Origin of the sequence: Psychrobacter sp. UBA5136 (assembly GCF_002414005.1) — a bacterium.
GTDB lineage: Bacteria > Pseudomonadota > Gammaproteobacteria > Pseudomonadales > Moraxellaceae > Psychrobacter.
In genome coordinates, this window is record NZ_DHYG01000016.1 from 1 (window position 1) to 53,534 (window position 53,534).

The 53,534-nt window shown below is 44.9% G+C and carries 39 protein-coding genes, 1 tRNA gene and 1 pseudogene; 19 read left to right on the forward strand and 22 right to left on the reverse strand.

Annotation, left to right across the window (positions count from 1 at the left end; all coding sequences use genetic code 11):
- Window positions 1-23 precede the first annotated feature (23 nt).
- The 8 genes from mmsB to B4240_RS02065 all read right to left on the reverse strand — a co-directional run bounded on the left by mmsB (window position 24) and on the right by B4240_RS02065 (window position 11,945).
- A complete protein-coding gene (gene mmsB, locus B4240_RS02030; RefSeq protein WP_296236570.1) occupies window positions 24-1,013 on the reverse strand; it encodes a 3-hydroxyisobutyrate dehydrogenase in 990 nt (329 codons plus the stop codon).
- A 98-nt stretch (window positions 1,014-1,111) separates the two neighbouring features.
- Window positions 1,112-2,368: an enoyl-CoA hydratase/isomerase family protein gene (locus tag B4240_RS02035; RefSeq protein WP_296236572.1), complete on the reverse strand. Its 1,257-nt coding sequence runs from the start codon at window positions 2,366-2,368 to the stop codon at window positions 1,112-1,114.
- Window positions 2,369-2,439: 71 nt separating this feature from the next.
- Entirely contained in the window at window positions 2,440-3,222 is a 783-nt protein-coding gene (locus tag B4240_RS02040; protein WP_296236573.1) for an enoyl-CoA hydratase, read from the reverse strand.
- Between the two features lie 47 nt (window positions 3,223-3,269).
- Window positions 3,270-4,430 carry an acyl-CoA dehydrogenase family protein gene (locus B4240_RS02045; protein ID WP_296236576.1) on the reverse strand — a complete coding sequence of 387 codons (1,161 nt, stop codon included), beginning with the start codon at window positions 4,428-4,430 and terminating at the stop codon, window positions 3,270-3,272.
- 207 nt (window positions 4,431-4,637) lie between these two features.
- Window positions 4,638-6,122, reverse strand: coding sequence for a CoA-acylating methylmalonate-semialdehyde dehydrogenase (locus B4240_RS02050; RefSeq protein ID WP_296236578.1), 1,485 nt, complete (start codon window positions 6,120-6,122; stop codon window positions 4,638-4,640).
- Between the two features lie 352 nt (window positions 6,123-6,474).
- On the reverse strand, window positions 6,475-8,583 hold the full coding sequence (locus tag B4240_RS02055; RefSeq protein ID WP_296236580.1) for a propionate--CoA ligase: 2,109 nt from the start codon (window positions 8,581-8,583) through the stop codon (window positions 6,475-6,477).
- 294 nt (window positions 8,584-8,877) lie between these two features.
- Window positions 8,878-10,548 carry a fatty acid--CoA ligase gene (locus tag B4240_RS02060; RefSeq protein WP_296236582.1) on the reverse strand — a complete coding sequence of 557 codons (1,671 nt, stop codon included), beginning with the start codon at window positions 10,546-10,548 and terminating at the stop codon, window positions 8,878-8,880.
- A 206-nt stretch (window positions 10,549-10,754) separates the two neighbouring features.
- The gene (locus B4240_RS02065; RefSeq protein ID WP_296236618.1) at window positions 10,755-11,945 is read right to left on the reverse strand and encodes an MFS transporter; all 1,191 of its coding nucleotides are present in this window, start codon (window positions 11,943-11,945) and stop codon (window positions 10,755-10,757) included.
- A gap of 458 nt (window positions 11,946-12,403) precedes the next feature.
- On the opposite strand from B4240_RS02065, the gene B4240_RS02070 reads away from it, so the two are divergent.
- Both B4240_RS02070 and B4240_RS02075 read left to right on the forward strand, forming a co-directional pair.
- Window positions 12,404-13,432: a dienelactone hydrolase family protein gene (locus B4240_RS02070; RefSeq protein ID WP_296236584.1), complete on the forward strand. Its 1,029-nt coding sequence runs from the start codon at window positions 12,404-12,406 to the stop codon at window positions 13,430-13,432.
- 193 nt (window positions 13,433-13,625) lie between these two features.
- On the forward strand, window positions 13,626-14,372 hold the full coding sequence (locus B4240_RS02075) for a hypothetical protein (protein WP_296236586.1): 747 nt from the start codon (window positions 13,626-13,628) through the stop codon (window positions 14,370-14,372).
- 104 nt (window positions 14,373-14,476) lie between these two features.
- Here the strand turns inward: B4240_RS02075 and B4240_RS02080 are convergent, their stop codons facing one another.
- From B4240_RS02080 to B4240_RS02100, 5 genes and pseudogenes are all read right to left on the reverse strand, one after another.
- Window positions 14,477-15,073, reverse strand: a complete 597-nt coding sequence (locus B4240_RS02080; protein WP_296236587.1) for an Rrf2 family transcriptional regulator — start codon at window positions 15,071-15,073, stop codon at window positions 14,477-14,479.
- A gap of 124 nt (window positions 15,074-15,197) precedes the next feature.
- Window positions 15,198-16,451: an NnrS family protein gene (locus B4240_RS02085; protein ID WP_296236588.1), complete on the reverse strand. Its 1,254-nt coding sequence runs from the start codon at window positions 16,449-16,451 to the stop codon at window positions 15,198-15,200.
- Between the two features lie 506 nt (window positions 16,452-16,957).
- Window positions 16,958-18,169 carry a glycosyl transferase gene (locus B4240_RS02090; RefSeq protein ID WP_296236589.1) on the reverse strand — a complete coding sequence of 404 codons (1,212 nt, stop codon included), beginning with the start codon at window positions 18,167-18,169 and terminating at the stop codon, window positions 16,958-16,960.
- Window positions 18,170-18,467: 298 nt separating this feature from the next.
- Window positions 18,468-19,271, reverse strand: coding sequence for an HAD-IIB family hydrolase (locus B4240_RS02095; protein WP_296236590.1), 804 nt, complete (start codon window positions 19,269-19,271; stop codon window positions 18,468-18,470).
- Window positions 19,272-19,538: 267 nt separating this feature from the next.
- A pseudogene (locus tag B4240_RS02100) lies at window positions 19,539-19,866 on the reverse strand (transposase); the annotation flags it as partial.
- 322 nt (window positions 19,867-20,188) lie between these two features.
- On the opposite strand from B4240_RS02100, the gene B4240_RS02105 reads away from it, so the two are divergent.
- Window positions 20,189-20,425 carry a hypothetical protein gene (locus B4240_RS02105; protein WP_296236591.1) on the forward strand — a complete coding sequence of 79 codons (237 nt, stop codon included), beginning with the start codon at window positions 20,189-20,191 and terminating at the stop codon, window positions 20,423-20,425.
- A 134-nt stretch (window positions 20,426-20,559) separates the two neighbouring features.
- Here the strand turns inward: B4240_RS02105 and B4240_RS02110 are convergent, their stop codons facing one another.
- Complete coding sequence (locus B4240_RS02110; RefSeq protein WP_296236592.1) at window positions 20,560-22,050, reverse strand: aldehyde dehydrogenase family protein; 1,491 nt, start codon at window positions 22,048-22,050, stop codon at window positions 20,560-20,562.
- A 385-nt stretch (window positions 22,051-22,435) separates the two neighbouring features.
- Between B4240_RS02110 and B4240_RS02115 the strand changes: the two genes are divergently transcribed.
- From B4240_RS02115 to B4240_RS02135, 5 genes are all read left to right on the forward strand, one after another.
- Entirely contained in the window at window positions 22,436-23,038 is a 603-nt protein-coding gene (locus B4240_RS02115) for a TetR/AcrR family transcriptional regulator (protein WP_296236593.1), read from the forward strand.
- A 235-nt stretch (window positions 23,039-23,273) separates the two neighbouring features.
- A complete protein-coding gene (locus B4240_RS02120) occupies window positions 23,274-24,503 on the forward strand; it encodes an iron-containing alcohol dehydrogenase (protein ID WP_296236594.1) in 1,230 nt (409 codons plus the stop codon).
- 143 nt (window positions 24,504-24,646) lie between these two features.
- Entirely contained in the window at window positions 24,647-25,696 is a 1,050-nt protein-coding gene (locus B4240_RS02125) for an NADP-dependent oxidoreductase (protein ID WP_296236595.1), read from the forward strand.
- 93 nt (window positions 25,697-25,789) lie between these two features.
- Window positions 25,790-26,467: a type 1 glutamine amidotransferase domain-containing protein gene (locus B4240_RS02130; protein ID WP_296236596.1), complete on the forward strand. Its 678-nt coding sequence runs from the start codon at window positions 25,790-25,792 to the stop codon at window positions 26,465-26,467.
- A gap of 28 nt (window positions 26,468-26,495) precedes the next feature.
- Window positions 26,496-27,131, forward strand: a complete 636-nt coding sequence (locus tag B4240_RS02135) for a glutathione S-transferase family protein (RefSeq protein WP_296236597.1) — start codon at window positions 26,496-26,498, stop codon at window positions 27,129-27,131.
- Between the two features lie 90 nt (window positions 27,132-27,221).
- Here the strand turns inward: B4240_RS02135 and B4240_RS02140 are convergent, their stop codons facing one another.
- Together B4240_RS02140 and B4240_RS02145 are read right to left on the reverse strand one after the other, a co-directional pair.
- Window positions 27,222-28,553 carry a D-arabinono-1,4-lactone oxidase gene (locus tag B4240_RS02140; protein WP_296236598.1) on the reverse strand — a complete coding sequence of 444 codons (1,332 nt, stop codon included), beginning with the start codon at window positions 28,551-28,553 and terminating at the stop codon, window positions 27,222-27,224.
- Window positions 28,541-29,803, reverse strand: a complete 1,263-nt coding sequence (locus tag B4240_RS02145) for an alanine racemase (RefSeq protein ID WP_296236599.1) — start codon at window positions 29,801-29,803, stop codon at window positions 28,541-28,543. Before B4240_RS02145 ends, B4240_RS02140 begins: the two co-directional genes overlap by 13 nt.
- 477 nt (window positions 29,804-30,280) lie before the next feature.
- Here B4240_RS02145 and B4240_RS02150 point away from each other — a divergent pair, with 477 nt between their 5' ends.
- On the forward strand, window positions 30,281-31,969 hold the full coding sequence (locus B4240_RS02150) for an MFS transporter (RefSeq protein ID WP_296236600.1): 1,689 nt from the start codon (window positions 30,281-30,283) through the stop codon (window positions 31,967-31,969).
- Window positions 31,970-32,064: 95 nt separating this feature from the next.
- Window positions 32,065-33,363 (forward strand): HlyD family secretion protein, encoded by a 1,299-nt coding sequence (locus B4240_RS02155; RefSeq protein ID WP_296236602.1) that lies wholly within the window; start codon window positions 32,065-32,067, stop codon window positions 33,361-33,363.
- 96 nt (window positions 33,364-33,459) lie between these two features.
- Here B4240_RS02155 and pdxH read toward each other — a convergent pair whose 3' ends face one another.
- The 5 genes from pdxH to cysS form a co-directional block, all read right to left on the reverse strand.
- A complete protein-coding gene (gene pdxH, locus B4240_RS02160; protein ID WP_296236619.1) occupies window positions 33,460-34,119 on the reverse strand; it encodes a pyridoxamine 5'-phosphate oxidase in 660 nt (219 codons plus the stop codon).
- A 69-nt stretch (window positions 34,120-34,188) separates the two neighbouring features.
- Window positions 34,189-35,559: a phosphoglucosamine mutase gene (gene glmM / locus B4240_RS02165; RefSeq protein ID WP_296236604.1), complete on the reverse strand. Its 1,371-nt coding sequence runs from the start codon at window positions 35,557-35,559 to the stop codon at window positions 34,189-34,191.
- Between the two features lie 400 nt (window positions 35,560-35,959).
- A complete protein-coding gene (gene guaB / locus B4240_RS02170; protein ID WP_296236606.1) occupies window positions 35,960-37,432 on the reverse strand; it encodes an IMP dehydrogenase in 1,473 nt (490 codons plus the stop codon).
- A 380-nt stretch (window positions 37,433-37,812) separates the two neighbouring features.
- Entirely contained in the window at window positions 37,813-39,924 is a 2,112-nt protein-coding gene (locus tag B4240_RS02175; RefSeq protein ID WP_296236607.1) for a mechanosensitive ion channel family protein, read from the reverse strand.
- 139 nt (window positions 39,925-40,063) lie between these two features.
- Complete coding sequence (gene cysS / locus B4240_RS02180; protein WP_296236609.1) at window positions 40,064-41,524, reverse strand: cysteine--tRNA ligase; 1,461 nt, start codon at window positions 41,522-41,524, stop codon at window positions 40,064-40,066.
- Window positions 41,525-41,756: 232 nt separating this feature from the next.
- Here cysS and B4240_RS02185 point away from each other — a divergent pair, with 232 nt between their 5' ends.
- Entirely contained in the window at window positions 41,757-42,356 is a 600-nt protein-coding gene (locus B4240_RS02185) for a cob(I)yrinic acid a,c-diamide adenosyltransferase (protein ID WP_296236610.1), read from the forward strand.
- A 161-nt stretch (window positions 42,357-42,517) separates the two neighbouring features.
- On the opposite strand, the gene B4240_RS02190 is transcribed toward B4240_RS02185, so the two are convergent.
- Complete coding sequence (locus B4240_RS02190) at window positions 42,518-43,471, reverse strand: hypothetical protein (RefSeq protein ID WP_296236611.1); 954 nt, start codon at window positions 43,469-43,471, stop codon at window positions 42,518-42,520.
- A gap of 411 nt (window positions 43,472-43,882) precedes the next feature.
- On the opposite strand from B4240_RS02190, the gene B4240_RS02195 reads away from it, so the two are divergent.
- From B4240_RS02195 to B4240_RS02230, 8 genes are all read left to right on the forward strand, one after another.
- A complete protein-coding gene (locus tag B4240_RS02195; RefSeq protein WP_296236612.1) occupies window positions 43,883-44,611 on the forward strand; it encodes a glycerophosphodiester phosphodiesterase in 729 nt (242 codons plus the stop codon).
- A 524-nt stretch (window positions 44,612-45,135) separates the two neighbouring features.
- Window positions 45,136-46,311 (forward strand): acyl-CoA desaturase, encoded by a 1,176-nt coding sequence (locus tag B4240_RS02200; protein WP_414707075.1) that lies wholly within the window; start codon window positions 45,136-45,138, stop codon window positions 46,309-46,311.
- A gap of 303 nt (window positions 46,312-46,614) precedes the next feature.
- Window positions 46,615-48,081, forward strand: coding sequence for a protein adenylyltransferase SelO (locus B4240_RS02205; protein WP_296236614.1), 1,467 nt, complete (start codon window positions 46,615-46,617; stop codon window positions 48,079-48,081).
- A gap of 330 nt (window positions 48,082-48,411) precedes the next feature.
- Window positions 48,412-50,733, forward strand: a complete 2,322-nt coding sequence (locus B4240_RS02210; protein ID WP_296236615.1) for an NADP-dependent malic enzyme — start codon at window positions 48,412-48,414, stop codon at window positions 50,731-50,733.
- A gap of 160 nt (window positions 50,734-50,893) precedes the next feature.
- A complete protein-coding gene (locus B4240_RS02215) occupies window positions 50,894-52,126 on the forward strand; it encodes a tRNA nucleotidyltransferase (RefSeq protein ID WP_296236616.1) in 1,233 nt (410 codons plus the stop codon).
- Window positions 52,127-52,170: 44 nt separating this feature from the next.
- Entirely contained in the window at window positions 52,171-52,977 is an 807-nt protein-coding gene (locus tag B4240_RS02220) for a pteridine reductase (RefSeq protein WP_296236617.1), read from the forward strand.
- A 93-nt stretch (window positions 52,978-53,070) separates the two neighbouring features.
- A tRNA-Ile gene (locus B4240_RS02225) sits at window positions 53,071-53,147 on the forward strand.
- 215 nt (window positions 53,148-53,362) lie between these two features.
- On the forward strand, window positions 53,363-53,534 hold a 172-nt coding region (locus B4240_RS02230; protein ID WP_296236620.1), incomplete at its 3' end, for a transposase.

The window sequence follows — 53,534 nt, forward strand, 5'->3', positions numbered from 1 at the left end:
TTTGGCTTAATTGATGACACGTCCTAAGACAATACCGAGCTATCATGACGCGCCATAATGCTGGAGAAATCCTTATCGCCGTTTTCTAGCACATGGGCTGCATAAAGCTCCGCCGCTTTGGCACCCATCGGCGTTTCAACCTCTGTGTCCTGAGCCGTTTGCATCGCAAGATTGAGATCTTTTTGCATAAGCTTACTCATAAAACCGCCTTTATAGCCATTGCTAGACGGTACATTTTCTAGCACTTGCGGATAAGGGTTGTAAACTTCTAGCGTCCAGTTGCGCCCTGAGCTTTGTAGCATAATGTCGGATAGCACTTTAGGGTCGAGGCCGTTTTTGACGCCTAAGTTAATCGCTTCTGCCGTCCCCGCCATTAAAATACCTAATAGCATGTTGTTGCAAATTTTCGCCACTTGTCCGGCACCGTGTTCGCCTGCATGAAAGATGTTTTTACCCATGACGGCAAGTATCGGCTCAGCTTTAGCAAACGCCTCAGCGCTGCCACCAACGATAAAGGTTAAACTACCTGCGATAGCGCCGCCCGTACCGCCAGAGACTGGCGCGTCTAAGAAGTCGATGCCAAGTTTGCTGGCTGCTTCTGCCACCAACCTTGCATCCGCCGCCGCGATGGTACTGCTATCAATAACCAATGTGCCCTTTGGCAGCTCTGCAAGTAAACCATTTGCGCCATCCTCGCCTAGATAGACAGAATGGACGTGTTTGCCTGCGGGCAACATGCTAATGACGACTTGCGCATTGCTTGCCGCGTCTTTTGGGCTATCCGCCACGTTGGCACCTGCCTGCTGCAAGCGCTGAGTCGCGTCCGCAGACAAATCATAGACAGACAATTTATACCCGGCTTTTAACAAATTCTCCGCCATTGGTGCGCCCATATTACCAAGGCCAATAAAGGCAATATTTGCTTTTGTAGTATCGTTATCAGTCGTGGCTGTATTATTTGTTTCTTTATTACTTAACTCTTTATTACTTAACTCTGAATCCTTTGTGCCCATCTCATCGCTCCTTGATGATTGTTTATTAAGCATGCGTACTATAGCGCATGATTTAAGCGGTTTTATTTATCCAAAACTTAGATTGCGACAGTCAATTTTTAACGCACCAGTTGATTAGCTAGAGCGTCTTCACCGAGCCAATCGCCCAATGGATGCTGACCTTTAGCATAAGGGTTGGTGAAGTGCTGCTGAATATACGCTTGACCATCAGCGCTGAGACAGTCTGCTAATGAGCGTGACCACTGTGGATTGCGGTCTTTGTCAATCAGTAGCGCGCGCACGCCTTCTTTAAAGTCAGGATTGGCCGCGCAGTGTACCGCCACGTTGGTTTCTAAATACAGGACTTGCTCAAGCGACAAATCAGTCACTTTATGATAAAGGGCATAGGTTAAAGCGGCGGTCACCGGGCAGCCATGTCGATAAGTGGCGACTGCGCGCTGCGTCCAGCTATCTGCTGCAAAGTCGGCATCTAGCTTTGTTAGCGCGTCATCGCTTTGTAGTATGGCGTCAATGTCTTCTAAGCCGCCGCTATTCATCAACTGCTGGATAGGATGCCAATACATTGCCAATTTACTAGTGGGTAACTCAGCAACAGGCTGCGCCGCCAGTGCACGGCTAACGATACTATGAGCGCTGTTGTTGTGGCATTTATCTGTGCTGCTAGCTGCCGCTTGCCCGTCGCTTTGTTTCCAGTCACTTTGTTTTAAGCGCTGGATGATGGCATCATAATCACTACTGGCGACGCCATACTCTGCAAGATTGGCTAATAGCGCGTCATTGCCATTACACATCGCACCCGTTAGTCCTAAGAATAGGCCCGTTTTGGCAGGCATGCGCTGCAAAAACCAACTGCCCGAAGCGTCAGGAAACAGTCCAATGGTCACTTCTGGCATGGCAAAGCGGGTGCGCTCGGTGACCAAACGATGACTACAACCTGCCATCAAGCCCATGCCGCCACCCATGATGATCCCATCACCCCAAAGGATTAACGGCTTTGGATAAAAGTGCATTTGCCGATAAAGCCGATACTCATGACCGAAAAACTCTGTCGCATAAGGGTTCGGTAGCGGCGCGTCGCCAGACATACTGTCATACAGCTTACGAATATCACCGCCAGCACAAAACGCCTTATCGCCCGCGCCTTTTAAGACTAGCGCCACTACCTGCTCATCATTTTGCCATTGCTTTAGCTGCTGTGATAATAACTGACACATCTCAACGCTAAGCGCATTAAGAGATTTTGGCGTATTTAGCGTCATCACTCCGATTAGGTGACCACAGTCTGTGGGCTCAGTTTCGAACAATACGGGCGCCTCTTGTGCGCTTTCTGCTATCTCTGTCATATTTGCCGTCATAAAAAGCAACCTACAAAATTAAAAGGGGAAACATCAAAATTAAAGCTCATTTTATAAAACCAAAGCGCATTTTATTTATTTTGCCAACTAGGCTTACGCTTGTCTAAAAACGCTTGCACGCCTTCGCGTTGATCACTGGTGTCAAACAATTTAACAAAAGCTTCGCGCTCATGGATAAGGTTTTGGGCAGGCGGGTTATTTCTTGCCGCTTGGATAAGCTGTTTCGAATAGCTGACGGCAACGGGCGACTGCTTAGCAACTTTTTGCGCTAAGGCTTGCGCCGCTAATAAACCGCCACCCTTTGCTGTGACTTCTTCGACCAAACCAATACGCAAGGCTGTCTCGGCATCGACGCGCTCACCGCACAGTATCATACGCTTCGCCCAGCCTTCGCCAACGAGCCAAGGTAGATTTTGCGTACCGCCTGCGCAGGGCAAAAGTCCCACGCCCGTCTCTGGCAGTGCCATTTGTGCATGCGCCTCTGCAATACGAATATCGCAGGCAAGTGCACACTCAAGCCCGCCGCCCATAGCATAGCCGTTGATAACCGCGATACTGACACCGCGATAGGCTGATAAGGCTTCAAACGCTTCGCCAAAAGCAATGGCCATACTAATGGCGCGGCCTTTATCGCCATCGGAGAAATTATTTAAATCTGCGCCTGCTGAAAAGAACTTTTCGCCATCGCCATGGATAATTAAGGCGTAAACGTCGTCATTGGCATTTAGGTCAGTCACCAGCTGCTTTAACGCGGGCAAACTGTCCATCGTCCAGGTATGAGCTGGCGGGTTATTTAAAGTAACGGTCGCGATGTGACCGTCAATCGCTAGGTTGAGATTGGTATAATCCGTCATAAACAATCCTTTATTTTTATAAAATGTCGATAATCTTAACAGCAAAATTAACGCAGCTTACTTAGCCCCTCATCTTGCATGAGCTGACGCGAGACAATCACGCGCATAATCTCATTGGTACCTTCTAAAATCTGATGCACGCGCAAATCTCGTACATGGCGCTCAAGCGGATACTCATTGAGATAGCCATAACCACCATGCAGTTGTAAGGCTTCATTAGCCACCGCAAAGCAAAGGTCAGTAGAAAGCCGTTTTGCCATTGCGCAGTAGGTAGAGGCTTGCGCATCATTGTTATCGACTTTATTTGCTGCCAGGTACAGCATTTGCCGTGCGGTAATCGTTTGAGTCAGCATATCAGCAAGTTTAAACTGTACCGACTGTAAGCTGGCAATTGGACTACCAAATTGACTACGCTCTTGCACGTAAATGGTCGCGGTCTCAAGTGCTGATTGCGCCGTACCGACCGCACAAATACCGATGTTGATACGGCCGCCATCTAAGCCTTTCATCGCAATACGAAAGCCTTGACCTTCCTCGCCGATGAGGTTTTCTGCTGGCACTTTGACGTTTTTAAAGCTGATGGTGCGGGTTGGTTGGGCTTTCCAGCCCATTTTATGCTCGTTTTTACCGTATTCGATACCAGCGCTATTGGCATCTACCACAAATGCCGAAACCCCTTTGGGCCCTGCCGCGCCCGTACGCGCCATCACTACCAACACATCGGTCGAGCCTGCGCCTGAAATAAAGGTTTTCTCGCCATTAAGCACATAATAATCGCCCTGCTTATCGGCTTTGGTACGTAATGAGGCAGCATCAGAACCGGCATTTGGCTCAGTTAAGCAGTAACTGCCAAGCCATTCACCGCTGACCATATTGGGTAAATATTTTTTGCAAAGTACATCGCTGCCATATTCACCAATCATCCAGCCCGCCATATTATGAATACTCATATAAGCAGCTACAGCGGTGTCGCCCCACGCCAGCTCTTCAAACACCATCGCAGAGTCCAAGCGCGGTAGCCCTAAGCCATCATATTTGGGATTGGTATATAGACCTAAAAATCCAAGCTCACCAGTTTTTTTAATGACATCAATGGGAAAATGCGAGGTGCGGTCCCATTCAGCGGCGTTTGGCTTTAGCTCTTTTTGGGCAAATTGTCTGGCCGTTTGGCGAAAGGCGATTTGGTCTTCGGTCAATGAAAAATCCATAGGGTCATCCTTGTACGTGCTATGCAAATATAGTGCTCAGGTTTGATAAAGGTTCAATTTAACGGGATTTATACCGTAGATATTTATACAGTATAACAGCGGCATAACGACAATCATAAAATCGTGCTTTATTAAAACCATGCTCTATTAAAGTCAGGGCATAATAAGCAAGATTGCCGTTATAGCGCAAATACAAAGCATGAATAATTACATTGAAATGGTGGTATTGACCCCGCGGCTCGCTTCATCATCAAACCAGCGCGCAGTGACGGTCTTGGTTTGGGTATAAAACTGCACCGCTTGCTTACCATAAGGGCCCAAATCACCAAGCTTACTGGCACGTGAGCCTGAGAATGAGAACATCGGTAGCGGCACAGGAATGGGCAAGTTAATACCAATTTGACCAACCATAATATCCTGTTGGAACTTATGCGCAGCAGCGCCTGACTGAGTAAAGATAGCCGTACCATTACCATTTGGATTGGCATTTAGTAGCTCAATCGCTTCATCAAGGTCGGCTGCGCGCATGATACAGAGGACAGGGCCAAAAATTTCTTCTTTATAAATTTGCATCTCCGCGGTGACGTTATCAAAGATAGTCGGCCCTACAAAGTTGCCTTTCTCAAAGCCTTCAACCGTGATACCGCGACCGTCTAATATTAAACTGGCCCCTTCTTCTACCCCTGTACCAATCAAGTGCTCAACCCGCGCTTTTGCGGCAGGAGAAATCAATGGACCTAAATCTTTATCATTTTTACCTGCGGAAACAACCAACCCTTCCGCTTTGGCTTTGATATCCTCAATCCACTCACCTGCTGCACCGACTAATACCACAACTGATAGCGCCATACAGCGTTGACCAGCAGCGCCAAAGGCTGCGCCCGCTAACTGATTGAGCGTTTGTTCTTTATTGGCATCCGGCAAAATCACTGCGTGGTTTTTGGCGCCCATCATACACTGGGCACGCTTACCAGATTTGCTGGCGCGCTCATAGACGTGTTTGCCGACCGCAGTCGAACCAACGAAGGAAACCGCTTTGATATCTGGGTGATCACAAATGGCGTCAACGGTTGCTTTCCCGCCATGCACGACGTTTAACACGCCCTCAGGGACGCCTGCTTCTACTGCCAGCTCAACCAAGCGCATGGTTACCATCGGGTCTTGCTCAGACGGCTTTAAGATAAATGTATTGCCCGTGGCAATCGCCATGGGAAACATCCATAGCGGAATCATCGCTGGGAAGTTAAATGGCGTGATACCTGCGCAAACGCCAAGTGGCTGCCAAATGCTATAAGTGTCAACGCCTGTCGCAACGTTTTCAACGAAATCACCAATTTGCAAATTGGCGATACCTGCAGCATGTTCGACCACTTCTAAACCACGAAATACATCACCGCGCGCATCGGCAATCGTCTTACCCTGCTCTGCGGTCAAAATTTCTGCCAGCTCATCCATGTGCTCACGAATCAATTCTTGATATTTTAAAAAAACACGCGCACGTGTGGTAATCGGCGTTTTGCGCCATGTTTGAAACGCTTTTTGGGCGGCAGCGACGGCTTGATTGATTTCATCGTCGGTGGTTTGCGGGACTTTAGCGATGACTTCTTGGGTGGCAGGATCGGTGATATCGATCCATTCGCTGGTAGTAGAATCAACAAATTGACCATTGATGAGCTGCTGAACGTGGTGCATAAGATATCCTTATCTTGTTTGCTGGGTCACCATTAACGGTGTCCTGATATTTATAAGAGGGATAAAAAACTAACCGTTATTATCCTTTAAACCTAATTTTAAAATGATTTATTTCGTATCGTTATTGACTATAGCAATAAATCAATTTTAGGGTCAAGCGCTTTATCAAACTTTTATTTGCGATTATATTTGTGGTCATAGGCATCTACAAATTTAACAAGGCTAAAAATCAAAAAGCTCATGATGGTGCATGAGCTTTTTACTACTTTTAAAGTTGTGTTTAAAACTGCGATTAAAATTTTGCTTAGAATTGATGAGGGCGTGCCAGCAATTCAATCAATGGCTTTTTATCTTAGTAGTCCTTCATCGATTTTTTAATGGCATCAATCGCGGTTGGATTATCAAGCGTTGACATATCCCCTGTCTCCTTGCCTTCTGCTAAGGCGCGAATGGCGCGGCGTAATACTTTGCCAGAGCGCGTTTTTGGCAGCGCTTGCGGGAAATAAATCGCCGCCGGTCTTGCGATACCGCCAAGCGATTTGACCACAGCACCAATGACTTGTTGCTCAAGGCGAAAGCGGTTTTCAGTCGTCGCCACTTGCTCATGATTTTTTAGCACACAAAACGCAATCGGCAACTCGCCTTTCAATTGATCTTGGATACCCACGACTGCACACTCTGCCATCTCGGGATGGGTGCTGATGGCCTCTTCAATCTCTTGCGTGCCGAGACGGTGACCGGCAACGTTAATCACATCATCGGTGCGTCCTAAGATATAAAAATAGCCGTCGTCATCGGTTACTGCGTAATCTGACGTCGAGTATTGCTTGCCATCAAACAGACCAAAATAGCTATTAATAAAACGCTCATCATTGCGCCATACCGTGGTGAGACAACCGGGCGGCAAGGGAGCGCTAATCGCAAGCAAGCCTTTTTCGCCAGCTTTACAAGACTCGCCCGTTTCTTCATTGATGACGTGCGCATCATAGCCATACATAGGATAACCGGGCGAGCCTTGTTTGTGCGGTTTATGATTAAATTTGGGCGTGTTACTTAAAATTGGCCAGCCAGATTCTGTCTGCCAGTAATGGTCTAAAATTGGCACCCCTAAATGCTCGGTCAGCCAATTGGCCGTTGATTCATCCAGTGGCTCGCCTGCCAAAAAGAAGGATTTAAGGCTAGAGACATCATAGCGCGTCATCCATGTTTCATCTTGTTTTTTTAGCATTCGCACACCCGTCGGCGCAGTAAATAAAATATTCACTTTATTTGCTTCAACAATTCGCCACCAAATACCTGGGTTTGGACGATGCGGCAAGCCCTCATACATGACGCTAGTCATACCAGCAAGCAGCGGCGCATAAATAGTATAAGAATGCCCAACTGCCCAGCCGATATCCGATATCGCCCAAAACGTCTCGCCCGCTTTACCATCGTATACATAATCTATCGATGTCGTCAGCGCCACCGCATGACCGCCGGTATCACGCTGAACGCCTTTTGGCGTACCGGTAGTGCCTGAGGTATAAAGCAAATAAGAGGGCGCATTGGACTCTAGCCAAACTGGCTCGACAATCGCATTGGCTTCACAACTAATACGGCGCTGGGTTGCATAATCGACATCGATAGCTTTTGGCTCAAATGGCAGTACACCGCGATTGACGACCAGTACATGCTCAGGCTTGATTGTCGCTTGCTCAACGCCTTGATTGACGAGGCTTTTATAATTAATCACTTTACCGCCGCGTAGACCTGCATCGACAGTGATGACCATTTTTGCTTCGGCATCATCCATACGTATGGCCAAGTTATGGGCAGCAAAGCCACCAAATACCACCGAATGCACCGCACCAATACGCGCGCAGGCGAGCATGGCATAAGCGGCTTCTAAAATCATCGGCATATAAATAATGACCCGATCGCCCTTACCAACCCCGTGACGCTGTAGCACATCAGCAAAGTAATTGACTTCTTTATAAAGGTCATTATAGGTCAGGCGGCGCTTGGTGTAGTCGGTATAAAGCTCAACGTTATTGCCCAAATCTTTAAAGGCATCGACAACAGCAGGAAAGGTTTCTATCAACTCCTGGTTAATCTCGGAGGATAGCCAAATAAAGGCATCTTGCTCGGCGCGCTCGGCAAGATGGCGATCAACGCAGTTATAACAAAGATTGGTTTCGCCGCCAACAAACCATTTGGCAAACGGCAGATTGCTATCATCAAGGATTTGCTCAGGCTCTTTATGCCAATAAATGCGCTTGGCTTGCTCCGCCCAAAACTGCTCGCGATTGTTTATTGAGGACTGATAAATATCGGCAAAGGTTTGACTGCTATCAGGTGACGCCTGAGAATTTGGGTTAGAGGATTGATGAAAGTTTTGCTTATTATTGTGATTGTTATTTTGATTCACAGCTTGATTGCTGGTCTGATTATTGGTTTGAAAGTTAGCTTGCTCGTTCATAATGGCTGTCCTTAGCGTAAACGATGGGTAGTGCGGTAAATTTTTATAAGAAACAATGTTATAAGAAGCAATGTTATAAGATACGACTTTATACTATCGCTCTTTATAAGATACGCTCTTATCGAATATTTTCATAATATAAAACTGGCTTTCCCTGCCAGAATCAAAAAACCGATACGTTATGTATCGGTTTAAAATGTAGCAGAGCGAACGATAAAGGTCAACTATTAAGCAGATCAAGCATTCGTTATTTTGTTTACCATAAACATATTAAAAAGTTGATATGCCGTTTAATTATCCCTTAGCTTGAGTGTCATACATCTCACGCATAACCTTTTTGTCATGCTTACCGACCGAGGTTTTTGGCAATTCATCGACAAACTTAAACTGACTTGGCACGCCATATTTAGGAATGATACCGCGTTCAACCGCTTTTTCAGCAATAGCTTTGATGTCATCGGCGCTGGTGTCTTGGCAGGCAGGCTTGAGCACTACTAAAGCGAGTGGACGCTCACCCCACTGCTTATCACGAATACCAATCACAGATACGTCAGCGACCGCAGGATGCAAGGATAAAATCGTCTCAATCTCTAACGACGATATCCACTCGCCGCCCGATTTGATGACGTCTTTTAAGCGGTCAGTAATCTTAATATAACCGTCGGGGCGCATATAGGCGATATCTTGGGTATGCATATAACCATTTTCCCACAGCTCTTTACCAGCATCGTCATTTTTCAAATAGCTCTGCGTTAGCCAAGGGGCGCGCAGCACCAACTCGCCCGTATTGTCTTTGCCCGTACCGACGGGCTCATTGTTGGTGTTCCATATTTGCGCATCCACCATCAGGACTGGTTTGCCGGTCATACAGCGGCGCGCGACATCTTCTTCTTCAGACATCTCAGGCTCATTGAGGCTAAATTCTGTCAAGCTAATCAGTGGCGCGGTCTCAGACATGCCATAGCCAGTATACACTTCAATGTCTTGCGCCAGTGCTGCTTTTGCCAAGCCTTCGGTCAGTTTCGAACCACCGATAATCATTTTTAACCCATTAAAGCTGGCCTCGCGCTCCTGCGCTTCTTTGAGTACCATTTGCAAAATCGTTGGTACGCAGTGGGTGATACTGACTTTTTCATTAATAATTAAATCCATTAACACGTCAGGTGCGTAGCGTCCCGGATAGACTTGTTTTAGGCCGACCATGGTGGCGGTAAATGGGAAACCCCACGCATGAACATGGAACATCGGCGTCATCGGCATATAAACATCGCCGTAGCTGACACCTTGCTTATTGGGCAGCATACCTAAGGTCGCTGCTTCGGTCAGGCTGTGCAACACCAATTGGCGGTGGCTAAAGAACACGCCTTTTGGATCGCCTGTCGTACCTGAGGTATAAAAAGTGGTAGCAATGGTATTTTCATCAAAATCTGGGAAGTCAAACTCGCTATCAGCGGCGGCTAACAACGCTTCATATTCACCGATGACGCGGTTTTGATTGCCGCCAAAGACGCCTTCATACGACGCCCCATTATCATCAAGCCAAATAATATGCTCGATACTGGAGTTTTCAAACTGATAATCTTTCACCAAAGGCGCAAATTCAGAGTTGAGTAGCAATACTTTTGGCTTAGCGTGATTAATGGTATAAAGGATTTTTTCCGGTGACAGACGGATATTGACGGTTTGCAAAATGTACTCTGACATCGGTACAGCAAAGTATGATTCTAGATAGCGATGACTGTCCCAGTCCATGACCGCAATCACATCACCGGCCGCAAGATTTAAATCGGCTAAGACGTTGGCTAAGCGATTGATACGCCCAAACAACTCTTTATACGTGAAGCGTTTTTTATCGGCATAAACGATTTCTTGCTCTAGCGACACCGTTTTGGCGCGGTTTAACAGCTGCTTGACTATTAACGGATAATCGTAGGCTGATGGTGCACTATGATAAATATTTGACATAGATTTGACTTCCTTGTTTGTCATACTGCTAAGTGATATGGGTGGTTTTTTATCGACTGCTATTCATAGCTGAATTATTACTAGTAACCTATTGATAGTAGAAAAAATCCTTCCCTGTGTAAAGATACCACGCGTAAGCACTGCAAAACTCAGTGTTCGAGAATAGTTGTTTTACTGCTCGTTGCCTTGTGTTACAGCCTAACTATTTAAGTAGAAATTCGGGTAGAACTCGGTTTTGTTTTAATCATACCAATACTAGCGACTAGCAACGCCAGCACTTGCACAAACAGCAATAACCAAACGGTCAGCGACCATTGCCCACGCGCATAAGCGATGCCGCATAGCCACGCGCCCAACGTCCCGCCCGTGTAATAGCCCATATAATATAAGCCAGACGCCAATGAGCGACCTTTTTTAACATTGACCGCGATATAGCTGATGGTCGCCGCTTGGGTAATAAAAACGCCGGACGACATGACCGCAAGCCCGAGCACCACGCCCCAAAGCGGCGTCACTAGCGTTAAGAGCACACCGAGCATTGATACAATCACCGCTACCCGAACCGTCCGTGCTGAACCAAATCGCCGTAGCAATGTGGTCGATAAGGGCGTGATAATGACGCCAATTAAATACACGGCAAAGATATTGGCAAGCGCACCCGTGCTTAGCTCATAAGGTGTATCCGCCAGATGTAGATTGATAAAAGTAAAACAGCCAACCAGCGAAAACAGCACGCAGGCACCAAGCAAACACGACGTGACGACGTAACGATTGACCAAATGCTCACCCAGCGTCTGCATGGCTGAGCGAAAATTGGGATTGGCGACAAAGTGCCGTGACGCGGGCAGCATTTTACCGACCCACAGTGCCCCGATAAGCGTCATACCTGCCATCACATAATAACCGGCGCGCCAGCCAATAAGCTCATGTAAGTGCCCAAGTAAAAAACGCCCCATAAAACCGCCAAGCACCGAACCTGACACATAAAACGACATCAGCTCAGCGAGCGCGCGACCTTCAAACTCTTCGCCAATATAAGCAATCGTCACCACCGTAATACCCGGCACAGACAATCCCTGCATAAAGCGCCACATGCCCATCCAGCCAATATTGGGACTTTGCGCGATTAACGCAGTAGGTATCGCTAAAAACAGTAACGCCCCAACGATAAAGGATTTGCGCCCTACGGCATCAGATAGCATGCCCAAAAATGGCGACATAATCGCAATCGCTAATATGGTGGCGCCGACGATCATGCCAGCCTGCACCTCAGTTGCCGACAAATCCATCATCAACACCGGTAAAATAGCCTGAATAGAATAGACCTGCAAAAAAGCAAACATCCCAATCAAGCCAATCGTTAGCTTTAACACCCACGTGGGAGCATGAAATGGCAGTGGCTGCTTGGGTGGCTGACTGGGCGTTTGAATATGGCGGCTGATGGCGCTGCTATCTTTAGCATTGCCATTGCCATCGTTATTGCCATTAATGGCGTTATTTGTACTGTTGTTTATATTAGTATTCAAAGTAGTACTGACTATATTGGACGCCTTTTTAGCTTGTGCTAGCTCGGACTAAACGGCGCGTGGGTGATAGAAATGGGACGACAGCGTTTTCAATTATCATAACAAAACTGATGATTGACGATAAAACGATACGTGATTGATGATTTTATCACATCAAATACCAAACTCAGGTTTCGGTGTGTTATTCACGCCAGTTTTATAAATGCGGCTTTATAAAAGCCGTTTTAGCACTGGAGAGGTGACTGTTATTTTTGACAGCGAATAGATTACTGTCTACTATTATTTTGCTTTTCTATTAAAACCAACCATCATCTAACAGACTCTTTATCATGTTAAACAACCCTTTTTCTTTAAAATTGATTACCCTAACCGGCACACTGATTATTTCTGTGAATATGGCAGCAGTCGCAGCACAACCAACAGACTCAATTCAAACCCTTTCAATTAAAGAGCAATCAACCGTTACCTTACCAACTACAGCAACCAAAATACTTTCAACAGAAGCACTATTAACCAAAGTGCTTGCAAGTAAAGCACCTTTAACCACCACAACATCTATAGCCTCCAGATCAAACTGTATCGCTGATAGTGTCATTACCGCAGCTGAGCTGTCAGCTACGCGTGATAACGGTCCTTTTACGGTGGCGAATAAAGCCGTTCCCCGTCAGCTAGCAAATGGCTTTGGCGGCGGCACCATTCATTATCCTACCAATGCTGGAGACTGCGGCCTGTTAGGCGGCATCGCAGTGATTCCCGGTTATGTGTCTTATGAAGCATCGATTAAATGGTGGGGTCCGCGTCTGGCATCTTGGGGATTTGTGGTGATTACTGTCGACACCAACTCTATTTATGATGACCCAAATAGCCGTGCGACGCAGTTGAGCGCCGCCCTCGATCATATAGTGAGCGATAGTACGGTAGGTACGCAAATAGATAGCACACGTTTGGGCGCCATCGGTTGGTCGATGGGCGGTGGTGGCGCGCTGCAGTTAGCAACCCAGCGTAGTGACGTTCGCGCCATTATTTCGCAAACGCCCTATCATGATAAAAATTACGGCGTTATGGACACGCCCGCTTTATTTATCACTTGCCAAAATGACCGCATTGCCTCTAATAGAAAGTACAGTAGCCCGTTTTATAATCATGCTGCTGGGCCAAAAATGAAGATTGAGATAAAAAATGGCAGCCACTTTTGTCCAAGTTATCGTTTTAACGAGATATTACTCAGTAAACCGGGTATTGCTTGGATGCACCGCTACATCAATGGTGACACTCGCTTCGATAAATTTTTATGCCATAACGAAAACTATGGCAGCAGCCCTCGTATATCTGCTTACGATTATAAAGATTGTGGATAGGCAATGCTCTTAAATCGCCTTGCATTTAATACTTTTTCTCATTTATCTTTTTCAAACTTACATATTTATAGTGCTGATATCCTTTTGCTTACATACTTTGCATGCTCAAAAAATCATAATCAAAAACTATGCATATTTATAGCTATAACCAATAATGAAAAAACTCATAAAATAATGATTAAGGAAACGATCAATGACCGATAAAATACATGATTTAGGCGCCGGGTTTTGGAATATTCGCGGCTCGTTTCGCTTAGGCGGTGTAATAAATATAGGCACCCAATGCTCACTTATAAAGTTGGATTCAGGGCGTTTTATTTTTCTGGACAGCTACGAGCTCACGGGCGACGTACGCGATACGGTCATGGCATTAACCAATAATGGGCAAGACGTTGAAGCGGTGCTCAATGTTCATCCCTTTCATACGGTACACTGCGCGCAAATGGCAAAAGATTTCCCGCAAGCAACGTTCTATGGCAGTCGTCGCCATCATAAAAAAATCCCTGAAATACAATGGGCGGATGATTTGGTCGAAAGCGATGCGGTCGCCGAGCGCTACCCTGAGCTGAAATTTTCTATGTCGGAGGGCATTTATTATATTTCGCCCAATGAGATGATTCATGCAGGCTCGCTGTTGGTCTTTCATCCTGCCAGCAAAAGTCTGCATGTTGATGACACTTTTATGAGCCCACCAACCAAACTCCTAGAAGCGGTATTGCCTGAATTGCTACTGCACCCAGCCACCAAAAAAGCGTTAAAAGACGAGCCTGATGCTGGCAAGCAATATTGCGACTGGGCGACCAATTTGGCGCACGAATGGCGCGAGGTGCGCAATTTTTGCGCCGCGCATTCTTATTTGGTGAAGTTTAAAGACGGCGAGTTTGAAAAAGCCTTGTTAAAAGCCATTGATAAAGCGCGTCCTAAGCTTGAAAATGCTTAAATGCTTTGTAAATTACTCATAAAAAAGCTGCCTCGTTATCATTAGCGAGGCAGCTTTTTTATTTTAAACGAGATATATAAACTTTACTTTAGCGATGAGTTTTTTTACTTAACAACGTGACTTAGGCTATTTCTATAAAATAATAACTCCGCCAACTCTGACTCGTTGCTGATAATATCGGCCAATGTGTAACGCTCAAGAACCTTTATAAAAGCAGTCAAGGCTTCAAAAAACACTTGCTTGAGCTGACAAACAGGGCTAATAACGCAGCCTGATCTGACTCTCATACTCGCCTCTTCATCGATAAGCTTCAAAGACAAATCTTTGGCAACCGCTTTATCATCAACACTGTTGACAGGGCTATTAGCATTAACGCCGCTCTCACATTCAGACTTAGGAGTAACCAATAAATCGGTCGAAAAACACTCAACCAAATTAAAATCTGGCTCAATTTTTTTGATTAATACGCCCAAATTGATGTCTTTTGGCGCACACGCCAAGCGGATGCCACCATTTTTACCGCGTACACTATCGATATAACCAAGTTGCCCAAGCTGGTGGATGATTTTGGTCAAATGACTTTTAGAGATGTGATAACTATCGGCAATGTCACTGATATTTGCCAATCGGTGCGGCTCAGGCTTAATCGCCAAATATATTAACGAGCGCAGCGCGTAATCACTATAGTTGGTCAGTCGCATTTTTTGCGCTCCCATGTTTGAGGTGAATATTAACTTTAGGTTTTAAATAGCTTTCTAATTTAAGTTTCTTTTTAAGCAAATCTAATTTTTGTATTGCTTTCATTTTAATCGTTGCCAATGCTTATTAACCGAATAAACCGTCTGGTCGCGGGCGCGCTAGCATCGGTAAATAACTGAGGCAAAATAGCGCAAAACAAGCAATCCAAGCACTTTGTCCCACCATAACCCACAGCAAATAATGACTCATATCGACCAAAGGTAAAAATACCCGACTGACATACGCCAAGACCATCAGTGCAAACATGGCATTGACGATTTTAGGCGGTTGATGGATACTGCGCCCCGTGTGACCGAGCGATACACGTGCCATCATTGCCACCGTCATCATGCCCACGCCAGAAATCGACAATCCATGCACGGCAATACTATGAGCGTAGCCAAGCCAAGGTTGCAATGCGTATAAGACAAAACTCAGACACATGCCTAAAAAGGCGAGAAATAGCGACCATAGCAGCGGTTTTTGCCAAATGCCGCGATGATACCAGCCTACCAAACGAACGATATTGACCACTGCTACCCCAAGCGCACTGATGGTCAGTAAGTACTTGTTGGGATAAAATAAATCGACGAGGAAAAAAGCAAAGAAGAATAGCAAACTGGCGATATCCTGTGCTTTATTATTCCGCACCGTCACTTTTTCTGTTTCGCCCTTAGCATTTGGAATACTCAAACCACGCTCAATAAAGAACGGCACCACGCGGCGACCAATGGTTAATACCAAACCGATAATCAAATAAAAGCCTAAATAAACGCCTGTTTTCGTTAGATTCATATTGGCGCTGATAATACCCCAATAGCACAAAGCATTACCAAGTGTCAAAAGCGCAAGCTTGGCCAAAATTCCCATTTGCTTATATTGCTTAACTTGCAGTACAGCGCGGAAAATCACAAAAGCCATCGAGCCGACAAACAATAAGTCAAATATCGCAGCGGCATATAATAACGCCGTGCTACTGCCAGCAACCATGACACCGAGACCAAATGCCACCCAGCCCAAACGCGCCAGCAACCAACACATAAAAATACCGAGCAGCTTATAACCATGCGGCATCATCACGCCTGTCCAAGTCTTTACCGCCGTCAATAAAAAGCCTGCCACAATCGCCAGCGCATAACCATAAACCATTTCATGACCATGCCAATATAGCGGATTCAACGTTTGCGCATCGATATCCGTATGGCCGGTAAAAACAAACGCCCATAGCGCCATGGTGATAATAGCAAATAGCGCCCCGGCACTAAAAAATATTCGAAAGCTCAAATTGAGTATGGGATGCGGTGAGCTTGGCGGTTTGGTAGGTAAATTAATTGATTGCATAGCAGACTTCTTATAATCAAAGTTAGAAGGTATGGCTTAAAGATACATTTTAAATGAATGTTATAGATAATACAACTGAAACTATATGACTGCTAGGATGGATTAACGCACTTATTATATACAGCTTTGACTTATATAACGCGCTACACTGAATAACTTATATTATATTAATCTGTATTCTATCACTTTTATTAAGAGACTGATATTGAGAAGCTAGGGGTGTATAGAATTCAAATCAACGGCAACTAAATAAAAACACAAGCTAGTATGATCGCAGCCTTGTAACTGTCTTTAAGCTTATCATAACCTGAATTCGGGATAAGCCAGTGCTTAAGTTGTTGATACTATTTGCATAATTATTATATGACCTTATAAAATCATGCTTTTGACAGTAGTTTATAGAGAAGCCTGCCTTCAAAGACCTAGCTGGTCTTCAAGAATAATAGAAAATATCAATACTATCAGCAGCTTAATGGATCATTTATCCCGAACTAGGGTTATAACTATCATTTTGACTCCTCCTTTATCATCGCTCTAAATCTATCGGAAAAGTCAGGTAAAACGGAACGCACTGTAATCCACGGAGAGAGGGATGCAACACCCATTGGATCCTCACAAAACTCAGCTGCAGCTTCTTTGATAGCCTCTTCAAAAGCTTCGACTGCCCTTATCTCATCTTGGCGGTTATACTCAAGGGCATTTATCTTACTGAGTGCATTGTACTTTGAAATCTCAATACGCGACTGCTGGTAGTATGAAGCAAGGAGTGTTTTAAAAGAGGCTTCTGAAAAAACCACTCCCTCTTGAGCTAAAATTCTAAAAAGAGTTTTAGCTATATCGTTTGCCATCTTGTAAATGCCACCACCTTCACTTTTTGAGCCTAATTCTTGATGTTTATGCTCATAACTCTCCGTGATTTCTGTTTGACAGATACGACAGCTTGAGGTGTTTTTATAAACTTCTGAGAGTGTTGAAACCTCGAGCCCCCAAGTAGGAGAAATCCCAATACCACGACCAAGAGAGCGGATAAATGCGAACTCTCCAGAGAGGGCATAACGAAAATTCTGCATATACTCCAAGTAGTGGTTTGAGCCAAAAGTAATCTTGAGTGCTTTTATGAGTGGTGTATAAAAAAGACGGGTCACACGACCGTGGAGCTTGTTTGTAACGCGAGAGTAATAGCCTTTATTAAACTCAAAATCAAGTCCTGGGTGTACTATGGGGTAAAAAAGCCGTGCAACAATCGCTCGTGAGTAGTTTACTATGTCACAATCATGCAAAGCAAAAGCATAGTTATCTTGATCTGTGAGACCATAACCTATCATCGTCCAGACATTACGACCTTTTCCTGGAGTGTCTAAACCAGGAAAACCCTCATCTGTAAGCTCTTTATATATCTTTTTTATATTTGGACCATCATTCCAAAGCACATCAACATTACACTCCAAAATGCTCATACGTTTCTTTACTTCTAAATACTGCTCTTTAGTTGCACAGTCGAGTCCAAGTATAACTTTATAGAGATACTTCACGTTTTTGAGCTCATCAATAATAGTCTGCATCGCTGGCGTTTCAAACTCTGAGTAGAGAGCGGGAAGCAAAAGCACCATATTTCTGCGTTTTGAAAAGTGCAACAATTCTTCTTCTATGCTTTCTAAGGAGCGATTTCCCACATTTTGTAGTGTTGTTATAACACCGTTTTGAAAAAAATCTGACATCTTATTCTCCTTTTTGATGTTATCTCATATAACTAGACTGCCATGACTTTTCAAAAACTCGCAGTGACAGCAAGTGTCATTGCGAGCGAAGCGCGGCACTCTAACCGTCACAGTTACCTTTTATTATTATCGCTACATCTATCATATTTGTGCTACTACAGTCTTATGTTTAGAAGGGTTACCATATTTCTTGCTACCTATACTTAAAATATTTTCTTTAAGCTAGCAATATTTTTAGATGAATTTTTTTAGCAAAGACGCCTCAAATGCATCGGCAAATATCTTTCTTGCAGGCGCTTTAGAGTCCATCAAATATCTCCAGTATAGAGCTATTCCAACCTTTTGGTCCTGGGTAGTCTGCTCTTTTTATATCTGCGTTTCCTATGGCACTAAAAGAGCCATCATAGAGGGGAACTAACACACCAATATCTGCTTTTTTTATCATAGTAAAGTCATTTGCACTATCACCAAGGGCTATCTTGGTACACTTTTGGTTGTAATACTCTTCATACATGTGAGCAAGTGTAAGCATGGCGTTTGCTTTGTCTTGTAGGAGTGAGACAAGGTGAAAAAATCTTCCCCCTTTTACTATATCAAAGCCCTCTTCATTTGACTCTTTTCTAAGAGTCTCAAGCTCTCTTTCGTCTTGCATCAAAAAAGGCTCACTAAAGTCGCGTTTCATGGCATTTAGGCTCTCTTCTCTTGGCAAACCTGTATGCTGCATTACTTCATCAACACTCATATCTCCAAAACCTTTTATAGAGTAGCTCCGTTTCATGTGTGTGAAAAAAAGTCTTAGTTCTGTGTAGGAGTAAGCCTTAGAGAATTTTATCCACTCCTCTTTAACCGCCATCTCTTTTGCAAGTACACACTCTGAGGGCACAAATATCCCAGCACCATTCTCAACAATAAAAGGCTGCCGAATGCCTAACTCTTTTTGAAGCACCACTACTTCACTAAAGGTTTTGCTCGTAGCGATAATGAGAGGAATTGAGCGATATTTTAAAAGTGCTAAGGCTTCTTTTGCAGGAGCGAAACTATAATCCTGGTGATTGAGTAGTGTTCCATCTAAATCGGTAAATACAAGATATTTCTTCTTCATAGCAGTAAGATACAACGCAATTATTTGTCATGGTCGACTTATTTCAGACCACTTCTTAAAGGTTTTTATTGAAATAAACGCAGTCGAAAATGCCATGGGATCTCTTATGATATCCAGCACTTTAGAACAACCCTTTGAGCAATTACTTTATGGACTAACAACTTGGGTTTATTACAACTTAGATTAGGGGCTGTATAGAATTCAAATCAGCGGCAACCAAATAAAAACACAAGCTAGTATGATCGCAGCCCCGTAACTGTCTTTAAGCTTATCATAACGAGTGGCTGCACCTGTACTGTGCTGATGGGCTTTGACCACACTGCCATCTATAAATAACCATTCGCTATCATAGTCTACTGTTACGATTGCCATAAGTTTTTGCCACTTACCCGTTTTACGCCAATAGCGGTTTGGTGATGACGCTAGACCAATTGCCAAAACAGGGCGGTAAGTCACGCCATGGACAGCCCACTCGTATGCGATATAACATCGCTTCAACGGTGCGTCTTAGATTGGGCTTGTTATATATGTTGATTTGTCGCAATATATTAGACAGCTTGTGCCAGTACTCATCAGCGAGCTTGGTGCGAGCCATAAGTGACGCCTTTTTTCTTTGTTGTGGTAAACAAGAGGGTAAGGCGTTGCTTATTTTTTTCAATTAGTGAATTCTATACAGTCCCTAGTATTAAACAACTGCTATCAAATAGTTTATTGCAAATAATTTATCGTAAACAAATGGCATTGGCTGATTGACGGCAGTATGAAATCAAATTTTAAAAGCTAAAATTTATAAATTAAGCGCTATAAACTAAACGTTAAAGTAGCCCATACCTTGATATTTGCCCGTACTACAGCCATCATAAGAATTAACCACAGTGAATTTGACTGCGTAAATGATTCACCCTTAGGAGAATGTCATGACAGAAGCGCACGCACCGATTGAAAAACGCAAAATCGTTAATCGATTCTTAACCCTACTGACCGAACAGCAACCACAAATGTATTATGCCACGACAGCAGAGGTCGCGCGCAGTATTCATACCATGCTCAAAGAGCACACTAATCGCCTGACGGTAGAGGAGCAAGCCCTGACCAGACGGATGACTATTGAAGAGATCGAAGCATTACTCGGCTTTCATTCTAAACATCATTAAAACCATAAACCTTTAGAATAATGGCACGACGATAAAAGAGAAAAAGACCACCAGCAAGGCGGTCTTTTTTTATGTCACAAATTTTTATGTCACAACGTTGATTTTATCTACAATGAATTGATTAAACGCCCTGATTAGAATGGATACTCACGTGGTTCATGCTGCACTGAAATCCAATGAACGGTAGTAAATTCTTCTAATACCCACTCGCCGTTAAAGCGGCCAATACCAGAGTTTTTCTCACCACCAAATGGCGCATTACTTTCATCGTTGATCGTGATATCGTTGACATGGGTCATGCCTGCTTTGATACCGCGCGCAAAGCGTAGCCCTTTTTCCATACTTTGGGTAAAGACCGCACTCGATAGACCGTACATAGTAGCGTTGGCAATTGTCAGCGCGTCGTCCTCATCTTTGGCACGAATGATACCAACCACCGGACCAAACACTTCATTGCACGACAGATCCATCTCACGCGTCACTTCGGTAAAGACATGCGGCGGTACCACTTGGCCTTTAATCTCGCCACTTAATATCATCTTAGCACCTTCTTCTTGCGCTTTAGCGATTTTTTCTTTTAGTGACTCGAGTTGTTTTTTATTAATAATTGGCCCAACTGCGGTGTCTTCTTTGCTAGGATCGCCGACGTTTAAGGTTTTTACGTGGGCTACAAAACGCTCAACGAAATCATCGTAAATCTCATCTTCAACAATAATGCGATTGATTGCAATACAGATTTGACCTTGATGGAGAAATTTACCAAATACCGCAGCCTTTACCGCTTGCTCAATATCGGCATCTTTTAGCACCACAAAGGGGCTGTTACCACCAAGCTCGAGCGCGACTTGTTTGATATAGTCGCCGCCATTGGCAAGCTCGCCGATATGTTTCCCAACCGCCGTTGAACCAGTAAATGACACTAAGCTTGGGATATCATGTGTGACAATCGCATCGCCTATCTCGCTACCCGCACCAACGACCACGCTGAGCAAGCCTTTTGGCAGACCGGCTTCTTCAAATATTTTTGCCAATAGCAGACCACCGGTAATCGGCGTATCGCTGGCAGGCTTAAGCACCACGGCATTACCCAAGGCTAACGCGGGCGCAATAGAACGCTGGGTTAAATGCAGAGGGAAATTCCACGGGCTAATCACCGCAATCACGCCCATCGGTTCACGATAAATGAAGTTTTCTTTACCAGGGGTATTAGAAGGGCGTATCTCGCCATGCACGCGGTTGGGAAAAGTAGCCGCTTCTAGCGTAATCGCACGCGCACTACCGAACTCGACCATCGCTTTGATACGCGTACTGCCCGATTCCTTTACCAACCAATCGACGATTTCTTCTTGGCGCTCATCAAAGATGTTAACGACTTTATATAATACCGCGGCACGCTGCGCTGGGGTTTGTTTCGCCCACTCTACTTGTGCTTTAGTCGCCGCTTGATAAGCTTCATCAAGCTGTTTTTTAGTTGCTTGCTGGATTTCTACCAAAGTTTCGCCGCTAAAGGGATTGGTATCGGTATTGACGCTATCGTCTTGACCTTTTTGCCACGTACCTGCGATATATTGCAAATCAAAATCGCTATAAGCGCTCTGCTGAGTGTTGTTAATATCGGTTGACATAATAATCCTTATTTATTTTATGGTTTTTTTAACTGCTATTTAATCAAAAACCTTTCTTTAATTAAAATATGAGGTTCATATAATAAGTCTACGGTTTGTCTATTGTGCAATAAACATTTGCTATTAAACGTTTGTAAAAGGTTACTTAACAAAGGTAAATTGATAATGGCAACTTGCTAGACGACTGGTCTAATGCTACCATAGACGCTATAAAAACAAGCATCATTTATGGCTAAGTATTGTTGAAGAAACGTAACCCGAACCTAGCACTTAGAAAGTCTTGCACTTAGCAATTATTATAAAAATACGATCAAAACGACTTTCAATCCAAATGATTTATGTTTTATTAAATCACAAATAAAGCTCTAAGGAGAACATCCTCTTCATGTCTGATATTACCACCCCTGCTGCGTCCGATACCAAAGCGCATCTGTTAGCAATAGGTTACCAGCTTATTGCGCTAAAAGGCTTTACCGCTGTCGGCATCAAGCAAATACTTGATACCGCTGGTGTACCTAAAGGCTCTTTTTATCATTACTTTGCCTCAAAAGAAGCCTTTGGTGAAGCCATCATCGAGCATTATTTTGGCAACTATAAAAAGCGCTTAGAGTCAATTGAGGCTGAAGATATTAGTGCGCAACAAAAGATTTATAACTATTTTCAAAACTGGTACGACACCCAGCAAAACGGCTGCGACCATGAAAAATGCTTGGTGGTAAAACTTAGCGCCGAAGTGGCTGATATGTCAGAGCCGATGCGTAAAGCCCTGCACGCTGGCTATCAGCAAACCATCAATTGGATTGCCGAGCAAATAAAAGCGGGTTGGACAGATGGTTCTATACCCCACCCCGACAATATCGCCGCCGAGAGTATGGCCAAGCGTTGGTACTTTGCTTGGCTTGGTGCCAGCTTAATTGCCAAAATCAGTCAAACCAATACTCCACTGGCGGAGGTTTGGCAGATGACTACCTCGCAGCTTGGTCGTTAGCTTAGCTTCGTATTCAAACTCCTAATTAATAAACAACCCTTTTCAATTATAAGAGAGTTTTGTAAAATCACTTAAAAATTACTAGACGACCGGTCTAATTACTGTACAATGCGCACAGATAGTAATAAACGCTATAACCATATTTAATATAAAAACGCTCGATACTCATTAAAATTTGTATTGGTTAAAACCATCTTAAAACTTCTCATTAGCAACTAGGCAAATTAGGAAAACTATGAATAATTTTCAATATTACAATCCCGTTCGTATCGTCTTTGGCGAAGGTCAAATCAAAAAATTATCAGAGCTCGTACCAACGGATGCCCGCGTATTAATTACTTACGGTGGCGGTTCAGCGCAGCGTACCGGCACCTTAGATGAAGTCAAAGAGGCGTTATCCGCCAATGGCAATCGGGAAATATTTGAATTTGGCGGTATCGAAGCCAATCCAGAATTTACCACTTTGCTAAAAGCCGCTGACATGGTCAATGAACATAACATTGATTTCTTATTGGCGGTTGGTGGCGGTTCCGTCATTGATGGCAGTAAGTTTGTCGCCCTTGTTTCTTCATTAACCGAAGATGGCAGCACGGATGGCACGGTCTCGCGTGAAAAAGCGTGGGATGCGCTGACCAGTTATTGTAAAAATATCGATTCAGCCATTAACTTGGGCGCGGTACTGACCATACCGGCGACAGGTTCTGAGATGAACTCTGGCGGCGTGATTAACCATAGCGAACGCCAAGCAAAACTACCGTTTGGTAATCCTCTTACCTTCCCTAAATTTTCGATTTTAGACCCGACTAAAACCTTAACCTTGCCTGAGCGCCAAGTGATGAACGGCGTTGCCGATGCCTTTGTTCACGTCATGGAGCAGTACCTTACCTATCCTATTAATGCCAAAGTGCAAGATGCATTCTCGGAGAGTTTGTTAAAAATCCTTATCGAGGAAGGCAAAGCGGTTAAAGCTGACCCAGAGAATTTAGAAACGCGTAAAAACATCATGTGGACGGCAACCATGGCGTTGAATGGTCTGATTGGTACTGGTGTACCACAAGATTGGACGACGCATATGATTGGTCATGAATTGACTTCACTGCACGCCATTGACCATGCTCGTACGCTCACCATTTTATTGCCGTCAGTCATACGTGAGCTTAAAGACAGCAAAAAAGACAAACTGCTACAATATGCGCGTAACGTTTGGGGTATTAACAATAACGATAGCGGTACAGATTTAGACGACGATACCATCATCGAAACTGCTATTGTGCATACTGAGAACTTCTTTCGCGAGCTTGGATTGCCAGTGAGCTTAGAAGATGCTGAGTTAGATAAGTCGGCGATCGATCCTATCATCAAGCAACTTGAAGCACACAAGATGGTGAAATTGGGCGAACATGGTAAAAATGATTTAGCCGTCTCACGTCGCATCTTAGAGCGCGCTTTGACGAGTAAAGCCTAATTATTTAAAGTCTAATCATCGTAACTTTCTATGTCCACAACAATCGGTAGCCATCCACACTGGTATGGCTACTGACTTTAAGAACTTTAAAACGTTAAAAAAACCAATAATGACGACCAATAACTAAAATAGGGAGCTTTAACATGAGCTTTAATGAACAACAAAACCAACAACAAAATCGTCAAATCAAACTTGCCAGCCGCCCTAATGGCGCTCCAACCAAAGATAACTTTGAGCTAACCACCAGCGACATCCCAACGCCTAACGACAAGCAAATGTTACTGCGCACGGTCTATATGTCGCTTGACCCGTATATGCGCGGGCGTATGAGTGCGTCAAAAAGCTATGCTGACCCACTAGAAGTCGGCGATGTGATGATGGGTGGTACGGTCGCCCAAGTGGTCGAATCTAATATCGATAAATTTGCCGTTAGTGATTTGGTAGTATCAAACTCAGGTTGGCAGGATTATAGCGTCAGTGATGGTGAGGGCGTGCTAAAACTTGATAAAGACATGCCCAACCCTTCTTATGGTTTGGGCGTGCTTGGTATGCCAGGCTTTACTGGTTACATGGGTTTGACCGATATTGGTAAGCCAAAGAAAGGCGAAACCTTGGTTGTCGCAGCAGCAACCGGTCCTGTTGGCGCAACCGTCGGACAAGTGGGCAAGCATTTAGGTTTACGTACCGTCGGCGTTGCAGGCGGCGCGGAAAAATGTGCCTATGCGGTCGAAGAGTTGGGCTTTGATGTTTGTATCGATCATAAAGCCGACGACTTTGCCGAGCAGCTAAAAAACGCTTGTCCAGATGGTATCGATATCTATTATGAAAACGTTGGCGGTAAAGTCCTCGATGGCGTATTGCCATTACTAAATGCCCATGCGCGTATTCCAGTGTGTGGCCTAGTGTCACAATATAATGCGACCGAGCTTCCTGATGGCAAAGACCGCCTCGGTATGCTAATGGGTCTTATTCTGAGCCAGCGCTTAACTATCAAAGGCTTTATTATCTTTGAAGAATACGGCGATCATTTCCCAGAATTCTTAAAAACCATGGGTGAATGGGTTGAGTCGGGTAAAGTCAAAACCAAGGAGCACATCGTTGAGGGTTTGGCTCAAGCACCGCAGGCTTTCTTTGACATGCTAGAGGGTAAAAACTTCGGTAAAACCGTGGTTAAAGTTGCCGATGTTCAGTAGTGGTTATTTTAAATAGCGCAACTCTAAGAACAACAGAATCTCTCAGCAATATTTAACAATCAATACCAATATCAATAATAAATAAGGAAAATTATGAACATTTTAATGGTACTAACCTCACACGATAAACTGGGCGATACTGGTAAAAAGACTGGCTTTTGGCTCGAAGAATTTGCCGCCCCTTATTATGCTTTTTTAGATGCTGGCGTCAATATTACCCTAGCCTCTCCTGCTGGCGGTCAACCACCACTCGATCCGAGTAGCGATACGGAAGACGCGCAAACCAAAGACACCAAGCGCTTTAAAGACGACAAAGAGGCGCAAGAGCGTCTTGCCAATACCAAAAAACTTGCCGATGTAAAAGCCGAAGACTTCGATGCTGTCTTTTATCCGGGTGGTCATGGTCCATTGTGGGATTTGGCGGTCGATAAAAATTCTATCGAGTTAATCGAAAGCTTTGTTGAACAAGACAAACCGGTTGCTTTTGTTTGTCACGCTCCTGCAGCGCTGAAAAACGTCAAAATCGATGGTGAGTATTTGGTCAAAGGTAAAAAAGTTACCGGCTTTACCAATACCGAAGAAGAAGGCGTACAGCTCACTGACGTCGTACCTTTCTTATTGGAAGATGTTTTAAAAGCCAATGGTGGTGACTATCAAAAAGGCGCCGATTGGGAATCTTATGTCGTCGAAGACGGTCTATTGATTACCGGCCAAAACCCAGCCTCATCAGAAGAAGCTGCCAAACGCTTACTGGCTAAACTGAACGCTTAACATAAAATACAGCAACAAGGCTGGCATCATGATTCGCTTACATCATCTTAATCAATCACGCTCACTACGTACGCTATGGCTACTAGAAGAATTGGGGCAACCTTATGAAATCATTAGCCATCAGCGCGATGCCAACACGCATCTGGCACCTGATAGCCTAAAAGCAATTCATCCACTCGGTAAATCTCCGGTTATTGAAATGGATGGCGAGCTTTACGCCGAATCTGGGGCGATAATCGAGCTATTGATTGAGCGTTTTGCGCCAGAGCAATTACGCCCTGCGACCGACAGCACTGATTATGGTCATTACTTGCAGTGGATTCACTTTGCCGAAAGCTCACTGATGTTGCCGCTATTGCTTGAACTGTTTACCACTAAAGCAGGCGTTGGCGACAATACATTTTTAACCAGTTATATCGCTCAAGAAAAGCACAAACTGCTGAGCTACTTAGATGACGAGGTGAAAGACAAAACGTTTATCGTCGGCAACAAACTAAGTGGTGCAGACTTCATGCTGTCGTTTGATTTAATCATGCTTGCTAAGCGCGGCGCGTTAGAAGATTATACCCATATCAAACAATATGCTTTGCAACTGACGAGCATTGATAGCTACCAACGCGCCATGCGTTTGGAAGCCAACTATGATGACTCTATTAAGCGCTAAGTAAGATATTTTTAATGGTTTAATAAAAAACAGCTCTTGATGAGCTGTTTTTTTATGGCCAATTAACCATTTAGGTCATTTATAAAGATTTTAAAGGCAAAACTTTTGCTCAAGCCAGCTATTCATAAAGACATTATCAGGATCATACTCGCGGCGTATCTCCAAAAAACGATTGAGCTTAGGATATAAGCTTTGCAGCTCTATACGGCTCAATTTATTGACTTTACCCCAGTGCGGGCGACCTTGCCATTTTTTCATATACTCGTACAGCCATTTAAACAATGGCTCACAGTCCATACCTTTATAGACATGGAACGATAATACCGCGCAATCCTCTCCCTGCGTAGGGCTTAGCATACCCGTCTCGCCTTTATGCGTGCGCACCTCAATAGGAAAGTGCGAGCCTTTATTATCGTTTAATAAAATATGATTGACCTCTGAGATACATTCGTCAAAGTCAGATAATTTAATAAAATACTCAGACTCGTTAAATTTGACGCCGCGCGGTGTCGGGAATACTTCGTAGCTATAGCCTTCGCGCTTGGTATTAGGAATAGAGCTGGCTGATATTTCACTGACCCTTTTGGTCAGCGATGGTTTCATACGAGCCAGCTCACACAGTACATAAAAAGCACCATTCAAGGTGACAATACTGTCGAAATGATCTTTTAGCTTTTGCGTGCCAGTCATGGCTTTGGGCTCTATCACTGAGAGCGTTTTTTGCTGAATTTTATTGGTACCGGGAAATAAAAACCATTCCATATGCCGATGGCTGTGCGCGGTTTCATGAAAACGCGCCAATCCTTCCTCAAAACCCAACACTTCGTTAGATTCTTTAAGACCATATAAGTCGACCACTTTAAGCGTTAATTTGGTAAAAATACCAAGCATACCAAGGCTGGCATGTAAGGCATTACCCAGCTCGTCAGTTTTCGGATCACCGCGATGATGAGTATGCAGATCGCCTTTACCATCGACCCACTCCCACGTTACCACTTGATTGGCAAGAGAACCCAAAGATATCCCTGTGCCATGGGTCGCGGTACTAACCGCCCCTGCAATGGTCTGCGCTTGCACATCACCCATGTTTTCTAACGCCAAGCCATGCTCTTTAAGCGCTGCGCCGATTTCATATAAATAAGTACCGGCGTGTAAAGTGGCAAGCTTCGCCTCTTTATCGACTGAAATCAGACCGCGCATATTATGCAAACTAACGGCAATTTCTTCAGGTTTTGCGCAGCCACTAAAAGAATGTGCCGCGCCCGTGACTCTAACGCGCTTTTTATTTACCCGTGCATTTCTAACAATCTCTTGTAGTTCTGCAACCGATGAAGGCGCCAGTTTTTGCTCAGGGGCAGCGCGCTCGTAGCCTACCCAGTTTTGCCAGTCGTTGCTTCCTTGCCACTGCCTTAATGAAAACATTTGCCCTCTCCTCGGTAGGTTGTCATCGTTTGCTGCTTTTCTGCTTTGTCTGCTGTCGTTTTGGGCAATCCATTGCCTGTTGTCCTATCTGCCTTCTTTATATATTGACCGGACTGTCGATAGCAAATGAGTTCATTAAAATGCTCACACAGCTCGCCTGCTTTTGCATGGCGGCACCAAACCACATCGCCGATACTAAGATGCGGCATGTCGTTGCTGTTCTTAGTTTTGGTAATTGCCATCGGCGTTTGTACTTCGCCAAAACCTTCATCGTTTAAGAGTGATAAATGTTTGGGATAATGGATGACGGGCGCTTTATCGGCGCCCGCTGCACCCGAGGCGATAAAGCCGCCACCATGACAGGTTATGACGCCTTTTTCTGGTTGACGCGTCACGGGTAGCACAAAGCCAGCGGCTGGCTGAAACGCGTCCATACTGTCCATATAATCGAAATAAGCTGGTTTATAATAGGCAGAACCAACGGTTATCTCGCTAACTTCAGGCTGACTTGAGGTGAAATCCATGCTGCCGCTACCGCCACCGTTGACGAGCTTAAGCGCATAGCCCTGTTTATGAAGATAGTCAACGATGGCGCGACGGCGCTGGCTGACTTGTTTTTGTGAGCGATTTTTTAATAAACGAATGGCGGGCGACAATAAAGCCTTGCCCGGTAAATGCTCAGGCAAACCTGCAATTTGCGCCTCATAACCCATTGCCGCACTGACCTTAATATTGGGGTATTTTTTGATATGTTTCAGCAGTTTTTTCACGTCTTTAATGCTCATCAATGCTGAGCGCTTGGTACCGAAATACAGCTTTGGTAGCGGCATCGACATATTGATATCAAGGCAAACCTCAATGGTGACGTCATGGGCTTTGGCAACTGTATTTAATACATCTACATGTTCAGGGCGATCAACCATCCAAATCATGGTCGCATCCCGCTCGGTATAGTCAAAAGTTGCGGCAACGCTTATCACATCCAAAGTTGGATAAGCGCAGAGGATATTATCAAAGCCATTTTCTAGCAGATACAACGACTCATCAGCAGCATAGGACATGAGACCGATAAAGTTGGGAGAGTTATCTTTAATATAGTGAAGAACATCGAGAGAGCGAATAGACTTGGTCGCCAAGCGCAGTTTAACAGCTTGGGTTTTTTGGTTGACCAATTTTATATTATGATCAAGCGCGTCCATATCGAGCCACGCACTCGGGGTTTTTGGCGGAATAATGTGGGCAAAATCCATTTTACTTTCCTTGTAACGACCATTAAACACAGCCTTGTGTTTTTTATTATTTTGGCATTAGATGTCTGCAAAAGACCATAAACCAGCATCATAGTTTGAACCTAGAGCGTAGCTCAGTCAAGCGCCATATTTATAAATAATCAACGGTTGTTAGGTGTTTTAAATACATTCAATTGATAAGCCCATGATTAAGAAGGTCTAAATCAAAGGTGGATTATCTATATTTTAAGCATAAAAATAAGCGCCAACGCTCTCGTCTTTTTAAACTAAAAAAGTACAATCGCTAAATAACCTTAAATTAAAATCATGATAAAATAGTATAAACAGTCCCGAGGCTGTTTTTTGGTTTTTTATGGCCGTTAAATTAGGCGTTTATCGTTTAACGGCGGTTAGTCTAAATACTGCTATTTTTGCTCGTCTGGGAGTCACGCTATGTCACTTTACCTTTTTACAAATTTTATTCTGTGGCGATAGGCAATGAGCAACGAATACCAATTTAAACCGCACGAAAAACCCTTTATGGTGGGCTCCCCCGCCAATCCTGACCATCCTACGCGCCGCAAAGTATTTTATTTACTGATTGGTATTTTTATTGGCATCACTGCCAGCTTTCAAAATGGTCTATTGGTAGCAAACCTGACTCAGATTCAAGGTGAGCTGGGACTAACACCGATCGAAGGCGGCTGGATATCGGTCGCCTATAATATGACCAATGCTTGTATTACGGTACTGCTATACAAAATCCGTCAGCAATTTGGCATGTCGCTCTTTAGTAAAATTACCCTGTTCTTTTTATTGTCTGCGACCACGTTACAATGGTTGGTCAGTAGCCATCTATTGGACACGAGCGCTATCATCATTGAACCTTATTATCTAGAAATCATCGCGCGCGGCTTAAGCGGTATGGTTGCTAGTGCCATGACCGTACTGGCTATTTTTTACTGTCTGCAAGGCATGCCGACCGCCAAACGGATTAGTGGTTTAATTTTAGGTTTTGGCTTAATACAATTTGGTACGCCACTTTCAATGATTATCTCGCCTTATCTCGCCGTCGACGGTCAGCTTGAAACGCTGTTTTTATTTGAATTGGGCTTGACGCTGATTTGCTTTGGCCTGATTAATGTCTTGGAGCTGCCCCCCGGCATCACCGAAAAAGTATTTGAAAAACTTGATTTTTTAAGCTTTGCCTTTTTTGCTAGCGGTCTTGCGGCGTTAGCGGTATTTTTTGTACAAGGTCGCATTCAGTGGTGGACGACGCCGTGGCTAAGCTATCCGCTTATCATCGCGGTGGTGACGATTAGCATCGCCTTATGGATTGAAACGCACCGCAAAAACCCAATGTTACAAGTACGCTGGATGCGTAGCCGCAATATCATTGCTTTTACGATCACAGGTGCGGTGATGCGTATTTTATTGTCTGAGCAAAATGTCGGCGCGGCAGGATTACTGGCCAATTTGGGCTACGGCAATGATCAGCTGATAACGTTTTACGCGGTGATACTTGCCGCCAGTATCTTGGCACTATCCATCAGTATTTTTACTACCAATGCAATGGATTTACGCCGTCCAGTCATTTTCGCCGTTGCCTTAATTGCGGTTGGCGCATGGCTAGATACAGGCGTTTCGCTAAACTCTGCGCCCTATATGTTTTATGTCAGTCAGTTTATGATTGCCTTTGCTGCCGTCTATTTTATGGGCCCCATGGTTTTTGAAGGGATGTTTCGCGCTATCGCTAATGGCCCTGCTTACATTATTAGTTTTTCGGTCATTTTTAGCATCTCGCAGACCGTTGGCGGACTTGCAGGCGCGGCGGCAATTCAAGCATTTACCACGATTCGTACAAAGATGCACTATGCCGATATGGTCAGCTCGCTTAACCTAGGAGATCCTGCCTTGATGGGACAAGTAGCGGGCGCACGTCGTATGCTATCTACCCAAGTCACGGATGCAAATCAAGCAAACGCCGCTGCTATGGGACAAGTATTGCAAGGCATTCAGCAGCAAGCAACGGTCGCCGCCTATGATGATTTGTTTTTTCTTATGGCCAGTATCGCAACCATCACGACGGTGATTTTATTGATTAACTATATTTATTATCGCTACCATAAACGCAATCCACTGGCTAAAGAGCTGGCGGCGATTGCAAAAATGCGGGAAGCAAAATAGCCCAATGCATTAAGGCGTTTTCGCCTTTGAAAATGATGCGTAATATATCAACTAACGAAGACTTATGACAACTACTCAAATTTTAGGAGCGCGGCATGAGCCAAGAAAAATCTGATGAGCTTAACCCAAACCCTCAGACGCCGCCTGCCGCGCCAACCAAAGACGCTGCTGCAAGTCCTTTAAACGAGCAAGAATCTACGGCAAAACCTGCAGCCAGCCCTGCTGGCATGGATAAATCAGCTAACGATAGGCTCGTAGATGGCGACAACCTTACCGATAATGATAGCCCTGTCGATAATAATGAGCCGCCTATGCCGCCAAAGGAGCCGATTCCTAGCAGCGACGGTTGGTCACCGAAGAAGAAATCCTATTTAAATCTAGGGATTTTAATTGCCTTGATTGTTATTGGTGTGGCGCTGATTTTGTATGCTTGGAAGCTGCCGCCTTTTACCCCGACTGTGCAGCAGACCAATAATGCTTTTGTTAAAGGGCAAACCACGATTATCAGTCCGCAAGTATCTGGCTACGTCACTGAGGTGGCAGTAGAGGATTTTGCCAATGTTAAAGAGGGCGATTTATTAATAAAAATAGACGATCGCAGTTTTCGGCAGCAGCTTGAGCAAGCGCAGGCCAACATCGAAGTAGCTATCACCAACCGAGCTAGTAATGAGCAAGATACCCAAACCAGCCAAGCGCAAATAGAGGCACGCGAGGCGGATTTATATAGCGCCAAAGTCAGCGTCGAAAGTGCGCGAGAAGACGTCAATCGCTATGAAGGCTTAGATGCTATTGGCGCGGTATCAAAGGCAGAAGTAGCCCATATAAAAGCCCAGCTTGCAAAGGCGCAGGCCAATGTACAGCAAGCGGAAGCAAACCTACAAGCGGCGCGTGAAAACCGCAAAAAGACCAGCGGTAACCGCTCATCACTTGATGCCAATATCAAAAATGCAGAAGCAGGCGCCAAACAAGCCCAGATTAATTTAGACAATACCATTATCAGGGCGCCAGAATCGGGACAACTGAGTCAAATCAGTGTTAAAGAAGGCCAATACGTGAGCGCAGGTACCCAGCTGATGTATATCGTACCAAAGGGCGTATGGATTATTGCCAACTTTAAAGAAACGCAAGTGGCCAATATGAGTATCGGTGAGCCGGCTACTATTCGTGTCGATGCGCTCGGCGGCGCCAAATTTAGCGGTCATGTCAGCAATATCTCGCCTGCAACAGGCAGTGAATTTAGTGCTGGGGCGGCAAATCCTGCGACGGGTAACTATATTAAAATTGCGCAGCGCGTTCCGGTACGGATTGATTTGGACCAAAACCAAGCGAATCTTGCCCAGTTACGTCCAGGTATGTCGGTTTCAGTGGATGTCGATACCAAAGCCAGAAGTTAAACTAAAAACCAACGCAAAAAAAGCCTCTTTAAGTGCCTGTCATATCAGGTTTAAAGAGGCTTTTTTATGTGTAAAGCTTCTATGAATGAATAAATCTTACGGTAATAAGCGTTTGGTTGTCCAGTTTACCGCGCCGTCCGCGCTGCTATTATCTTGCGTGTACACAATGCGGTCATGCATACGGTTGGCGCGGCCTTGCCAAAACTCAATGTTCTCAATCGTAATCTCATAGCCGCCCCAAAACTCAGGGGTTGGTACCTTGCTGTCCGCTGGATATTTAGCTTGCAACTGCGCAAACGTTTGTTCCATCACGGCGCGGTTGGCAACCTCGCCACTTTGCGGCTGGCTAACCCACGCGCCCACTTGACTGTCATGCGGACGTTTTTGAAAGTAAGCTGCGGATTTAGTCGTATCAATTTTGGCAATACTGCCACTGATACGAATCTGACGCTCAAGCTTGGGCCAAAAAAATAGCGCTTCTGCATTGGGGTTTTCAGCGATATCTTGACCTTTTGCGCTTTCGTAATTGGTGTAAAATACAATGCCCTTCTCAGTAATCTCGCGCAGCAAAACGATACGCACGCCAGGCTTATTATCTGCCCCGCACGTCGCTAAGCTCATCGCATACGGTTCTTGCACTTGCGCTTCTATGGCTTCATTCATCCAAGTGTGTAACAGCTCAAACGGCGATGTGGGGATTGACTGCTGGTCGAGTTGACCTTTCTCATACGATAAGCGCTGATCGGTAAAATCCATACTCATGATTGTTTCTCGCTAACTTTCGAATAGTATTCATTTAATTCTATTTAATACAAAACCTTTAGCCTAGCCTAAAACCGTTTTGATTTTATCGGCTAAATCATTGGCCATCACATCGCATTCTATCTCATCATCCGACTCAACCATGACTCGAATCATCGGCTCTGTGCCTGATTGACGGATAAGCAGGCGACCACGACCTTCCAAAGTAGCGCGCGCTTTATCAAAAGCAGCGACAAGCTCTTCATGTTCAAACGGATCTTGCATTTGCGATAAGCGCACATTGACCAGTTTTTGCGGCAATAGCTCAAAACCTTCGGTCAAATCGCTAAGCGCTTTACCGCGTGCCTGCATCACCGCCAGTACTTGCAAGCCTGCAATAATGGCATCGCCCGTGCGGCTTTTATCCAAGCATAAAATATGCCCGGATGGCTCACCGCCCAGTATCCAGCCATTGGCTTCAAGCTCTTGCATCACGTAACGGTCGCCCACTTTTGCACGGGTAAACGCAATATCAGCATCTTTCAAAGCCAGCTCTAAGCCCATGTTACTCATCAATGTACCAACGACGCCTTCGGCCTTAGTTTGACCTTGGGTAGCAAGGACATATAAAATACCGTCGCCATCGACCAACTCGCCCGTTTCATCGACCATCACAATACGGTCGCCATCGCCATCTAAAGCAATGCCAATATCGGCTTCATACTCCAGTACCGCTTTTTGCAGACTTTTAGGATGCGTGGAGCCGCAGCTCGCATTAATATTAATGCCATCGGGTTTGTTATTAATCGCAATAACGTTGGCGCCAAGCTCGCGCATGACTCTTGGTGCGACGCTATAGCCTGCGCCATTGGCACAGTCGACGACGACAGTTAGATGGTCTAAGTCATATTGATAAGGGAAGCTGCCTTTGCAAAATTCAATATAGCGGCCTTTGGCGTCGTTAATACGGTTGTTTTTACCCAATTGTGCCGGATCGAGAATGGGCATGATGGCATTATTATCGGTATCTGAGGTCGTCATAATCGCGGTCAATTTATCGTTAATCGCGCTTTGCATCTCATCGGTTAATTTTTTCCCGTCACCTGAGAAAAACTTAATACCATTATCAAAATAAGGGTTGTGCGAAGCAGAAATCACCACGCCAGCATCGGCATTAAAGCTGCGCGTTAAGTGTGCAATAGCAGGCGTTGGTAGCGGTCCTAGCATGTGTACGTCGACCCCTGCGGCGTTAAAGCCTGCTTGCAGCGCCCCTTCAATCACATAACCGGACAGACGCGTATCTTTGCCAATCACCACGCTCGGCTTACGCGCAGGATTATTGTTGTTTTCTATCAGCACCAGCCCCGTCACATAGCCTAACTTTAAAATAAAATCAGGGGTAATGGGTAACTCACCAAATTTTCCGCGAATACCATCAGTGCCAAAATAACTCATTATTATTATTCCTCAATTCCATAAAGTAAAAATCAAACGTCCGCACGCTATAATTAGATTAAAACAAAAAAGCCCATCGTTAAAAAGCATAAATTTAATAACAGCTTTAATAGCAGCCTACTAGTATATATTTTCCTTGATTGCCCTCTTTCTTCCTATATGCCTCACACTTTTCGATGCTACAAAAAACTCACCCCGGCAGTAGCGAAGTCTTTTTCGAGTGCAGCAATGATGGGCAACAAATCCAGATAAGCGATCTGGCCGTAGCTAGGCCAAACCAATTCTGTATTTTACAAAAAAAACAGCCAACAATACCAGAGCATTGTTGGCTGTTTGTATCTTGACGTCACTACAACGCTACAGAGCCAAAAGGTTGTACTCACCTAGCGTTAAAAAGTGATTAGTCGACACGGTAGTTAGGCGCTTCTTTCGTAATTTGCACATCATGAACGTGGGATTCTTTCATACCCGCTGAAGTGACTTTAATAAATTGCGGTTTAGTACGCATCTCTTCAATCGTGGCCGAGCCGGTATAACCCATTGATGAACGTAAACCACCTACCAATTGGTTAACGATACCAGCCACTGGACCTTTATAAGGTACACGGCCTTCAATACCTTCTGGCACCAGTTTTTCTACGCCGTCTTTGGCGTCTTGGAAGTAGCGATCTGATGAACCATGCTGACCTGACATCGCGCCTAAGCTGCCCATGCCGCGGTAGGCTTTATAGTAGCGACCTTGGAACAACTCAACTTCACCAGGCGCCTCTTCGGTACCCGCCATCAATGAACCCACCATGATGCACGACGCGCCCGCAGCAATGGCTTTTGCCATGTCGCCTGAATAGCGAATACCGCCATCAGCAATCAAAGGAATACTGTCTTGTAACGCGCTTGCCACGTTATCAATCGCAGAGATTTGCGGAACGCCAATACCAGCGATGATGCGTGTGGTACAGATAGAACCTGGGCCGATACCTACTTTTACCGCATCCGCACCCGCATCGCGCAGCGCTTTGGCCGCGTCGCCAGTGGCGATATTACCGCCAATGACCTGAACATTTGGAAAGTTCTTTTTAATCCAAGAAACTTTATCAATCACACCTTTTGAATGGCCGTGCGCCGTATCAACAACGATGATATCGACGTCAGCAGCAATCAAGGCTTCAACACGTGCTTGGGTGTCAGCGCCTGTACCAACAGCCGCACCAACGCGCAAACGGCCCTGTTCATCTTTACAAGCGTTGGGGTTATTTTCGGCTTTGGTAAAATCATTGACCGTAATCAAACCGCGCAGACGAAAGTCATCATTAATCACAATCACTTTTTCGATACGGTGCTCATGAAGAAGTTTTTTGATATTTTCGTTGCTCTCGCCTTCTTTTACGGTAACGAGCTGATCTTTTGGCGTCATGATATTGCTGACGGGCAATGATAAATTGGTCTCAAAACGCCAATCGCGATGGGTGACGATGCCGATGACTTTATCAGTGCCCTTTTCAACCACAGGCACCCCTGAGATGTTATTGTCTTGGGTCAATCTTAGTAGCTCACCAATCGTCATCTCTGGATGAACCGTGATAGGATCAACCACCGTACCCGCTTCGAATTTTTTGACGCGGCGTACTTGCATGGCTTGCTTATCGATATCCATGCTTTTGTGCAAGATACCCAAACCACCAAGCTGTGCCATGGTAATAGCCATCTCAGATTCGGTGACGGTGTCCATAGCAGCAGAGATAAGCGGTAGGTTTAAGGTGATATTTTTGGTTAGGCGGGTCGTTAAATCAGCAGCTTTTGGTAGGACTTCAGAATAAGCTGGCAACAATAAAACGTCATCAAAGGTTAAGGCTTCATCGACAATTCGCAACATACAGACCCCTAGTGGTGGTTATTTTGATGGGTGGGCAATGCAGTATCAAGTCGATAAATGAACGTTTTGTCAAAATCAGCAAGCTAATATGCAGACTAAAATAAAGGCTTTAGATTGTGAGAAAACCATGAGGAACAAATCCTAAATACTGCTATTCGCTCGGCACGTTATCTATTTATCAGCGGTAATAAAACGATTGAGGAGGTAGAGTTGCCAATATAGCGTCTCTAAACATCCTAAAATCTGATTACACGACGCTTAATAACTGAATTATCCCTTAAAAATAACGCCATATTATACCAAATAAAGCAAGCATTCGCATAACATATTTGTCAGCTTATTTTACCAATATAGCGCCGTTATTTTAGTCTTGCTCTGTTTTAACTTTCACCTGCTTTTACGAGCAAACGCTCCACCGGTAAATAATCCTTTTGTTCATTATATAAATAGCTTAGCATTTGCTCACGCACTTCACACTCGAGCAGCCAAGCATTGACTGGGCTATCAGACGCTTGGCTACAGCGTAGTTTTATAGTGGTTTCTGTTACTTCTACCGTGTACATTTCAGGCTCAGTAACACCATCCCAAAGCTCACTTTTTTTTACCAGCTCAATATATTTTTGCCGTATCGCGTCGATGTCCACGCCATAATCGACGTATAAGTAAATCACCGAGATTTGATGCGACTCAGTATGCGACCAGTTTTCCACAATCTCAGTGACAAAATGACGCATGGGCACAATCAAGCGGCGCTCATCCCATACTTTTAGTACCGCATAGGTATACCCCAAATCCTCAATCGTACACCACTCACCCTCCACCACCACCGTATCGCCAATACGCACGGGCTGCGTGATTGCAACCTGCATGCCTGCGATGATATTTCCTAAAATAGGCTGCGCGGCAATACCGATAACCGCCCCAGCAATACCCGCCGAGGTCAGTAACGTCTTGCCCAAACCCTCGATATTGGTAAATTCGCTCAGGCCTACCCAAATGCCGCCCAAAATCATCACAAAGATAAAGATGCGACGAAAGATAGACACATAGGTGCGGCGGCGGCGTCCTTTATCAAACTGCTCATCGCCTAGGTTTTCGATTTGCAAGTCTTTATAACGATTGGCAAAGAAATTAATCGCCCGAGTGCCGAGCCACATGGCGCTAAACACCAAACCGATCCAAATAATTGGCCGTGTCGATGAGGCAAGCGCATCCAAGTAAGGAAAGCCGCCCGATACCAAGGTGTAGACAGAGGAGAAGCTAATGGTAAAGGTTAAAGGTACGGTGAGCTTACTGACTAAGTCCTCCACACCATTGTGATGAATGGTGCTGAGGCGGTTGCCTTCTTTATCTAAAACATACCAGTTCAGCAGTTTTCCGGCAGCTTTACTTAATAACCAGCCAACGCCCATGGTAAAAGAAAAGAACAAGAATAAGGCTAAAAATTCCCAAATAGCAATGCCAACAATCTTTAGTTTGGTCCAACTGGGCAAATAACGCTCAAACTTGGCAGGGTGATACTGCTCGTATAACTTATCAATATTGGCGACCGTCTGCGCCGAAAATACCCAAAATGGTGCGCTGTCATCAATGCGAACACGCTCAAGGTGAATCGGTACACGGCGGTCACGATACACAATATAGCCTAGCTGAATCGAGCGCCTTGGAATGCCTTGGATACTGTTATTGCTACCAAGCGGCGGTTCAATCAAGCCATCAGGACGGTCGGGCAACTTATCAAACACATACAGCTTTTTTTCCATCAATAAAAAATCAAGTTGTTTGGTAAGCTCCATCGCGCGACTAGGCTGCAACTTTTCATCAATTAAATTCATATTAAGCGCATAAGCCGCCAAGTCGTACTGCTGCTTCATGACCGCTGATTGAAAAAACTCTAAAGTTGCCAGCGGTGTCGATAAGTTTGGCGGTTCAGCTAATGGCGGCAAGCCTGCATTTAGCTTACTTAAAACATAGTAGCTTTCGTTATATTCGCCCGTCAGACCAGAATCACCCTGCAGCACCCCTGCTTGCTGTACCGAGGTTTTTTCAAGCGGGCTTATCACTTCTTCTGCAATGGTAGAGAGGCTCAGATCTTCTCTTTTAAGCTCATCGATTTTTTGCTCGGCATAATCAGCGAGCGTTTCTGGCGCGGCAGCGGCTGATGCTTTTGGATTATTTTGACTGTCAGCCGCCTGATTTTCAGTCGCTTGATTTTCAGTTGCTTGTTTATCCGCCGCTTGATCTACAAAAGCAGGATTATTGACCGCCGCTTGATCACTGCTAGCGGCATAAGCGGGCAAATAAATAGCACTCGAGATAATAATAAGCACGCTAAGCATAAGTTGCCCTATGCTTAAAAACTTTATAAGCCATCTATCGCTAGTCATAGCGCTATTCGAGCTTTCAAAGCGAAAAAAATCAGCGTCGTCAGTATCGCCCGTGCTAGGCGTTTGGGTGTTTTTAGCGATTAAAGGCTGAGAAGAATGTTTCATACGATAAAGTTCTTGGCGGAATATTAAATTTGCATCTACGTTTAAGCTAATGCACGGAACAAAAAAAAGCCAGCGTGAAGCTGACTTAATTTATGGGTAAACTGTTAATCGATACAATTGGTTATATGGAGAATATAACTTAAGCGCGGCGCCAAGTCGTACCCGTACGGCTGTCTTCAAGCTCAATACCCGCCGCTTTTAACTGCTCGCGTATCTCGTCAGCACGGGCAAAGTCTTTATTGGTTTTGGCATCCGCACGCGCGGTGATTAACTCATCAATAGCAGCGTCGCTTAAACCGCCCTCTTGCGCCTCACCAACGACCGCTTGTAAAAACTGCTGTACGGGTAGCTGCAATATATTGAGTGTCTGCGCCAGAGCTTTTAGCTGCTGTGCCAATTGCCATGCGGTTTCTACTTCTTCCGCTTTAACCGCTTTATTGATATCGCGCGCCAACCCGAACAATACGCTGATAGCCGTTGAGCTATTAAAATCATCATTCATGGCTTTGATAAAATCTTGTCCCGCCGCACTACTATAAACCGATTTTGCAAGCTTATCATCAAGGATAAGCTCTTGCCCTTTTTGTTGTTCAGCGGCCTTGATAGCTTGATACAATCTGCTTAGGCTATTGTGCGCTTCATCTAAAGCTTTATCTGAGAAGTTGACTTGGCTGCGATAGTGACTTGATAGTAGGAAAAAACGCACGGTTTCAGGATGGTACTTGGCAATCACATCGCGAATGGTAAAGAAATTATTTAGCGATTTGGACATTTTTTCGCCGTCGACATTAATAAAGCCAACGTGCATCCAATTGCGCGCGTACTCACAGCCCGTTGCCGCTTCAGATTGCGCTATCTCATTTTCATGATGCGGGAACTGTAAATCATGACCACCGCCATGGATATCAAAGGTATTCCCAAGATGCTGGGTCGACATCGCCGAGCACTCAATATGCCAGCCTGGGCGCCCCTGCCCCCATGGCGATGCCCATTGTGGCTCGCTAGGTTTCGCCGCTTTCCAAAGCACAAAGTCAAACGGATTGCGCTTGTCATTTTCGACATCAACGCGCGAGCCCGCTTGCATGTCATCCAAATTACGCTTGGATAATTTGCCATAATCAGGAAAGCTATCGACTGCATAATAGACGTCGCCATTATCGCCAGCATAAGCGTAATCATTGCTGACCAATTTGCCAATCATCTGCTGCATCTCATCGATATAATCGGTCGCGCGCGGCTCAGCATCAGGCGCTAAGCAGCCCAGTGCCGCGAAATCTTCGTGCATCGCTTCGATAAAACGCTGCGTTAAGGCACCAATTTCCTCGCCGTTTTCGACAGCGCGGGTGATGATTTTGTCATCTATATCGGTGATATTACGCACATAATTGACGTCATAACCCAATTGCTTAAGCCAGCGCACCACCATATCAAAAGCAACCATCATCCGCGCATGACCGATATGACAATAATCATAAACCGTCATGCCGCACACATACATGCCAACTTTGCCCGCAACAAGTGGCTTGAATATCTGCTTGCGTCCGTTAAGTGAGTCATAAATGGCAAGCTGAGACATCGCGTCTGCAAGAGGTGTGGTCATAAAAAAAGCCTTTTGATAAAAAATATAAGGAATAAATGAGCTTATTTACCCTGCATTCTATAGTGATAAAAACGTCACTTTTTGAAAGTATTGAACGCAATGATTACTTTAAGAAAAGCAGCAATAGAAAACTTAACCCATTATCTTAGCGAAAATGCTCGTAAAATACTACAATGAGCACATAAGTAAGACTTTGCAATGATAAAAAACACTGACCGCTAAGGATGCAAACATGGGCAATCGTTTAAGCAAAATATATACACGTACCGGAGATGACGGCACCACGGGCATGGCAGATGGTAGCCGCGTGAGTAAAGCGGATAATTTATTTAACGTCATGGGTGATGTTGATGAGCTCAACTCACACATCGGCTTAGTACGCGCGCAATTGGCACAAATGACGACTGATGCGAAACAAAAAGCCGATTTTGCGCAAGCATTGGTCATTATTCAGCACTTATTATTTAACATTGGCGGCGAGCTTGCCATGCCAGAATATGAAGGCGTAAATAGCGCTCACATTGAATGGTTGGAGCAGCAAATTGATAGGATGAATAGCAGCCTGCCCGCGCTAAAAGATTTTATCTTGCCGACCGGCTCCGTGCTGGTCAGTCAATTGCATGTGGCACGTACTGTCTGCCGCCGAGCTGAGCGCCAAGCGGTGTTATTGCAACAACAGCGCCCAGAAGCCATCCGTCCGACCGCCATTAGCTTTATCAATCGCTTGTCTGACTGGCTATTTGTCGCCGCGCGTTTTTGCACCGACCCTGAACAAGTTTCTGAAGTGCTCTGGGACAGTCAAGTATTACAAAAATTCGCTGATAATAAATAGTTTATCATTTACGGCTTACTGTTTACTGCTCTCTAAATATTGACAGCTAAAAACTGATACCAATAAAAGAAACGCCCGCAATTGCTGACAGCGACGGGCGTTTTTGATATTAAGTGCTAAGTTTTAAATGTTAAGCTTTAAGACAAACTACTGACGCACTATTAATAAGTTGCGTCTTTATCTTCGATAATCACCATATCGATACTGTCATCTTTCGGCACTGATTTTGGTGTGGTCGGAGTTGCAGGTGCTGATGCCGAAGTGCTAGGTGCTTTGGCGGCTTGATTGCTGCTATCTTGACTGCTGCTTTGACCGTTTTGATTTATAGTGGGCGGCGTAGCAGGTTCAGCTGGACGTATAGGCGCCACTGGCGTGACTGGTTTTGGTTGACGCGTTTGATTTTCGCTATTGTTTTGCGCAGCACGGCGGCGCTCTGCTTCTTGCGCGGCGCGCTTAGCATTTTGCTCTTCTAGCGCCGACTGAAAGACTGAGCCTGCTACCACTTCTGACACCACGGTAAGCAACGCAGGCTGCCCAGCGATACGCGTACGTACTTGGCCACCTTGCGTACCAACGACATAAGTAAAGGCATCATCAACGAGCATGTTGTTATTGATACGGATATTGTCGTTGGCCAAACGCGATTGCAGACTTGGCTGATTGTTAGCCGCTTGCAGCTGGCTGGCTTGATATAAGTCCTCACTTGGCAAGGTCATGCTGACGCTCGCCTGACACGTGGTCATGCCATTGTCGTTGGTAGCTTGTAATACCGCGGCGTTTTGCACATCGATGACGATACCATTGGTTTTAGCGGTGATAACGCCACTACTTAAACCAATTTCGGCATCGTTCGCGTAACTTGTCGCTAGCGTTTGAGCTTGTTGATTGAGCGTATTTTTTAAGGCTGATTTGAGGCGGTCTTGAACCATTGGGTCATCACAGCTCACCGCCGTAGCAGCCGCGTTTTCATTAGCGGCGATTTCTTCGGTCAGCTCTGCAGTTTCCGTCGGGTCTTCTTTTTCTGAGCGGTCACAGCCAGCAAGCACCAAACTACATGCGATACCTATACCAGCAACTTTATACCACTTGCTCAAACTTTTATTTGCTACGCTCATCTTTTTTTTGCTCCAATTTCTTGATTCGTACCGCCACCGACGGACAGTGTTTGACATTCAAAGCTTTACACGCACATCATCACGTTTAATCCGTATTTAATTCGTAATGGTCATCGTGCAAGTTTTGAAAACCCCATTATTATACGGTGTTTGTTTTAAATGGTCATCAGTGTAGCCTACCGATATACAAATAACGTCTAACATTGGGCGCAAAACCTCGGTTTGGTTGCAAAAACGCTACAAATACATATGTAAATAATGGCGTAGTTTTTAACTCGTGCAATTCTTGACTCGCCTTACTAATGGTTAAATATTCTGTAGGTGGAGAATGTTTGGTGAGTAGAGATTGTATTAGACCCAGTTTTGCAGAAACGCTATGATGACGGTAAAAATGATCAATAGTTATTTATAATGATAAATCTAAACAATACACTTTTATTGGGGCATCGCGGCGCGCGCGGTGAAGCGCTAGAAAACACCTTAGCGGGCTTTAAGCTTGCACAAAAACTGCAAACCGCTGGCTTAGCAGGGGTTGAATTTGATGTGCAGCTAAGTGCGGATGGGCACTTGGTGGTTTTTCACGACGATAATTTACAACGCTTGTGCGCTCAGCAATCGTGCGTTGATCAGTTAAGTCTTGCCGAAATTCAGCGCCATTTACAGTCCGGTCACGCAATTACGCCGTTAGCCTATATAGCGTCCGTACTAGAAGGCTTTAATTATATTGAGCTTGAGATTAAAACGCACGAGCGCACGGATTATAGTAAATTGATTAAAGCATTAACGCGCGACTTGATTGACAGTCCGCTTGCTCGCCTACCAATAGCGCTGACCAGTTTTGATGTTGAGCTGCATGCACGGCTGCAACGCAATAAAAGCTTACAACATCTGCCGCGCGGTTTACTGATTCGTACGCTCGAGACCTTGATCACGGCGCCGCATACTGCCTTGCAACTTGGCTGCGTCCAGTTGGGTATTCACTACCCGCTGCTCAATCAAGCGGTCATTACCCACTGCCATCGTTATCACTTGCCTGTAAGTGCGTGGACAGTCAATGATAGCGAGATAATTAAACAGCTGATAGCTTGGCAAGTCGACGTCATTATCACCGATTATCCAACTCAATTCCTCACGCGTTAAGTAAGTAAAATTCTTACCCAGCTTTTTCTCATTCTTCAAAAAAACTGCTTAGTATTTTATTTAAAAAGCCACCTAATTAATTATCTGCATAGTCACTAAAATATTTCGCTGGTCTACATATTTGCCGTTTTACTTACACTTTTACTTAGTTGCTGATAAGTCAGGGATTTTTTGCATTAATACCTTCTATAACTCATACAAGTTATTGTTATTTAGCAATATTTTTCTAGTGTATAACTGTTCACTTTATACTTTATTTAGGGTAAGATGGAGGCTGAAATTAATATCATTAGGAATATTACATGATTGCTAAAAAAGTAATAGGCTTACCACTTAGGGGCTTGCGTTTCGCTATAAAGTCTGGTGATACGCTTATACAGCATGCTGGCACTCAGGCGCTGCGCGTTAAGACGTGGCTTGATAATCGCAAAAGCAAAACTGATGACGCTGCCAATACGCAGTTTGCTACGACTAGCGGTTATAAAGACGCGAATGCAGTGGCCAACTATGAGGGTATCGATCCTCTGGAGCTTGAATTTCAAAAGTCGCCAATCAACTTGGTTCCAGCGATTTTTCTAATTACAACGCCCATTGCTGCTGCGGTTATTACCCCTTGGTACTTACTAACCCATGAGGTTAGTGCGCCAGTTTGGGGTGTATTTGGCGCCTTTATGGTGTGGACTGGTATCAGTATTACCGCAGGCTACCATCGCCTACTGTCGCACCGTGCCTATAAAGCGCATCCTTTGGTAAAAAACTTCCTATTACTTGGCTCAACCCTTGCCGTTCAAGGCTCTGCCTTTGACTGGGTATCAGGCCACCGTACGCATCACCGTCATGTTGATGATCGTATGGAAGATCCTTATTCAGCAAAACGCGGTTTTTGGTTCAGTCATATTGGCTGGATGTTACGCAATTATCCTAGTGGTAAGTTTGACTATAAAAACATTCCTGATTTAACCAGAGATAAAGTGCTACAAATTCAGCATAAATACTATGGTTTATGGGTAATCGCTACCAACGTTGCGATGGTTGCGGCAGTTGGCTGGTTAATTGGTGATGTTTGGGGTACGCTCGTATTGGCAGGTCTACTGCGTTTGGTACTGACCCACCACTTTACCTTCTTTATCAACTCGCTATGCCACATGTTTGGCACGCGTCCTTATACCGATACCAATACGGCGCGTGATAACTTTTTCCTCGCTATCTTTACGTGGGGTGAAGGCTACCATAACTATCACCATTTCTTCCAATACGACTATCGTAATGGCGTAAAATGGTGGCAATACGATCCAACTAAATGGTTGATTGCTGGTTTATCTAAACTTGGCCTAACGAGCGAATTGCGTACCGTTGATGACACCACCATCAAGCATGCAGAAGTGCAAATGCAGTTTAAAAAAGCCCAGCAGCAAATTGATAATGCAACCTTAGGTGGTCTGGATATTTCTCATGCGATGAAGAGCTTCCAAGATCGTATCAAGTTTGAATACGAAGCTTTTATGCAAACGGTCGAAGAATGGCAAGCGCTAAAAGCCAAAACCATTGAGCTGAAAAAGACAGAGTTTGCCGATCGCTTGCATGAAGTTGAAGAGTTGCTAAAACACGACTATGCCAAAGTTGAGCAAAAGATACTCGCGCATAATAGCAATCTAAAAACTGCGTTTCGCTCTATCGGCCAAAGCCCAAAAGCGGCGTAAGCGTTCATAGCAAATCAATTATCTAACTTTCTTATTGTATGTCTCTCCTACCCTCTATCTGTAAAGATAGGGGTTTTTTTTAATAATGATTTGGGCGCTAATTATTTGCGTATTTATTATTTTTGCGCGCTTATTATTTATACGCCAATTACAAGAGATGGACAGAGTGAAACGCGGCATTATTAAGGCTATGCTATAGTGAGTTTATTACTTTCGCTTTCATAAGTTTATGACTTTCATTAGTCACTTTTATACGCAAATTTCTGTATTAAAAATCTATATACCAACATTGGAATGGCACCTATGCGCTATCAAAATACTTACGTTACATTAGACACTCGCCTCTACCATGAGCAGCAGCCGACGCCACTTGATAATCCTCGCGCCGGTCATTTTAATACGCAAGTTGCCCAGCAGTTGGGCTGGCTTGACGATGACGACTTGATGGCGCGTTGGGTTGAAATCTTAGGCGGTCAATACGTGCCAGCCGAGTTTCGACCGCTGTCGATGGCGTATGCTGGTCATCAGTTTGGGCAATGGGCAGGACAATTGGGTGACGGGCGCGGCTTACTTATGGCGCAAGTGCTCGATAATAACGATAAATTGCAAGATTTGCATCTCAAAGGCATCGGCTTAACGCCTTACTCACGCATGGGCGATGGGCGGGCGGTGCTGCGCAGTACCATTCGCGAGTATTTGTGTGGTCATGCGCTAACCCAGCTTGGCATTCCTTCGTCTAATGCTTTAGGGTTTGTGGTTTCTGATACCAAAGTTCGCCGCGAACGCATAGAAGCTGGCGCAGCATTAATGCGCGTTGCTGACAGTCATATTCGCCTTGGTCATGTCGAATGGATTGCGAGCTTTGCGCCCGATTTGCTCGGCGAGTTTACCGACTATATGATTGATACTTACTATTCAGAGTGCCGTGATAGCGAAACGCCCGTCTTAGCGTTTTTACAAGCGGTGGTTGAGCGTACCGCGCGCATGATTGCCGATTGGCAGCTGATTGGCTTCGCCCATGGCGTTATGAATACAGATAATTTGTCGATAACTGGCAGCACTTTAGACTTTGGGCCGTTTGGTTTTATGGAGCGTTTTAATCCTGCTTGGATTAACAATCACTCTGATTATACTGGCCGTTATGCCTATCAAAACCAGCCTGCTATCGGACACTGGAACCTCAATATTTGGCTACCGCACTTTATGCGCTTGGACGGTGTGACGCGCGACACGCTAGCTGATTGCCTAGCGCCCTACGAAGCCACCTTTATGCAACATTATCAGCAAGGTCTGTGCCGCAAGCTGGGATTACCGCATAGCAAAGAGAGTTTGGAGCTTGCTTTTGACTGGTTAAGTTTGTTAGAAGACAACTTACTCGACTATACCAATAGTTTCCGCGCGCTACTGGGTTTGGTCGCGCCAAATGAGCATCCTTATGAAGAGCAGCTGCTCACAATAATGACTGCTGAGTTTAATAATGAGGCGCAGCAAACTTGGCAAGCGTGGTCAACGCGTTATTTAGCGCACATACAGCCGTTAGCTCGCGAGACGACTATTGAGCAAATGCGCAGCAATAATCCGGTTTACGTGTTACGCAATAGCGTGGCGCAGCGCGTTATCACAGCGGCTGAGCAAGGGCAGTTTGATGAATTAAATCGCGTCTTTGACTTGCTTGCTACCCCTTACAGCGTCCAAGATATCGCCACTGAGCTTGATACTGCACCGCCCGCTCCCAATGCGCCGCAGCTGCCGATTAGCTGCTCGTCTTAATAACTCGACACTGTGTAATGTTTTGAAACATTATGCAATTAAGGTTGATATTTCACTGCATTTTTTGCCATTATCAACCAGCGAAATAATGAATATCATTTTATTGTATTGTTCGCACGATTGCGCCGAGTTGACTAGGCAGTGAAATGCCAATAGTGCTAGAATACCAATTTCTGCAAGACTGCTATTTTTACGCTGATGTCTAGTCGCCGATCACGACCGTTTTAGTATAAATGTACCCTCAATATCATGTTTTGTGCTTTTGAGGCGTAGACGTTGGTTTTTATCACCATTTACTTTATTCCAATTATTCCAACCATGGCAATTATTATGAATGACGATATCACTTTGAATACGGATACCCCTGTTACGGAAAAAGAGCAGTTTGAACAATCTGCCTTACATTACCATGAGTTTCCACGCCCAGGTAAAATCTCAGTTACGCCGATCAAGCAATTGGCCAACCAACGTGATCTGGCGCTTGCCTATTCACCAGGGGTTGCGATACCGTGCCTTGAAATTCAAAGAGAGCCAGCGTTAGCAGCTAAATATACCGCCCGTAGCAACTTGGTTGGGGTGATTACCAATGGTACTGCGGTCCTTGGTTTAGGAAATATTGGTCCATTGGCATCGAAGCCTGTGATGGAAGGTAAAGGGGTTTTATTTAAAAAGTTCGCTGGTATCGACGTTTTTGATATTGAAATTGCCCAAAATGATCCAGACAAATTTATCGAAGCGGTTGCCTCTCTTGAGCCTACCTTTGGCGGTATTAATTTAGAAGACATCAAAGCGCCAGAATGTTTTAAAATCGAGCGCGAATTGCGTGAGCGCATGAATATTCCGGTATTCCACGATGACCAGCATGGCACCTCAATCATTGTGGCGGCGGCGATGCTAAACGCGCTGCTCATCACTGGTAAAAAAATCGAAGAGATTAAAGTGGTCTGTTCGGGCGCGGGCGCAGCGGCCATTTCTTGCTTAGATATCATTTGCGCCCTTGGCGTTGATAAAAACAATATCTTTGTATCAGACTCACGCGGTATCATCAGCACTAGCCGTGAAAACCTTGATGAAACCAAGCAGCGTTATGCGCGTGACACCACCGCGACCACCATCGAAGAAGTGATGGATGATGTCGATATGTTCTTAGGCTTATCTATGCCTGGCACTTTGACAGAAGACATGGTTCGCCGTATGGCAAAAGACCCTATCGTCTTTGCCCTTGCCAACCCAACGCCTGAAATCATGCCAGAATTGGCGCATGCGGTACGTCCAGACGTTATCATGGCAACGGGTCGCTCGGATTATCCAAACCAAGTAAACAATGCGTTATGCTTCCCTTATATCTTCCGCGGTGCGCTTGACGTTGGGGCGACAGCGGTTAACGAAGAGATGAAAATCGCTTGCGTAAAAGCAATCGCGGCTATGGCACACGTTGAAGCGACGCCGATGAGCAACATTAAAAACGTGGAAAGCACGCCAAGCTTTGGACGTGATTACCTTATCCCAGGGCCTCTTGAGCCAAACCTAATCATTGAAATCGCTTCTGCCGTTGCTAAAGCGGCGATGGATTCTGGTGTGGCAACCCTGCCTATCTCAGATATGAAAGCCTATCGTCAACGCTTGTCTGAGTTTGTTTATAACTCAGCGTTTGTCATGAAGCCTATCTTTGCCCGCGCGAAAGCCGATCCTAAGCGTATTGTTTACTGCGAAGGCGAAGACAGCAATGTATTGCTAGCGGTACAAGTGGTCGTCGATGAGCAATTAGCACATCCAATCTTGGTTGGTCGTCCGGCTATTATCGAAAAGAACATTGAAAAGTTAGCGCTACGCCTAAAAGATGGTGAAAACATCACGATTGTCAATCAAGATGATGACCCACGTTATAAAGATTACTGGCAGGGCTACTACGAGAAAAACAAACGCAATGGCGTTAGTATTGAGCTTGCGCGCCGCGATGTGCGCCGCAAAACTTCTTTAATCGGTGCCCTATTGGTTGAAAATGGTGATGCCGATGGTATGATTTGTGGCACATTCAGCTACTACCATTTGCATTTAAAATATGTCAGCCGTGTCATCGGTAAAAAAGAAGGCGTCAGCGATTTTTATGCGATGAATGCCGTTCTTATGCAAGATCGTAATATTTTTATTGCTGATACTTATATCCATGAAGACCCAACTGCTGAGCAATTGGCTGAGATGACAGTATTGGCTGCCGATCAATTGCGCCGCTTTAACATTACCCCGCGTGTGGCGCTGGTATCGCATTCAAACTTTGGTACCTCAGACCGCGAAAGCGCGGTGAAAATGCGTAAGGTGCATCAACTACTGACTGAAATGAATGTCGACTTTGACTTCGATGGTGAAATGCAAGGGGATGCTGCACTTGATGAGCATATTCGTGCCAATGACTTGCCATCAAGCAACTTAAAAGGGTCAGCAAACTTGCTTATCTTGCCAACGCTTGATGCGGCAAATATTGCTTTTAATCTGCTAAAAACGGCTACCAGCAGTGCGTCTATTGGTCCTATCTTGCTCGGCGCGAGTAAACCTGTTCATATCCTAACCCCATCAGCGACGGCGCGCCGTGTGGTAAATATGACGGCGCTTGCGGTCACTGAGGCTCAAGACTTAGAAAGTGCGCAGCAGTAGGCGCTTATACAACCTAAAAGCGTAATCCTAAAACAGTCCTCTATCATTTATTTATCGAGGCCGTCTGTTATACTAAAACCAGTCAATGCTTATGAGCGTTGACTGGTTTTTTTTGAGTAGAAAAATGTAGTAAATACTGGACAATGACAAAGAGACTTTTATGCAAGTATATCTCGTTGGCGGCGCCGTCCGTGACCAATTATTAGGGCGTCCTATCAAAGACAAGGACTTTGTTGTCGTTGGCGCAACGGTTGCAGACATGCTGGATGCTGGCTTTCAACAAGTGGGCGCAGATTTTCCGGTATTCTTGCATCCTATTAGTAATGAAGAATATGCCTTAGCCCGTACTGAGCGTAAGCAAGGCTTAGGTTATCAAGGCTTTAGCGTGCACGCGAGCCCCGATGTAACGCTGCGTGAAGACTTGCAGCGTCGTGATTTGACCATCAATGCGATGGCCATTGAGGTTAAAAGCGTAACCGATGATACGCCGATAAGTGGCGACGTAATTGACTACTATGGCGGATTGGATGACATTGAAAGTAAAACCTTACGACATGTCTCAAGCGCGTTTAGTGAAGACCCGTTACGGGTACTGCGAACCGCGCGCTTTTATGGGCGTTATTATGATTTGGGCTTTAGTATCGCTGATGAAACCTTGCAATTAATGCGCGAGTTGGTGGCCTCAGGCGAGCTTGCGCATTTAAGTAGTGAGCGCATTTGGCAAGAATCAAGCTGTGGCATGCTACAAATATCACCGCAGGTGTATTGGCAGCAGCTGTTTGAGCTCGGTGCGCTGACAGAGTATTTTGCCCCACTCCATCATGCTTGGAGCCATGCTCAATACGGTCAAATACGAGAGATTGTACAAACGGCATTGTATTTTGCCGGTCAAATGCAGTTAAACTTATCGCAGCGCTGGGCTTTATTGATGGCAAGTTTAAATACCGATTCATTTACTTTTAACTCTACAGAAATTCATTCGGTTAATACAGAAACAGCGACTAAAGCTATTAACGAGATAGGAAATAGCGTAAAAGTGCCTAAAGTGCATACTCAGTTTGCCAATTTATTTGTGCAGCAAGCACAAAAGCTTAGCAGCATAGACCAGCTGAGTGCCGCTGAGAAAATCGACCTTATTCAAGCCTGCGGCGCCCATAAAGCACCTGATAAACTCTCGCAACTTTTAGTGACTAGTCATGTTTTAAAACTGGCCATACAACACCGCCAAATGATGCTTGCGCTAAATAGTTTTCATGCAATCGGCATGGACAATATTGCCCCAGATCTTAAAGGTCCAGCGATTGGCGCAGCATTACGTCAACGTAGAATTGAGCATTTACAAATGCAAAATAGTGCTTCAAAAGTTTCTATATCATCTGAAAATGCTGTTTAAAAACGTCCTCGAAATCAGAAATATGTCCTTTTTAAAGTTTAACTATGAATCAAACCTCCAAGCCTTCTCAGCCAATTAACACGCACGCTCCCGTGATGCTAGTGACCGGTGGCGCTAAGCGTATTGGCGCTGCTATCGTCCGCGCCGCCCATGAGCAAGGCTACCGCATCATTATCCATTGCCATCGTAGTGAGCAAGAAGCCCATGCCCTAGCCGATGCGCTAAATAATGCTCGTCCTGATAGTGCGGTCGTTATCATTGCAGATTTGGCAGTCGTTAACCAAAGCGATGCGTTACATGATTTCACTCAGAATATCATGCAAGCATTTGGCCAGCTCGACGTCTTAACACATAACGCTTCACGCTTTTATCCGAGCCCGCTTGGTCATATCACTCACGCTCAGTGGGATGAATTATTTTTGACCAATGCCAAAGCACCCTTATTACTAAGCCAAGCGTTATCTCCTTATCTACGAACGCAGCGCGGCTGCATTATTAGCCTACTTGATATCCATGCGCATAATAAACCTTTTAAGGATTATGCCGTTTATAACATGGCAAAGGCGGCGCATCGGATGATGGTGCAGTCTCTAGCGCTAGATATGGCGCCAGCTGTACGCGTCAACGGCGTCGCTCCTGGCGTCAATATCTTACCTGAGCCGCATAGTGACCAGGCGCTTGACCCGCAGCAACAAAAAAGCATCATCGATTCCATCCCTATGCAGCGGATAGGCAAACCCGCTGAGATTGCGCATAGTGTGCTTTATCTTGCACAGGCGAGTTATGTAACGGGTGAGATAATTACCGTCGATGGAGGCCGTAGCCTAACATTGGCTGGCGGTCCTGTTTGATAGAAAGTCGCGCTGCGTGAAAAAATCTTGCTTAGTGTCTATCTTTTACTTGAAAATCTAGAAAAATCAGGTATCATTGTGCGTCTAACGTTAGGGCCCATAGCTCAGTTGGTTAGAGCAGAGGACTCATAATCCTTTGGTCGTAGGTTCAAGTCCTACTGGGCCCACCAAATTCAAACCCCGTAAACAAATTGTTTACGGGGTTTTTTATTAACTAAATTTTATGTAAGCACATTGATGCAGACACCTTTTTGATACTATCTTGATACTTTGACCCTTGTAGTAATTGAAGTATGATGACTACTAGGGCATGTCTTCAATTGGATAAGCCATAAATAATAGTTACAATACCGCATCTATTGAGACGATGCGAGAAGTACAAGTCATGGCAAGAACAGCACTAACAGATACGCTTTGGGAACAATTGCAATCAACAATGACAAAGCATGGCTGCTATCAAACTCAAAACAGTCGAGAGGTCATGGAAGCCATACTGTGGAAGCTACGCACAGGCGCGCCGTGGCGAGACATACCTAAAGAGTTATGTTCGTGGAAAA

Coding starts and splice junctions, on each gene's coding strand:
- B4240_RS02120 (WP_296236594.1), top strand. CDS start 23,274: ATGAATAATTTTCAATATTACAATCCCGTTCGTATCGTCTTTGGCGAA.
- B4240_RS02095 (WP_296236590.1), bottom strand. CDS start 19,271: ATGAAGAAGAAATATCTTGTATTTACCGATTTAGATGGAACACTACTC.
- B4240_RS02155 (WP_296236602.1), top strand. CDS start 32,065: ATGAGCCAAGAAAAATCTGATGAGCTTAACCCAAACCCTCAGACGCCG.
- B4240_RS02190 (WP_296236611.1), bottom strand. CDS start 43,471: ATGAGCGTAGCAAATAAAAGTTTGAGCAAGTGGTATAAAGTTGCTGGT.
- pdxH (WP_296236619.1), bottom strand. CDS start 34,119: ATGGATTTTACCGATCAGCGCTTATCGTATGAGAAAGGTCAACTCGAC.
- B4240_RS02090 (WP_296236589.1), bottom strand. CDS start 18,169: ATGTCAGATTTTTTTCAAAACGGTGTTATAACAACACTACAAAATGTG.
- B4240_RS02110 (WP_296236592.1), bottom strand. CDS start 22,050: ATGTCAACCGATATTAACAACACTCAGCAGAGCGCTTATAGCGATTTT.
- B4240_RS02195 (WP_296236612.1), top strand. CDS start 43,883: ATGATAAATCTAAACAATACACTTTTATTGGGGCATCGCGGCGCGCGC.
- B4240_RS02040 (WP_296236573.1), bottom strand. CDS start 3,222: ATGACGGATTATACCAATCTCAACCTAGCGATTGACGGTCACATCGCG.
- B4240_RS02205 (WP_296236614.1), top strand. CDS start 46,615: ATGCGCTATCAAAATACTTACGTTACATTAGACACTCGCCTCTACCAT.
- B4240_RS02035 (WP_296236572.1), bottom strand. CDS start 2,368: ATGACGGCAAATATGACAGAGATAGCAGAAAGCGCACAAGAGGCGCCC.
- B4240_RS02210 (WP_296236615.1), top strand. CDS start 48,412: ATGAATGACGATATCACTTTGAATACGGATACCCCTGTTACGGAAAAA.
- B4240_RS02125 (WP_296236595.1), top strand. CDS start 24,647: ATGAGCTTTAATGAACAACAAAACCAACAACAAAATCGTCAAATCAAA.
- B4240_RS02150 (WP_296236600.1), top strand. CDS start 30,281: ATGAGCAACGAATACCAATTTAAACCGCACGAAAAACCCTTTATGGTG.
- glmM (WP_296236604.1), bottom strand. CDS start 35,559: ATGAGTTATTTTGGCACTGATGGTATTCGCGGAAAATTTGGTGAGTTA.
- B4240_RS02080 (WP_296236587.1), bottom strand. CDS start 15,073: ATGCGACTGACCAACTATAGTGATTACGCGCTGCGCTCGTTAATATAT.
- B4240_RS02135 (WP_296236597.1), top strand. CDS start 26,496: ATGATTCGCTTACATCATCTTAATCAATCACGCTCACTACGTACGCTA.
- B4240_RS02075 (WP_296236586.1), top strand. CDS start 13,626: ATGACCGATAAAATACATGATTTAGGCGCCGGGTTTTGGAATATTCGC.
- B4240_RS02050 (WP_296236578.1), bottom strand. CDS start 6,122: ATGCACCACGTTCAGCAGCTCATCAATGGTCAATTTGTTGATTCTACT.
- B4240_RS02175 (WP_296236607.1), bottom strand. CDS start 39,924: ATGAAACATTCTTCTCAGCCTTTAATCGCTAAAAACACCCAAACGCCT.
- B4240_RS02055 (WP_296236580.1), bottom strand. CDS start 8,583: ATGAACGAGCAAGCTAACTTTCAAACCAATAATCAGACCAGCAATCAA.
- B4240_RS02115 (WP_296236593.1), top strand. CDS start 22,436: ATGTCTGATATTACCACCCCTGCTGCGTCCGATACCAAAGCGCATCTG.
- B4240_RS02145 (WP_296236599.1), bottom strand. CDS start 29,803: ATGGATTTTGCCCACATTATTCCGCCAAAAACCCCGAGTGCGTGGCTC.
- B4240_RS02105 (WP_296236591.1), top strand. CDS start 20,189: ATGACAGAAGCGCACGCACCGATTGAAAAACGCAAAATCGTTAATCGA.
- B4240_RS02130 (WP_296236596.1), top strand. CDS start 25,790: ATGAACATTTTAATGGTACTAACCTCACACGATAAACTGGGCGATACT.
- B4240_RS02070 (WP_296236584.1), top strand. CDS start 12,404: ATGTTAAACAACCCTTTTTCTTTAAAATTGATTACCCTAACCGGCACA.
- B4240_RS02215 (WP_296236616.1), top strand. CDS start 50,894: ATGCAAGTATATCTCGTTGGCGGCGCCGTCCGTGACCAATTATTAGGG.
- cysS (WP_296236609.1), bottom strand. CDS start 41,524: ATGACCACACCTCTTGCAGACGCGATGTCTCAGCTTGCCATTTATGAC.
- B4240_RS02045 (WP_296236576.1), bottom strand. CDS start 4,430: ATGGATTTTTCATTGACCGAAGACCAAATCGCCTTTCGCCAAACGGCC.
- B4240_RS02185 (WP_296236610.1), top strand. CDS start 41,757: ATGGGCAATCGTTTAAGCAAAATATATACACGTACCGGAGATGACGGC.
- B4240_RS02220 (WP_296236617.1), top strand. CDS start 52,171: ATGAATCAAACCTCCAAGCCTTCTCAGCCAATTAACACGCACGCTCCC.
- B4240_RS02140 (WP_296236598.1), bottom strand. CDS start 28,553: ATGTTTTCATTAAGGCAGTGGCAAGGAAGCAACGACTGGCAAAACTGG.
- mmsB (WP_296236570.1), bottom strand. CDS start 1,013: ATGGGCACAAAGGATTCAGAGTTAAGTAATAAAGAGTTAAGTAATAAA.
- B4240_RS02085 (WP_296236588.1), bottom strand. CDS start 16,451: ATGCAATCAATTAATTTACCTACCAAACCGCCAAGCTCACCGCATCCC.
- guaB (WP_296236606.1), bottom strand. CDS start 37,432: ATGTTGCGAATTGTCGATGAAGCCTTAACCTTTGATGACGTTTTATTG.
- B4240_RS02060 (WP_296236582.1), bottom strand. CDS start 10,548: ATGTCAAATATTTATCATAGTGCACCATCAGCCTACGATTATCCGTTA.